Source organism: Streptomyces sp. NPDC008137 (genome assembly GCF_042957035.1).
Taxonomy (GTDB): domain Bacteria; phylum Actinomycetota; class Actinomycetes; order Streptomycetales; family Streptomycetaceae; genus Streptomyces.
On the sequence record NZ_JBIBHN010000009.1, the window covers coordinates 230,520 to 287,134 of the forward strand.

54 protein-coding genes (2 of these 54 cut by a window edge) are annotated in these 56,615 nt (G+C 68.6%); 29 read left to right on the plus strand and 25 right to left on the minus strand.

What is annotated here, in order from left to right:
- On the plus strand, positions 1-447 hold the end of the coding sequence (locus ACFZBT_RS17935) for a YibE/F family protein (protein ID WP_391104214.1). It extends 1,239 nt beyond the left edge of the window; 447 of the gene's 1,686 nt are visible here — the last part of the coding sequence; the start codon falls outside the window, past its left edge; the stop codon is at positions 445-447.
- 102 nt (positions 448-549) lie between these two features.
- Here the strand turns inward: ACFZBT_RS17935 and ACFZBT_RS17940 are convergent, their stop codons facing one another.
- The 4 genes from ACFZBT_RS17940 to ACFZBT_RS17955 all read right to left on the minus strand — a co-directional run bounded on the left by ACFZBT_RS17940 (position 550) and on the right by ACFZBT_RS17955 (position 2,840).
- Entirely contained in the window at positions 550-984 is a 435-nt protein-coding gene (locus ACFZBT_RS17940) for an SsgA family sporulation/cell division regulator (RefSeq protein ID WP_184593809.1), read from the minus strand.
- Between the two features lie 98 nt (positions 985-1,082).
- Positions 1,083-1,859 carry a helix-turn-helix domain-containing protein gene (locus ACFZBT_RS17945; protein WP_391104217.1) on the minus strand — a complete coding sequence of 259 codons (777 nt, stop codon included), beginning with the start codon at positions 1,857-1,859 and terminating at the stop codon, positions 1,083-1,085.
- A gap of 294 nt (positions 1,860-2,153) precedes the next feature.
- A complete protein-coding gene (locus ACFZBT_RS17950; RefSeq protein ID WP_020271174.1) occupies positions 2,154-2,366 on the minus strand; it encodes a DUF5326 family protein in 213 nt (70 codons plus the stop codon).
- 156 nt (positions 2,367-2,522) lie between these two features.
- Positions 2,523-2,840: a cupin domain-containing protein gene (locus tag ACFZBT_RS17955; RefSeq protein ID WP_184593813.1), complete on the minus strand. Its 318-nt coding sequence runs from the start codon at positions 2,838-2,840 to the stop codon at positions 2,523-2,525.
- A 60-nt stretch (positions 2,841-2,900) separates the two neighbouring features.
- Here ACFZBT_RS17955 and ACFZBT_RS17960 point away from each other — a divergent pair, with 60 nt between their 5' ends.
- The 5 genes from ACFZBT_RS17960 to ACFZBT_RS17980 all read left to right on the plus strand — a co-directional run bounded on the left by ACFZBT_RS17960 (position 2,901) and on the right by ACFZBT_RS17980 (position 6,653).
- On the plus strand, positions 2,901-3,278 hold the full coding sequence (locus ACFZBT_RS17960; protein WP_189727216.1) for a phage holin family protein: 378 nt from the start codon (positions 2,901-2,903) through the stop codon (positions 3,276-3,278).
- Positions 3,279-3,284: 6 nt separating this feature from the next.
- The gene (locus ACFZBT_RS17965) at positions 3,285-3,776 is read left to right on the plus strand and encodes a low molecular weight protein-tyrosine-phosphatase (RefSeq protein ID WP_391104222.1); all 492 of its coding nucleotides are present in this window, start codon (positions 3,285-3,287) and stop codon (positions 3,774-3,776) included.
- The gene (locus ACFZBT_RS17970; protein ID WP_391104225.1) at positions 3,773-4,978 is read left to right on the plus strand and encodes a cystathionine gamma-lyase; all 1,206 of its coding nucleotides are present in this window, start codon (positions 3,773-3,775) and stop codon (positions 4,976-4,978) included. The genes ACFZBT_RS17965 and ACFZBT_RS17970 overlap by 4 nt, the downstream gene beginning before the upstream one ends.
- Positions 4,979-5,176: 198 nt before the next feature.
- Positions 5,177-6,082 (plus strand): LysR substrate-binding domain-containing protein, encoded by a 906-nt coding sequence (locus tag ACFZBT_RS17975; RefSeq protein WP_391104228.1) that lies wholly within the window; start codon positions 5,177-5,179, stop codon positions 6,080-6,082.
- An 88-nt stretch (positions 6,083-6,170) separates the two neighbouring features.
- Positions 6,171-6,653, plus strand: a complete 483-nt coding sequence (locus tag ACFZBT_RS17980) for an NUDIX domain-containing protein (protein ID WP_391104231.1) — start codon at positions 6,171-6,173, stop codon at positions 6,651-6,653.
- 13 nt (positions 6,654-6,666) lie between these two features.
- Here ACFZBT_RS17980 and ACFZBT_RS17985 read toward each other — a convergent pair whose 3' ends face one another.
- The gene (locus ACFZBT_RS17985) at positions 6,667-8,268 is read right to left on the minus strand and encodes a globin domain-containing protein (RefSeq protein ID WP_391104234.1); all 1,602 of its coding nucleotides are present in this window, start codon (positions 8,266-8,268) and stop codon (positions 6,667-6,669) included.
- A gap of 554 nt (positions 8,269-8,822) precedes the next feature.
- Between ACFZBT_RS17985 and ACFZBT_RS17990 the strand changes: the two genes are divergently transcribed.
- Positions 8,823-9,689: a GNAT family N-acetyltransferase gene (locus tag ACFZBT_RS17990; RefSeq protein WP_391104237.1), complete on the plus strand. Its 867-nt coding sequence runs from the start codon at positions 8,823-8,825 to the stop codon at positions 9,687-9,689.
- Between the two features lie 95 nt (positions 9,690-9,784).
- On the opposite strand, the gene ACFZBT_RS17995 is transcribed toward ACFZBT_RS17990, so the two are convergent.
- Both ACFZBT_RS17995 and ACFZBT_RS18000 read right to left on the minus strand, forming a co-directional pair.
- The gene (locus tag ACFZBT_RS17995; RefSeq protein WP_391104240.1) at positions 9,785-10,207 is read right to left on the minus strand and encodes a heme-binding protein; all 423 of its coding nucleotides are present in this window, start codon (positions 10,205-10,207) and stop codon (positions 9,785-9,787) included.
- A gap of 66 nt (positions 10,208-10,273) precedes the next feature.
- Complete coding sequence (locus ACFZBT_RS18000) at positions 10,274-11,482, minus strand: MFS transporter (RefSeq protein ID WP_391104243.1); 1,209 nt, start codon at positions 11,480-11,482, stop codon at positions 10,274-10,276.
- Positions 11,483-11,624: 142 nt separating this feature from the next.
- Here ACFZBT_RS18000 and ACFZBT_RS18005 point away from each other — a divergent pair, with 142 nt between their 5' ends.
- Positions 11,625-12,089: a MarR family transcriptional regulator gene (locus tag ACFZBT_RS18005; RefSeq protein WP_391104246.1), complete on the plus strand. Its 465-nt coding sequence runs from the start codon at positions 11,625-11,627 to the stop codon at positions 12,087-12,089.
- A gap of 39 nt (positions 12,090-12,128) precedes the next feature.
- A complete protein-coding gene (locus ACFZBT_RS18010) occupies positions 12,129-12,581 on the plus strand; it encodes a GNAT family N-acetyltransferase (protein ID WP_391104248.1) in 453 nt (150 codons plus the stop codon).
- A gap of 58 nt (positions 12,582-12,639) precedes the next feature.
- Here the strand turns inward: ACFZBT_RS18010 and ACFZBT_RS18015 are convergent, their stop codons facing one another.
- Positions 12,640-14,025: a serine hydrolase gene (locus ACFZBT_RS18015; RefSeq protein WP_391104251.1), complete on the minus strand. Its 1,386-nt coding sequence runs from the start codon at positions 14,023-14,025 to the stop codon at positions 12,640-12,642.
- A 74-nt stretch (positions 14,026-14,099) separates the two neighbouring features.
- Positions 14,100-15,581 (minus strand): replicative DNA helicase, encoded by a 1,482-nt coding sequence (gene dnaB, locus ACFZBT_RS18020; RefSeq protein WP_391104254.1) that lies wholly within the window; start codon positions 15,579-15,581, stop codon positions 14,100-14,102.
- Between the two features lie 460 nt (positions 15,582-16,041).
- Between dnaB and ACFZBT_RS18025 the strand changes: the two genes are divergently transcribed.
- The gene (locus ACFZBT_RS18025; protein WP_391104257.1) at positions 16,042-17,379 is read left to right on the plus strand and encodes an MATE family efflux transporter; all 1,338 of its coding nucleotides are present in this window, start codon (positions 16,042-16,044) and stop codon (positions 17,377-17,379) included.
- A gap of 180 nt (positions 17,380-17,559) precedes the next feature.
- Here the strand turns inward: ACFZBT_RS18025 and rplI are convergent, their stop codons facing one another.
- The 4 genes from rplI to rpsF all read right to left on the minus strand — a co-directional run bounded on the left by rplI (position 17,560) and on the right by rpsF (position 19,266).
- Positions 17,560-18,006, minus strand: coding sequence for a 50S ribosomal protein L9 (gene rplI / locus ACFZBT_RS18030; RefSeq protein ID WP_184593844.1), 447 nt, complete (start codon positions 18,004-18,006; stop codon positions 17,560-17,562).
- Between the two features lie 18 nt (positions 18,007-18,024).
- Positions 18,025-18,261 (minus strand): 30S ribosomal protein S18, encoded by a 237-nt coding sequence (gene rpsR, locus ACFZBT_RS18035; RefSeq protein ID WP_003949403.1) that lies wholly within the window; start codon positions 18,259-18,261, stop codon positions 18,025-18,027.
- 44 nt (positions 18,262-18,305) lie between these two features.
- Positions 18,306-18,899: a single-stranded DNA-binding protein gene (locus ACFZBT_RS18040; protein WP_215120325.1), complete on the minus strand. Its 594-nt coding sequence runs from the start codon at positions 18,897-18,899 to the stop codon at positions 18,306-18,308.
- 76 nt (positions 18,900-18,975) lie between these two features.
- A complete protein-coding gene (gene rpsF, locus ACFZBT_RS18045; protein ID WP_030847098.1) occupies positions 18,976-19,266 on the minus strand; it encodes a 30S ribosomal protein S6 in 291 nt (96 codons plus the stop codon).
- 264 nt (positions 19,267-19,530) lie between these two features.
- On the opposite strand from rpsF, the gene ACFZBT_RS18050 reads away from it, so the two are divergent.
- The 3 genes from ACFZBT_RS18050 to ACFZBT_RS18060 all read left to right on the plus strand — a co-directional run bounded on the left by ACFZBT_RS18050 (position 19,531) and on the right by ACFZBT_RS18060 (position 22,229).
- On the plus strand, positions 19,531-19,836 hold the full coding sequence (locus ACFZBT_RS18050) for a hypothetical protein (RefSeq protein ID WP_391104262.1): 306 nt from the start codon (positions 19,531-19,533) through the stop codon (positions 19,834-19,836).
- A 178-nt stretch (positions 19,837-20,014) separates the two neighbouring features.
- The gene (gene femX / locus ACFZBT_RS18055) at positions 20,015-21,136 is read left to right on the plus strand and encodes a peptidoglycan bridge formation glycyltransferase FemX (RefSeq protein ID WP_391104265.1); all 1,122 of its coding nucleotides are present in this window, start codon (positions 20,015-20,017) and stop codon (positions 21,134-21,136) included.
- Positions 21,137-21,197: 61 nt separating this feature from the next.
- Complete coding sequence (locus ACFZBT_RS18060; protein WP_215120322.1) at positions 21,198-22,229, plus strand: alanine racemase; 1,032 nt, start codon at positions 21,198-21,200, stop codon at positions 22,227-22,229.
- Positions 22,230-22,341: 112 nt separating this feature from the next.
- Here the strand turns inward: ACFZBT_RS18060 and ACFZBT_RS18065 are convergent, their stop codons facing one another.
- Both ACFZBT_RS18065 and ACFZBT_RS18070 read right to left on the minus strand, forming a co-directional pair.
- Complete coding sequence (locus tag ACFZBT_RS18065; RefSeq protein ID WP_391104468.1) at positions 22,342-23,853, minus strand: glycosyltransferase 87 family protein; 1,512 nt, start codon at positions 23,851-23,853, stop codon at positions 22,342-22,344.
- Positions 23,854-23,975: 122 nt separating this feature from the next.
- Positions 23,976-26,615 carry a transglycosylase domain-containing protein gene (locus ACFZBT_RS18070; protein ID WP_391104269.1) on the minus strand — a complete coding sequence of 880 codons (2,640 nt, stop codon included), beginning with the start codon at positions 26,613-26,615 and terminating at the stop codon, positions 23,976-23,978.
- A 392-nt stretch (positions 26,616-27,007) separates the two neighbouring features.
- On the opposite strand from ACFZBT_RS18070, the gene ACFZBT_RS18075 reads away from it, so the two are divergent.
- From ACFZBT_RS18075 to ACFZBT_RS18090, 4 genes are all read left to right on the plus strand, one after another.
- Positions 27,008-27,691: a helix-turn-helix transcriptional regulator gene (locus tag ACFZBT_RS18075; RefSeq protein ID WP_391104272.1), complete on the plus strand. Its 684-nt coding sequence runs from the start codon at positions 27,008-27,010 to the stop codon at positions 27,689-27,691.
- Positions 27,692-27,736: 45 nt separating this feature from the next.
- Positions 27,737-28,819 carry an inositol-3-phosphate synthase gene (locus tag ACFZBT_RS18080; protein ID WP_003991493.1) on the plus strand — a complete coding sequence of 361 codons (1,083 nt, stop codon included), beginning with the start codon at positions 27,737-27,739 and terminating at the stop codon, positions 28,817-28,819.
- Positions 28,820-28,908: 89 nt separating this feature from the next.
- Positions 28,909-30,171: an MFS transporter gene (locus ACFZBT_RS18085; RefSeq protein ID WP_391104276.1), complete on the plus strand. Its 1,263-nt coding sequence runs from the start codon at positions 28,909-28,911 to the stop codon at positions 30,169-30,171.
- A gap of 123 nt (positions 30,172-30,294) precedes the next feature.
- Complete coding sequence (locus ACFZBT_RS18090) at positions 30,295-30,801, plus strand: hypothetical protein (protein WP_391104279.1); 507 nt, start codon at positions 30,295-30,297, stop codon at positions 30,799-30,801.
- A gap of 109 nt (positions 30,802-30,910) precedes the next feature.
- On the opposite strand, the gene ACFZBT_RS18095 is transcribed toward ACFZBT_RS18090, so the two are convergent.
- Positions 30,911-32,356, minus strand: coding sequence for a CCA tRNA nucleotidyltransferase (locus ACFZBT_RS18095; RefSeq protein WP_391104282.1), 1,446 nt, complete (start codon positions 32,354-32,356; stop codon positions 30,911-30,913).
- Between the two features lie 279 nt (positions 32,357-32,635).
- On the opposite strand from ACFZBT_RS18095, the gene ACFZBT_RS18100 reads away from it, so the two are divergent.
- The 7 genes from ACFZBT_RS18100 (at position 32,636) to trxA (ending at position 42,404) form a co-directional block, all read left to right on the plus strand.
- Entirely contained in the window at positions 32,636-35,020 is a 2,385-nt protein-coding gene (locus ACFZBT_RS18100) for a DUF6049 family protein (RefSeq protein WP_391104285.1), read from the plus strand.
- A gap of 42 nt (positions 35,021-35,062) precedes the next feature.
- Positions 35,063-37,378: a murein biosynthesis integral membrane protein MurJ gene (gene murJ / locus ACFZBT_RS18105; protein WP_391104288.1), complete on the plus strand. Its 2,316-nt coding sequence runs from the start codon at positions 35,063-35,065 to the stop codon at positions 37,376-37,378.
- Between the two features lie 141 nt (positions 37,379-37,519).
- Complete coding sequence (locus ACFZBT_RS18110) at positions 37,520-39,211, plus strand: protein kinase family protein (protein WP_391104291.1); 1,692 nt, start codon at positions 37,520-37,522, stop codon at positions 39,209-39,211.
- 27 nt (positions 39,212-39,238) lie between these two features.
- Positions 39,239-39,964, plus strand: a complete 726-nt coding sequence (sigM, locus tag ACFZBT_RS18115; RefSeq protein WP_391104294.1) for an RNA polymerase sigma factor SigM — start codon at positions 39,239-39,241, stop codon at positions 39,962-39,964.
- Positions 39,961-40,890, plus strand: coding sequence for an anti-sigma factor family protein (locus tag ACFZBT_RS18120; RefSeq protein ID WP_391104297.1), 930 nt, complete (start codon positions 39,961-39,963; stop codon positions 40,888-40,890). Before sigM ends, ACFZBT_RS18120 begins: the two co-directional genes overlap by 4 nt.
- A 166-nt stretch (positions 40,891-41,056) precedes the next feature.
- Complete coding sequence (gene trxB, locus ACFZBT_RS18125; RefSeq protein ID WP_391104300.1) at positions 41,057-42,025, plus strand: thioredoxin-disulfide reductase; 969 nt, start codon at positions 41,057-41,059, stop codon at positions 42,023-42,025.
- Between the two features lie 46 nt (positions 42,026-42,071).
- On the plus strand, positions 42,072-42,404 hold the full coding sequence (gene trxA, locus ACFZBT_RS18130; RefSeq protein WP_184593875.1) for a thioredoxin: 333 nt from the start codon (positions 42,072-42,074) through the stop codon (positions 42,402-42,404).
- A gap of 95 nt (positions 42,405-42,499) precedes the next feature.
- Here the strand turns inward: trxA and ACFZBT_RS18135 are convergent, their stop codons facing one another.
- The 9 genes from ACFZBT_RS18135 to rpmH all read right to left on the minus strand — a co-directional run bounded on the left by ACFZBT_RS18135 (position 42,500) and on the right by rpmH (position 49,448).
- Entirely contained in the window at positions 42,500-43,117 is a 618-nt protein-coding gene (locus ACFZBT_RS18135; RefSeq protein WP_391104304.1) for a GNAT family N-acetyltransferase, read from the minus strand.
- 320 nt (positions 43,118-43,437) lie between these two features.
- Positions 43,438-44,538 (minus strand): ParB/RepB/Spo0J family partition protein, encoded by a 1,101-nt coding sequence (locus ACFZBT_RS18140; protein ID WP_391104307.1) that lies wholly within the window; start codon positions 44,536-44,538, stop codon positions 43,438-43,440.
- Positions 44,535-45,611 carry a ParA family protein gene (locus ACFZBT_RS18145; RefSeq protein ID WP_189727359.1) on the minus strand — a complete coding sequence of 359 codons (1,077 nt, stop codon included), beginning with the start codon at positions 45,609-45,611 and terminating at the stop codon, positions 44,535-44,537. The genes ACFZBT_RS18140 and ACFZBT_RS18145 overlap by 4 nt, the downstream gene beginning before the upstream one ends.
- 290 nt (positions 45,612-45,901) lie before the next feature.
- On the minus strand, positions 45,902-46,618 hold the full coding sequence (gene rsmG / locus ACFZBT_RS18150; RefSeq protein ID WP_184593881.1) for a 16S rRNA (guanine(527)-N(7))-methyltransferase RsmG: 717 nt from the start codon (positions 46,616-46,618) through the stop codon (positions 45,902-45,904).
- A gap of 125 nt (positions 46,619-46,743) precedes the next feature.
- Entirely contained in the window at positions 46,744-47,253 is a 510-nt protein-coding gene (locus ACFZBT_RS18155) for a protein jag (RefSeq protein ID WP_382492198.1), read from the minus strand.
- A 15-nt stretch (positions 47,254-47,268) separates the two neighbouring features.
- Complete coding sequence (yidC, locus tag ACFZBT_RS18160) at positions 47,269-48,543, minus strand: membrane protein insertase YidC (protein ID WP_391104312.1); 1,275 nt, start codon at positions 48,541-48,543, stop codon at positions 47,269-47,271.
- A gap of 3 nt (positions 48,544-48,546) precedes the next feature.
- A complete protein-coding gene (gene yidD / locus ACFZBT_RS18165) occupies positions 48,547-48,921 on the minus strand; it encodes a membrane protein insertion efficiency factor YidD (protein ID WP_391104315.1) in 375 nt (124 codons plus the stop codon).
- Positions 48,918-49,289: a ribonuclease P protein component gene (rnpA, locus tag ACFZBT_RS18170; RefSeq protein ID WP_382581155.1), complete on the minus strand. Its 372-nt coding sequence runs from the start codon at positions 49,287-49,289 to the stop codon at positions 48,918-48,920. The genes yidD and rnpA overlap by 4 nt, the downstream gene beginning before the upstream one ends.
- Positions 49,290-49,310: 21 nt before the next feature.
- On the minus strand, positions 49,311-49,448 hold the full coding sequence (gene rpmH / locus ACFZBT_RS18175) for a 50S ribosomal protein L34 (RefSeq protein WP_018846094.1): 138 nt from the start codon (positions 49,446-49,448) through the stop codon (positions 49,311-49,313).
- Positions 49,449-49,852: 404 nt separating this feature from the next.
- Here rpmH and dnaA point away from each other — a divergent pair, with 404 nt between their 5' ends.
- From dnaA to ACFZBT_RS18200, 5 genes are all read left to right on the plus strand, one after another.
- Entirely contained in the window at positions 49,853-51,922 is a 2,070-nt protein-coding gene (gene dnaA, locus ACFZBT_RS18180) for a chromosomal replication initiator protein DnaA (RefSeq protein WP_391104471.1), read from the plus strand.
- An 860-nt stretch (positions 51,923-52,782) separates the two neighbouring features.
- Positions 52,783-53,913 carry a DNA polymerase III subunit beta gene (gene dnaN / locus ACFZBT_RS18185; RefSeq protein ID WP_382492188.1) on the plus strand — a complete coding sequence of 377 codons (1,131 nt, stop codon included), beginning with the start codon at positions 52,783-52,785 and terminating at the stop codon, positions 53,911-53,913.
- A 175-nt stretch (positions 53,914-54,088) separates the two neighbouring features.
- Positions 54,089-54,964: a phosphogluconate dehydrogenase (NAD(+)-dependent, decarboxylating) gene (gene gnd / locus ACFZBT_RS18190; RefSeq protein WP_391104320.1), complete on the plus strand. Its 876-nt coding sequence runs from the start codon at positions 54,089-54,091 to the stop codon at positions 54,962-54,964.
- A 58-nt stretch (positions 54,965-55,022) separates the two neighbouring features.
- On the plus strand, positions 55,023-56,144 hold the full coding sequence (gene recF, locus ACFZBT_RS18195; protein ID WP_391104323.1) for a DNA replication/repair protein RecF: 1,122 nt from the start codon (positions 55,023-55,025) through the stop codon (positions 56,142-56,144).
- Positions 56,141-56,615, plus strand: the 5' portion of a protein-coding gene (locus ACFZBT_RS18200; RefSeq protein WP_391104326.1) for a DciA family protein. It continues 71 nt past the right edge of the window; 475 of the gene's 546 nt are visible here — the first part of the coding sequence; the start codon lies at positions 56,141-56,143; its stop codon lies beyond the right edge, outside the window. Before recF ends, ACFZBT_RS18200 begins: the two co-directional genes overlap by 4 nt.

Here is a 56,615-nt window from a genome sequence, read left to right on the forward strand (position 1 = left end):
GGTCTGCTGCTCGCCGGCATCATCATCGGTTCCCTCGGTGTGCTCGACGACGTGACGGTCACACAGACCTCGGCGGTCTGGGAGCTGCACGAGGCCAATCCGTCGATGGGCTGGCGCGGGCTCTACCGCGCGGGCATCCGGATCGGCCGTGATCACATCGCCTCGGTCGTCAACACGCTCGTCCTCGCCTACGCGGGTGCCGCCCTGCCGCTGCTGTTGCTGTTCTCCATCGCCCAGAGCGGTGTCGGGACGGTCGCCAACAGCGAGCTGGTCGCGGAGGAGATCGTGCGCACGCTGGTCGGTTCGATCGGCCTGGTCGCCTCGGTGCCGGTCACCACTGCTCTGGCCGCACTCATGGTCTCGGCCGACCGCCCCGGGGAGGAGCGCGCCGTAGAAGCCTCGGCCGTCCCGGTACGCGGGGGGCGGGGCCGGCGCCGTAAGCGCTGACGTCTCTGAGCCAGACGTCCCTGCGCCACAACGCCGAAGCGTTCCCGCAGGGTCGGCGGCGTCCGGTGAAGCGTTACTCCACGATGCCGCGCGACGGCTGTCTCACCCAGCGCCCTGTTCCGCCAGGATGCGGTCCAGTGCCTCGTCGAGGTGGGCGTCGAAGTCGGCGAGTGAGCCTTCCTGGCCCAGCGGCACCAGCTTGTCGGTGCGGTCGAGGAAGGCGACGAGCGGTGCCGTGGAGGACCGGAACAACGCCTGGTCGCTGCCCACCTGAAGTCGGATCAGCACCTCGCCCAGCGTGTCCGGTTCGACCGGAGTGACCCGCACATCGCCCTCGCCGCATGGCCGGCCGACGCCGTCGATCAGCAGCTCCCGGCCGAAAGCCCATGTCACCGGTGCGTCACCGGGCAGGTGGAACGTCAGCCGGACGGCATAGGGATCACTGGTCTCATAGCGCAGCTCCACCGGAATGCGGAAGGAGAGCTCCTCGGACACGAGGAAGCTCATCATGACCTCTGCTTGTACGGACTCGCGCATCGCTAACCCCGTCATTCGCCGTGACTGGCCGGGAACGAACCTCTGACACTTGGTGGAATCTTGCTGAACGTACACAGCAGATCACAAGGAGTGAGTTTTCACATACTGATAGAGAGCGCCAGCGACCCGAGTCGCCGCCCGATCTCGCTCTGCAACTGCCGGGCCGCGGGCAGCAGCCGGTCCTCCTGGTGGGCGGGCAGGGAGATGGCCATCGTCGCGGCCGTTGTGCCCAGAGTGAGCGGGATCGCCGCGCAGACCGCGCCCAGGGCGTACTCCTGACGCTCGGTCACGGGTTCCATTCGCCGCATCCGCTCAAGGCGCCGGAGCAGGCTGTGGTCGTCCCGCACCGTGTACGGCGTGAGGGGCTGCACCGGGTAGCGGTCGAGGTGGTCGCGGCGGGCGTCCCCGTCCAGCTGGGACAGCAGGCACTGCCCGATGGCGTGCGCGTGCCCGGTCTCTCGGAAGTCGGCCCACTCCTCGACCGCCGGGGCGCCCGGGCTCTCGGAGACGCACATGACCTCGATCTCGCCCTCGCGGTACGCCGCGTAGTAGACGGGGACGCCGAGCAGGTCTCGCCACTGCGCGAGCGTGTCGACCACCGTGCTGCGACGTTTCTGCCGCGCCCCGCTGCTGCTCAGCCGCTCGGCGGCCTCACCGAGGAAGAACAGGCCCTTGTCCCGGCGCAGATAGCCCTCGTGCACGAGGGTGCGCAGCAGGTGGTACGTGGTGGGCAGCGCCAGCCCGGTCTCGCGGGCCAGTTGCTTGGCGGGGGCGCCGTAGACGTGTCCGGCGACGGTTTCCAGCAGGCGCATGGCGCGCTGTACGGATCCGATGAGGGTCGGCGGAGGCGGGGGTACGGCGGGAGGCGGTGGCATGGGGGGAGGCGGTGATGCGGAGGGTGCCGCCGAGCGCGGTTGCGCGGGAACGCCGCGCAGGTGGGCCGGTGCGGTGTCAGCCGGGGTCAAGGGTCACTCCCGAAGCGCGAGGGGCCGACCCGTGCGGAGGAACACGGGTGGGGGTGTATGCCGCTCGCGGGGATGTCCCCGCGTCGAGCCGGACTCTATTCGCCTGCCACCGCACGCAGACGGCCCGGCCGGGAAACTTCCCCCGCCCGAGGGAACGGGTGGTTCCCAGCGTTTCCCGCTACCCCCACCGGTTTCCCACCGGTCTCACCAGTCGCTGCGCGACGAGGAGCTCGACGTGAACTTCCGTACGACGTAGATCAGTCCGCCGACCAGCGCCACGAAGACCAGCACCTTGAAGAGCAGTCCGATGACGAACCCGACCACACTGGCGATCAGCCCGCCGAACACGACCAGGGCGATGACCGGCACCGCGATCCACTTCACCCACCACGGCAGTCCCGTGAAGATCTCTCGCATCGCCCTCGTCCTTGTCTCTCCACCCGTTCGAGTGCCGGGTCCTGTCGGTCTCCTGATGTTCTGCACTCGATGCTAGGTCCGGGAGGGGGCCGGGCGGGGGCATCGCACCCCTTGTCCTCCCCTGACCGAACCCCTAGGGAACCCCGAGGCGGTCCGTCAGCTCTCGGGCGGAGAGAACACCACCAGCACCCTGAGGTCCTCGGTGATGTGGTGGAACTTGTGGGCGACGCCCGCCGGCACGTAGACCACGCTGCCGCGTGCCACCTGGGTCGTCTCCAGGCCGACGGTGATCGCGGCTCGCCCGCTCACAACGAAGTAGACCTCGTCCTGATTGTGCGGCTTCTGTGGATCCTGCTCGCCCGCGTCGAGGGCGTACAGACCGACCGACATGTTCTGCGCCCGCAGAAACTGCAGGTAGGCGCCCTCGTTGGCGGCGCGCTCCGCCTCCAGTTCGTCCAGCCGGAATGCCTTCATCGCCTAGTCCGCCCCTGCCTCTTGTGCCCGTGCCCGATCAGGTCTGCCACGATCAGACACATGAAGAATTTCGTAGTCAAGACGATCGCCAACGCCGGTGCCCTGGCGGTCGCCGTCTGGCTGCTCGACAAGATCACCCTGACCGGTGACAGCACGGGCAAGAAGATCGGCACCCTGATAATCGTCGCGCTGATCTTCGGCCTGGTGAACTTCCTGGTCAAGCCGCTCGTCAAGCTGCTCAGCCTCCCGCTGCTGATTCTGACGCTCGGCCTGTTCACCCTGGTCGTCAACGCGCTGATGCTGCTGCTCACCTCCTGGCTGGCGGACCAGTTCGATCTGAGTTTCCAGGTGGACGGCTTCTGGACGGCCGTTTTGGGCGGTCTGATCATCTCTGTCGTCTCCTGGGCGCTGAACGTCGTCCTGCCCGACGGGGACTGAGCGCGTATGACATATCGAGTCTGCTTCGTCTGCACGGGCAACATCTGCCGTTCCCCGATGGCCGAGGTCGTCTTCCGGTCCCGCGTGGCGGAGGCCGGACTCGACGGCCTGGTCGAGGTCGACAGCGCCGGCACCGGCGGCTGGCACGAGGGCGACGGCGCCGACCCGCGCACGGTCGCCGTCCTGGAGGAGAACGGCTACGCCTCCGGGCACACGGCACGGCAGTTCCAGCCGTCGTGGTTCTCTCGCCTGGACCTGGTCATCGCCCTCGACTCCGGCCACCTCGGTGCCCTGCGCCGCCTCGCGCCCACGGAGGAGGACGCGCGGAAGGTGCGGTTGCTCCGTTCGTACGACCCCGCCGCCGGCGACGACCTCGACGTACCTGACCCCTACTACGGGGGCGCGGACGGTTTCGGGGAGTGCCTTGAGATGGTGGAGGCGGCGAGCACCGGTCTGCTTGCCGCAGTGCGCGCGGACGTGGAGGGACGAGTGGCATGAGTGAATCCGGGACGGGTGGCCAGGGCGGATCGGCGGGCGGGACGGCCCGGGCGTCGAGCGACGCGGCCCTGGCAGCCGCCGACGCCGGGGACGGTACGCGGGCGGTACGGGCCGGGCTGCCCGAGCCGGTCAAGTACGAGCCCACGCTGCCCGGACCGGTGTTCGCCGCCCACTTCCATCTGCCGGGCGACCCGACCGGCCCGTACACCTACGGCCGTGACGAGAACCCGACCTGGACGCTGCTTGAGCGCGCTGTCGGCGAGCTGGAGGCGCCCGGCCGGGACGATGCCGAGACGCTCGTCTTCGCGTCGGGCATGGCCGCGACCTCGGCGGTGCTCTTCTCCCAGCTGCGCGCCGGCGATGTGTGCGTCCTGCCCGACGACGGCTATCAGGCACTGCCCCTGGTTCGCGCCCAGCTGGAGGCATTCGGCATCGAGGTGCGCACCGCGCCGACCCGCGGCGACGCCCAGCTCGACGTCCTGGACGGCGCGAAGCTGCTGTGGATCGAGACGCCGTCCAACCCCGGGCTCGACGTCTGCGACATCAGGCGGCTCGCCGACGCGGCGCACGCGCGTGGTGCCCTGGTGGCCGTCGACAACACCCTCGCGACACCGCTCGGCCAGCGTCCGCTGGAACTCGGCGCCGACTTCGCGGTGGCCAGCGGCACCAAGCAGCTCACGGGGCACGGCGACATCCTCCTGGGCTACGTCGTCGGCCGTGACGCCGAGGCCATGGCCGCCGTACGCCGCTGGCGCAAGATCGCCGGAGCGATTCCCGGGCCCATGGAGGCCTGGCTCGCGCACCGTTCGATCGCGACGCTGCAGCTGCGGGTCGACCGGCAGAGCACGACCGCCCTGGCGGTCGCCGAAGCGCTGCGCGAGCGTCCTGGGGTGACCGGACTGCGCTACCCCGGGCTCCCCGACGACCCCGCGCACAAGATCGCGGCTCAGCAGATGCGGCGCTACGGGTGCGTGGTGTCCTTCACCCTGCCCACGCGCGCGCGGGCCGACCGTTTCCTCGACGCGCTGCGGCTCGTGGACGACGCGACGAGCTTCGGCGGAGTGCGGTCCACAGCCGAACGGCGCGGCCGCTGGGGCGGCGACGCGGTCCCGGAGGGCTTCATCCGTCTGTCGGTCGGCGCCGAGGACCCGGAGGACCTGGTGGCGGACGTACTGCGGGCACTGGACATGTCGGCGGAGTGAGCATCCCCCACGGACGGTCCGAGCCTCCCCCCTCGTGGCTCGGACCGTCCTCCGGTTCCGCGCGCAAGAACCGCGCGACCAAGGCTAGTTGACTCTCTGTCAGTGTCCAATCACAGTAGCGACAGAGACCTATCGACTTATTTATAGTTGAGCGTGGCCGGAGGGCCGGGAGCGGGGCCTAAGAGGGGAGACCGTGCGGTGGATCTGGCCTTGCTGCGGACCTTCGTGACCGTGCACCGGGCCGGCTCCTTCACCCGCGCCGCCGCCCTGCTGGGCCTCTCCCAGCCCGCCGTCACCTCGCAGATACGGACGCTGGAGCGGCAACTGGGCCGCCCCCTCTTCCTGCGGCAGGCCCGGGGCGTGACCCCGACGAGCATCGGCGACGAACTCGCCCACAAGGCCGCACCGCATCTCGACGCCCTGGTGGAGATAACGGAGACCGGCCTCGACGACGACTCCTCCTTACGGACGCTGCACCTCGCCGGACCTCCGGAGTTCACCGCCGAACGAGCCCTGCCCGCGCTCACTGAGCTGATCGGCGAGGACGGCCCCGGTTTCGCCCTGCGCGCTTCCTTCGGGAACGCCGAGGAAACGCTGGAAGGCCTCTCCGCCGGACATCATGATCTGGCCATCAGCACGGCCCAGCCACGGGGCGCCCTGCTCACGGCGACCGCGCTCTGCGACGAGGAGCACGTCCTGGTCGCCACCCCGCGCTGGGCCGAGCAGATCGGCGCCGAGCAGCCGGACCGCAAGCCGGAACCGTCCCTGGAGCAGGTGCCCGTGGTGGAGGTTCACGAGTCCCTGCCCTTCGTCTCCCGCTACTGGGCCTCCGTCTTCGACTCGCGCCCCGCCGCCCCGGGCACGGTCATCGTTCCCGACCTGCGCGCGGTCCTGGCGTGTGCGGTCGCGGGGGCGGGCCTGGCGGTGCTCCCGCGCTATCTGTGCGCGACCGCGCTGGAGCGGGGTGACATCGTCGCCCTGCACGAGCCGGCGGTGCCGCCGCTGCGGACCTACTTCCTGGTGGTGCGCACCGGGACGCTCGCGATGCCCCACATAGCGCGTGCCCATGAGTGGCTGCAGCGTGCCTCGACGGACTGGTGCTGAGGTGCACTGGAGCGTGCCTCACTCTGAGGGCTCGGCCGGTGACGATTCGCGATGTTTCACGTGGAACCAGCCGGGCCACATTTCACTCATGACCGTCCGACCCGTGGTCAAGCGCACCGCCCGTGCCGTTCTGCTGGACGGTGACGACCTGATCCTGATCAAGCGCACCAAGCCGGGCGTGGATCCCTACTGGCTCACTCCCGGCGGCGGGGTCGAGCCCAGCGACTCGACCGTCGTCGACGCCCTGCACCGGGAGGTGTACGAGGAGCTCGGCGCCAAGATCACCGATGTGGTGCCCTGCTTCGTGGACACCATGGAGCACATCGGGGAGGACGGCGGCGCGACCGGTGTGAAGGTGCAGCATTTCTTCGTCTGCCACCTGGAGTCCATGGACCCGTCCCTCCGCCACGGACCCGAGGTGGACGAACCCGTCGGCGAGTACGAGATCGTGCGCGTGCCCTTCACCCGCGTCGGCATCGCCTCCGTCCACCTGGTGCCGCTGTCGCTGCGGCACTATCTGGACGGCAACATCGAGGGCGTACGGGCGATGCACGCCCCCGACCTGGGCTGACACCGGCAGCGGATCAGGGCCCGGCCGCGACCAGTTCCTCCACGGAGTCGTGCCGTATCCGGTCCGACGGGATGCCGACGTCCCTGAGGGCGTCCACACCGCTGCGGATCATCCCGGGCGGGCCTGAGAGATAGGCCTCGAACTCGTCCCATGGCCCATAGGCGCGTATCGCGTCCGGCAGTTGCTGGTGCGCCTGCTGGTCGATGATCGCGCGGACCGAGAGCCAGGGATGGCTCTGCTGGAGGCGGAGCATGGTGTCGATGTCGTACAGGTCGTGATCGGTGCGGGCCCCGTAGAAGACCTCGACCGACCGGCGGTCCCCGTGCTCGGCGACGTCTTCGACCAGTGCCTTGATGGGCGCGATGCCCGTGCCACCGCCCACGCAGAGCAGACCGCTCTCGGTGGTGTGGTCCACGGTCATGGCGCCGGCGGGCGGACCGAGCCGGATGATGTCACCGGGGCGGGCCCGGTGCACCAGGGCGTTGGAGACCCACCCCGCCGGGACGGCCTTCACGTGGAACGACAGCAGCCCGTCGGAGCGGGGCGCCGAGGCGAAGGAGTAGTGCCGCCAGATCCGGGGCCACCAGGGCGTCTCCACGCTCGTGTACTGCCCGGCTAGGAAGGGGTACGGCTGGTCGGGCCGGACGGTGATGACCGCGACGTCCGGAGTTCTGAGGTCGTGGGTGACGACCTCGGCATACCACCAGGCCGGGGCACGCAGTTCGTCCCTGGCCGCCGCGTCGATCATCACCTGCGAGATGGTGGTGTACGCCCGGACCCAGGCCGCCTCCATCTCCTCGTTCCAGACCCCGGCGGCGTACTTGCTCAGCGCGCCGATGAGGCATTCGCCGACGGCCGGGTAATGCTCGGCCCGCGTCCCGTACTTACGGTGGCCCCGGCCGAGGTTCTGCAGGTAGTCGACGAGGACGTCGGTGTTGTCGATGTGTTCGGCGGCCGTGAGCAGCGCCTTGAGGAGCCGGTCCCGCTGGGTGTCCATCGCGGGCGGGAACAACGGCCGCAGATCCGGGTAGCGGACGAAGAGCAGGGCGTAGAAGTACGACGTGACCTTCTCGGCCACGGGTGCGACCTCGGCCATGGCACGCCGGATGAGGATGGCGTCCGGAGACGCTTCCACGGCCGGGGCGGAGGCGGTCTGGCTCGGGGGCGTTGCGGGGGCCTGCGGCTGGGCGGGAGCCCGCATCTCGTCGGGGCCGGGTGCGGAGGGAGCTGCGGAGGCGAAGGGCGCCGGTGTGAGCGTCGTGGGCGCGGGACCCGCTGACGAGGCCGCGGCAACGCTCGCAGCCGCGGGCGCCGAGGCGTGCTGTGCGGCCAGAGGGGCGGGCGTGGGTATAGCCGCCGGGGGCTCATGCCCCTGTTCCGGCCCACCGGTGCTCGCGCGCCCGGTCGTCGGCGCGGGCGGCACCGCCGTGCCGTCGGCCGGCGTCTCCGGGGCGGCGGTCGGCCTGCCCACGGGGCGTATCGCGGCAGGGCGGCGCCCCTCCGGTGTACCGGTTTCGCTGTCCGGTGTCGTCGTCGGCTTCTTGCGGGGCGTGAACCAGCCGCCTCCGCCGCCGGAAGTGCCGTTGTCGGCCGACGCGGTGGTCGGAGCGTCCATGGTGTGCCTCGCCTCGAGCATCTTTCGGTCGGTCTGCGCACTTCCCTAATCGGAAGGTGCCTGCTTTCCCCCGTGGACGGTCTGCGTTCCCATCCATGTCGTGGCCAATGCGGCCACATTCAACCCGTATTTCGGCTCCGTACGGACAAGTAGGCAAGAGTGTGACATTGCCCGCAGTGCTCTCACCCGAGCTTCCCACTCGTCTGGACGGCTCAGTCGCGTAACCGGAAACGCGGGTCTTCGATCTCTCCGTCCCATTAGGCTGCATTGCCCTGCGCTCAGCCCGCACGGAACGGGTCACCCGCCCCGAATGCGAACCGGAGTCGACCCTACCGGCCACCGCCGCGCACACAAGTCCCCCCTTCCCTCGTCACGAATGAGGGCACCGCGCGAATCATCGGTACCGGCAACTACTGCACATCGCGCCCGTGTTTCACGTGAAACGTCCGGCGTCTGACCGCTCTCTGTGCGGACGGCTACAACTGGCCAAAAGCTCGTATGAGTCCAGGGAAAGAGGTGGACGTCAGGGGCCCTTGTCGGACAGCCTGACCTGCGTGCCGACTCCTTCCCTTGCCTCTCTGCCCATCCGACGTCTGACGCTCCGCGATCTCGCCGCCTGCGCCGACTTGTCTCAGGACCGGGGGTGGCCACGGGAGGAGCACAAGTGGGGCTTCCTCCTCACAGCCGGGAAGGGCTACGGCATTGATGACCCCGACGGCGGCCTGGTGAGCGCCTGTGTCGTCACCGAGTACGGACCGCACGAGCACCCCGCCCTCGCGGCGATCGGCATGGTCCTGGTCGCCGGCCGGCATGCGCGACAGGGCGTGGGACGCCGGCTGATGCGCCACGTCGTCTCGGAGATGGGCCCCACCCCCCTCACCCTGCACGCGACACCCAACGGCCGCCCCCTCTACGAGGAACTCGGCTTCAAGGTCACCGGGCGAGCGGAGATGGTGCGCGGGCACTTCACTCCGGGCGGACCGGATCCCGCGGTGGCCACCCGTGCCGCGACCGCCGAGGACCTCGCCGCCATCCTCCGGCTCGACGAGCAGGCGTTCGGGACCGACCGCACCCACATCGTCACGCGACTTCCCGCCTTCGCCGACCAGTTGCGCGTGGCCGAGGAGGACGGGCGGATCATCGGGTACACGGCCGCCTGGCCCAACATGGACACCCACGTCGTCGGTCCGCTCATCGCCCGCGATACGGCAGTCGCCCAGGCACTGATCGCCTCCCTCGCGGCCCACACCGACCGCCCTCTGCGCACCGATATCGACGTGCGGCACGAAGAGCTGCTGGCGTGGGTGAAGGAGCGCGGCCTGACGTCCACCGCCTTCAACTCGGTGATGGCGTACGGGATCACCGAGCTGCCCGGCGACTGGACCCGCCGGTTCGCGCCAGTCACGGTCGCGGCGGGCTGAAGGCCCTGGATACGCGGGCTGACGGGCCCTGGATACGACGAAGCCGGCTCCCCGGGGAATGGGGGGAGCCGGCGTCGTCGCATTGCGGTGCCGAGTCAGGCGAGGGCCACCACGGCGGCCGCGGCGAAGGCGTGGTCCTGCTCCGGGGCGCCACCGCCGACGCCGATCGCGCCGATCAAGCGACCGTCACGGTGCACCGGCACGCCACCCGCGATGAACAGCAGCGGCCGGTCGAGCGCGGTCGGCAGCGTGTGGAAGGGACCTCCGGGCTGCACGGCGTCAACGAGGTCGGCGGTGGGCGCGTTCAGCTGGAGAGCCGTGTAGGCCTTACGGGTGCTGGTCTCGCCGGAGATCAGCACGGCACGGTCGTCGCGCCGGAAGGCGAGCAGATAGCCGCCCGCGTCCAGGACGGTGACACTGACGGGCACTCCTGCGGCCTCGGCGGCACGACGGGCGGCGGAGACGAGTGCGTCTGCGTCCTGGGTGGCCAGCGGGACCACGGCTGTGGTGGTGCTCATGAGGGGTTCTCCTAAGGCTTGCGTGTTGGTTCTGGTCTGGCTCTGGGGCGGAGTGGGCCCAGTCGGTCAGTGGTGGACGGCGGTCTGCCGCTCGGCCGGCGCGGCTCCTGTGACGACGGTGCTGGGGGCACCGGCACGGCGTTCCAGAGCGGCCGAGAGGAAGGCAAGGAGCAGGGCGCTCGCCGCCAGGGCGGCACCGACCCAGTTGGGGGCGGTGTAGCCGAGGCCCGCACCGATCACGAGGCCGCCGAGCCAGGCGGAGAGGGCGTTGCCGAGGTTGAAGGCGCCGATGTTCACGGCGGACGCCAGGGTCGGGGCGCCGTGGGCCTGGTCGAGGACCCGCTTCTGGAGCGGCGGGACGGTGGCGAAGCCCAGGGCGCCGATCAGCGCGATGGTGACGGCCGACAGCGGCTTGTCGTGTGCGGTGAGGGTGAACAGCGCCAGGACGACGGCCAGGGCGCCCAGGGAGATGTACAGCATGGGCATCAGGGCGCGGTCGGCGAACTTGCCGCCGACAAGGTTGCCGCCGACCATGCCGAGGCCGAAGAGGACCAGGAGCCAGGTGACGGAGCCGTCGGCGAAGCCGGCGACGTGCGTCATCATCGGCGCGATGTAGGTGATGGCCGCGAAGACACCGCCGAAGCCGAGGACGGTCATCGCCATCGCGAGCAGCACCTGCACGTTCTTGAAGGCGGCCAGCTCGTGCCGCAGGCGCACGCCCTCCGGCTTGGGCATGTCGGGGACGAGCCGGACGATGCCGGCCAGGCCGATGACGCCGAGGGCGGCGACGATGCCGAAGGTCACGCGCCAGCCGACGGACTGACCGACGAGCGTGCCCAGCGGGACGCCGACGACGTTGGCGACGGTCAGCCCGGTGAACATCATCGATATGGCTCCGGCCTTCTTGTCCGGCGCAACCAGCTCGGCCGCGACGACCGCGCCGATACCGAAGAAGGCGCCATGGGCCAGCGAGGCCACGATCCGGCCGATCAGCATGACGGCGAAGGCGGGGGCGAGAGCCGAGAGCAGGTTACCGACGATGAACAGGCCCATCAGCACCATCAGCATCCGCTTGCGGGAGATCTTGGTGCCGAGAACGGTCATCAGCGGGGCGCCGAACATCACACCGAGCGCGTAGCCGGTCACCAGGTACCCGGCGGTGGGGATGGAGACCCCGTAGTCGCCCGCGACCTGGGGCAGCAAGCCCATGATCACGAACTCTGTCGTTCCGATCCCGAAGGCCCCGATCGCGAGGGCCAGAAGCGCGAGAGGCATGGAGGGGTTACCTTCCCAGAAGATTGCAGGAGCGCTTTGCGTGCGTCCACAATAGTTGCACACGCGGGCTACAGGCAAACGACATCAATTGCGATGCTGCTCTATCCTGGGTGTCAGCCGCTCCGGGACGGAGGAAACGCCAATGACAGCGACAGACCCCGCGCTCACCGCGCTCGCCCAGGGCTGGTGCGCCCTTTCCCTGCTGCACGGGAGGATCGAGGGCCACATCGAGCGCGCCCTGCAGGCCAAGCACGACCTGAGCGCGCGGGAGTACTCCCTGCTGGACGTGCTCAGCAGGCAGCACGACGGGGACGGAGGCCATCTGCAGATGAAGCAGGTCGCCGACGCGGTCGTGCTCAGCCAGAGCGCCACCACTCGCCTGGTCACCCGCCTCGAGGACCGCGGGCTCCTGGAGCGCTATCTGTGCCCCACCGACCGCCGGGGCATCTACACGAACGTCACCGACGCGGGTCTCGAGTTGCTGGAGGCGGCACGGCCGACCAATGACGCCGCCCTGCGCAAGGCTCTGGACGAGGCCGCGAAGAACCCCGAGCTGGCCCCACTGGTCCGGGTGGTCGAGACGCTGAAGGCCCCGGTGCCCGCATAGGACGCCTCCGCGCGGGCCATCTCCGCCTAAGGTGCGTCCATGGGAGATCTTGAGATACGTGCCGCCGTCGCCGACGACGTACTGGCGATCGTCGCAATGCTCGCGGACGACCCCCTGGGCGCACAGCGCGAGTCACCGGACGACCTCGTCCCGTACCTGACCGCGCTGGAGCGGCTCAGTGCCGACCCCAACCAGCGTCTGGTCGTGGCGGTCCGGGAGAGCCAGGTCGTCGGCACACTCCAGCTCACGATCATTCCCGGCCTGTCCCGGCGCGGCACGACCAGGTCGATCATCGAGGGCGTACGCATCCACGCCGACGAGCGCGGCAGCGGCCTGGGAACACAGCTCATCGAATGGGCGATCAGCGAATCCCGGGACTCGGGCTGCCAGTTGGTCCAGCTGACCTCCGACACATCCCGCACCGACGCCCACCGCTTCTACGAGCGGCTCGGTTTCACGGCCTCCCACACGGGCTTCAAGCTCCAGCTGTGACCGACGGCGAAGGGCGCTCTGTTTCACGTGAAACAGAGCGCCCTTCGCCGTTCACCGCCTACCCGATCCCACGCCACCCCTCAGGGTCGACCCCACCCGGCACAGGAGCCCCCTCGTCGTACGGCTGACGCGTGAACACGAACGAGCCGAGGTCCAGATGGCTCACGGATCCGTCCGGTCGCCGTACAGCCTTCAGGAGTTCGCCGGCGTAGTAGCCCTCCAGGCCCGTCCACGTGCCGTCACCGTTCGGGCGGAACCGCGAGCGCCGGCCTGCGCCCGACAGCGGCCCCAACGAGACCAGTCCGTCGGCCGTCAGCCGCAGCGCATGGGTGTGCGTCCCCCAGTACCACTGGCCCGTCAGCTCCAGCATCGACGGATCGACATCGCTCAGCGGCTTCCACGAGGAGGGGATGCGCGGTTCCGCCTCGGCGACGATGCGGACCAGGTCGGCGGCAACGGAGAACAGCAGCGGGCCCGAGGTGCAGTTGGCCAGGACGACCGCAGCCACGTCCTCCTCGACACCGATCATGAGGCATGCGAGGAAGCCGGGCAGCGAACCGGTGTGTCCGACGAGGGACCGCCCGTTCCGCCGCCGGATCTCCATCCCCAGGCAGTAGGCGTAGCCGCTCGCCACGTCCGCCGCGTCGTGGGGCGCTGCCGGTGTCCTCATCTCCCGCAGCGACTCGGCGCTCAGCACCCGCTCGTCGCCGTTGACCAGGAAGGCCGCGAAGCGCGCCAAGTCACCCGTGGTCGACCACAGTTGCCCCGCCGGGGCCATGCGCCCCAGATTCTCGGTGGGCTCCGGCAGCATCACGTCGGCCCAGGGATGCACCGCCCAGCCACCCGCATGCGGCGCCTGAGGACGCACGCTCGTGCGGTGCAAGTCCAGAGGTTCGAGCACTTCGCGCCGAAGGACATCCTCCCAGGAGGCGCCGCGCAGCTTCTCGATGAGCGCGCCGAGCAGCGCGTAGCCCGGGTTCGAGTAGTGGAACCGACGTCCGGGCGGCCACAGCACGGGCCGCTCGCCCAGCACATCGGCGATTTCGGGCCGCAGCGATCCGGGGCTCCGCTCCCACCACGGCCCCGGCGTCTCGGCCGCCAGCCCTCCGGCGTGCGCGAGCAGTTCGGCGACGGTCGCCTCCCCCACGCCGGTGCCCGGCAGATGCTTCTCCAACGGATCCCCGAGGTCCAGTGCGCCCTCGTCACGCAGTCGCAGGACGAGAACCGCGGTGAAGGTCTTGGTGATCGAGCCGATCCGGTACTGCACGTTCTCGTCGGGCGCCTGCCCCTCCACCGAGGTCCGCGCACCCGTCCACACCGGCTTCCCGTCCCGCACGACGGCCGCGACGAGCGACGGCGCCCGTCCTTCGGCCTGGGCGACGGCGATCCGGTGCAGCAGTGCGCGACGTGTGGCGGGAAGCAGTTCTTCCTGAGATGTCGTCATGGGGCCCAGTCCACCCGCCCCGGCCTCGCCGCGTCGAGCACATTCCGGGCTGGCGTCGCTGGACGCCGGTCAGGTCAGGTCTGCGCCATGTCGACGAACCGTGAGTAGTGGCCCTGGAAGGCGACCGTGATCGTCGCCGTCGGGCCGTTTCGGTGCTTGGCCACGATCAGGTCGGCCTCGCCCGCGCGCGGCGACTCCTTCTCGTAGGCGTCCTCGCGGTGCAGCAGGATGACCATGTCGGCGTCCTGCTCGATGGAGCCGGACTCACGCAGGTCGGAGACCATCGGCTTCTTGTCCGTGCGCTGCTCGGGACCACGGTTCAGCTGGGAGAGCGCGATGACCGGGATCTCCAGCTCCTTGGCGAGGAGCTTGAGGTTACGGGACATGTCCGAGACCTCCTGCTGACGGTTCTCGGCACGCTTGGACCCACCGGACTGCATCAGCTGGAGGTAGTCGATGACGACCAGCCTGATGTCGTTGCGCTGCTTCAGGCGGCGACACTTGGCGCGGATCTCCATCATCGACAGGTTGGGCGAGTCGTCGATGAAGAGCGGTGCGGCCGAGACGTCCGGCATGCGCCGGGCCAAGCGTGTCCAGTCCTCGTCGGTCATCGTGCCGGAACGCATGTGGTGCAGAGCGACACGGGCCTCGGCGGACAGCAGACGCATCGCGATCTCGTTGCGGCCCATTTCGAGGGAGAAGATGACGCTCGGCAGGTTGTTCTTGATCGACGCGGCCCGGGCGAAGTCCAGCGCGAGCGTGGACTTACCCATGGCGGGACGCGCGGCGATGACGATCATCTGGCCCGGGTGCAGTCCGTTGGTGAGCGAGTCGAAGTCCGTGAACCCGGTGGGCACGCCGGTCATCTCACCGCTGCGTGAGCCGATCGCCTCGATCTCGTCGAGCGCGCCTTCCATGATGTCGCCGAGCGGCAGGTAGTCCTCGCTGGTGCGCTGCTCGGTGACCGCGTAGACCTCTGCCTGGGCGCGGTTGACGATCTCGTCGACGTCGTCGTCGGCCGCGTATCCCATCTGGGTGATGCGCGTACCGGCCTCGACCAGGCGCCGCAGCACGGCACGTTCGTGGACGATCTCCGCGTAGTAGGCGGCGTTCGCCGCTGTGGGCACCGTCTGGACGAGGGTGTGCAGATACGACGCCCCGCCGACCTTGTTGATCTCACCGCGCTTGGTGAGCTCGGCGGCGATGGTGATGGGGTCGGCCGGCTCGCCCTTGGCATAGACGTCGAGGACGGCCTGGTAGATCGTCTCGTGGGCCGGCTTGTAGAAGTCGTGGCCCTTGAGGATCTCGACGACGTCGGCGATGGCGTCCTTGGACAGCAGCATGCCGCCGAGGACGGACTGCTCGGCCTCGATGTCCTGCGGCGGCACCCGTTCGAACGACGTGCTTCCGCCGCCGTCCCATTCGCCGTTGTCCCTGCCGCGCTCGTGCTGCTCGTCGCGGCCCCGAGCGCTGTCACCCCGCCGGCGGGAGGAGGGCAGACGATCACTGGGCCCGCTGTCGGCCCACGGGTCGTCCAAGGGCTCGGAAATGCTCACCGAGCCACCTCCTCCCGTCCGCCGCAGCAGACCTCGCCGTGCCCCTCTTTTCTACGGCACGGCACTGACAAATGAGAGGCCCAACTCCGGTTACTGGACGCCGGTTTTGTGACGGTTTGAAAACCGGCGGACGGAGCGGGCGCCGGACTACCGTAGGCCCGTCGGCACCGTCAGCCAATCTGGTTATCCACAGGCCATGTGGACGACGGCCCAGATGCTGTGGAGAACTCGGCGAAACCTGTGCACGACCCGGTGGACAGGCCTGTGAACAAGCATCGACCCGTCACAGACAAGCCGCCCTGACCTGCGACTTTGCCATCCACGGGCTGTGCAGAAGAAAAACTTCCCCAACCGGCCCAAGATCGCTTCGAATGGTGCACAGCAGTGCGCACCCCTGGACGAATGGTAAGGGTCACAAAAGCTTTGCATCTCTTACCTGTGGACGATTAGATTGGTGCACATGACACAGGCCCCCGCGCACCCTCGAGCCGGCCGGAGACAGCACGACCGAGAGATCGTCGCACTCGCCGTGCCGGCCTTCGGCGCGCTGGTCGCCGAGCCCCTCTTCCTCATGACCGACACCGCCATCGTCGGCCATCTGGGCACAGCCCAACTTGCCGGTCTCGGCGTCGCCTCGGCCCTGCTGATGACCTCCGTCAGCGTCTTCGTCTTCCTCGCCTACGCCACGACGGCGGCGGTCGCCCGTCGCGTCGGCGCGGGTGATCTCCCGGCCGCCATCCGCCAGGGCATGGACGGCATCTGGCTGGCTCTGCTCCTCGGCGCCAGCGTCGTCGCCGTCGCCCTACCGACAGCGCCCCACCTCGTGGACCTCTTCGGCACCTCGGATGCGGCAGCCCCCTATGCGATCACTTATCTGCGCATCTCCGTGCTCGGCATACCGGCGATGCTCGTCGTCCTCGCCGCGACGGGTCTCCTGCGGGGCCTGCAGGACACCAAGACCCCGCTCTACGTCGCCGTCATCGGCTTCGTGGCCAACGGCGCCCTCAACGCGGGGCTCGTGTACGGGGCAGGGCTGGGGATCGCCGGCTCCGCCTGGGGCACAGTCATCGCCCAGTGCGGCATGGCCGCGGTCTACCTCGTGGTGGTTCTGCGTGGTGCGCGGAAGCATGGCGCCTCACTGCGCCCGGACGCCGCCGGGATCAGGGCCTCCGCTCAGGCCGGTGTGCCCCTGCTGGTCCGCACCCTCTCCCTGCGGGCGATCCTGATGATCGCGACGGCGGTGGCCGCTCGACTAGGAGATGCCGACATCGCCGCCCACCAGATCATTCTGTCCCTGTGGAATCTGCTCGCCTTCGCCCTCGACGCCATCGCCATCGCCGGGCAGGCCATCATCGGGCGCTACCTCGGAGCCGGTGACACACAGGGCGCACGCGCCGCATGTCGTCGCATGGTGGAGTGGGGCATCGCCGTCGGGGTCGTCCTCGGCGTCCTGGTCGTCCTCACCCGACCGGCGTTCCTGCCCCTGTTCACCGGTGACTCGGCGGTCAAGGACGCGGCTCTGCCCGCCCTGGTCATCGTCGCCCTCTCACAGCCGATCTCCGGAATCGTCTTCGTCCTGGACGGGGTCTTGATGGGCGCCGGCGACGGTCCCTACCTCGCCTGGGCGATGGTGATCACCCTGGCGGTCTTTACCCCGGTCGCTCTGCTGGTTCCAGTACTGGGCGGTGGACTCACCGCCCTGTGGGCCACCATGACGCTGATGATGACCATGCGGATGCTGACCCTGTGGCTCCGGAGCCGTTCTGGCCGCTGGATGGTCACGGGCGCGACCCGCTGACGACCGGGCTCTGCCGACGGACTGTTTCACGTGAAACACGGTGTTTCACGTGAAACCAGATACTGCGTATCCAGAGCCGCACGTCGTCTCCGGGCATGACGAGATGCGACCGGAAACGACGATGGGGCCGCACCCCGAAGGGTGCGGCCCCATCGCTCACTGCATCAGCGAGCGCGGCACTCAGGCCGCGACGACCTCGATGCTGACCTTGGCGTCAACCTCGGGGTGCAGACGCACAGACGTCTGGTGAGCGCCCAGCGACTTGATCGGCGAACCGACCTCGATGCGGCGCTTGTCGACCTCGGGGCCACCGGCAGCCTTGATCGCCGAGGCGATGTCGGCCGGGGTGACGGAACCGAAGAGGCGACCGGCGTCGCCGGCACGGACGGCCAGGCGGACCTTGACGCCCTCGAGCTGGGCCTTCACCTGGTTGGCCTGCTCGATGGTCTGGATCTCGTGGATCTTGCGAGCACGACGGATCTGCTCGACGTCCTTCTCGCCGCCCTTGGTCCAGCGGATAGCGAACTTCCGCGGGATCAGGTAGTTGCGAGCGTAACCGTCCTTGACGTCGACGACGTCGCCCGCGGCGCCGAGGCCGGAGACCTCGTGGGTGAGGATGATCTTCATGTGTCGGTCACCCTTCCCTTATCGCGCGGTGGAGGTGTAGGGCAGCAGCGCCATCTCACGGCTGTTCTTCACGGCCGTGGCGACGTCACGCTGGTGCTGCGTGCAGTTGCCGGTCACGCGGCGGGCACGGATCTTGCCGCGGTCGGAAATGAACTTCCGCAGCATGTTCGTGTCCTTGTAGTCCACGTACGTGACCTTGTCCTTGCAGAATGCGCAGACCTTCTTCTTCGGCTTGCGCACAGGCGGCTTCGCCATGGTGATTCTCCTGTGTGATCAAGAAGTTTGGGTACGAACCCGCCCTAGAAGGGGGGCTCGTCCGAGTAGCCGCCGCCACCGCCGCCGCCGGAGTTTCCACCCCAGCCGCCGCCACCGCCCTGGTTGCCACCGGCGGGAGCGCCGGTCGCCCACGGGTCGTCAGCGGGAGCGCCGCCGCCCTGCTGGCCGCCACCGGGGCCGCCGCCCCAGCCGCCGCCACCCTGGCCGCCGCCACCACCGCTGCCGCCGCCGTAGCCGCCCTGGCCACCGCGGCCGGTGGTCTTGGTGACCTTGGCCGTGGCGTTGCGCAGGCTGGCGCCGACTTCCTCGACGTCCAGCTCGTAGACCGTGCGCTTGACGCCCTCGCGGTCCTCGTAGGACCGCTGCTTCAGCCGGCCCTGCACGATGACGCGCATGCCTCGCTGGAGCGACTCGGCGACGTTCTCAGCCGCCTGACGCCAGACCGAGCAGGTCAGGAAGAGGCTCTCGCCGTCCTTCCACTCGTTCGTCTGGCGGTCGAAGGTGCGGGGAGTGGACGCGACACGGAACTTCGCGACGGCCGCACCGGAGGGGGTGAAGCGCAGCTCGGGGTCGTCGACAAGATTGCCGACCACCGTGATGACGGTCTCGCCTGCCATGGGGAACCTCTCGGCGGGTTTGCTGCTGGCTGCTTGTGCTGCTACTCGAATCCCGGGATCAGCTGAGCGGGAGAGCTCAGTGGGTCTCGGGGCGGAGGACCTTGGTCCGGAGGACCGACTCGTTCAGGTTCATCTGGCGGTCGAGCTCCTTGACGACCGCAGGCTCGGCCTGCAGGTCGATGACCGAGTAGATGCCCTCAGGCTTCTTCTTGATCTCGTACGCGAGACGACGACGGCCCCAGGTGTCGACCTTCTCGACCTTTCCGCCGCCGTCACGGACGACAGAGAGGAAGTTCTCGATCAACGGAGAGACAGCGCGCTCCTCGACCTCGGGGTCGAGGATGACCATCACCTCGTAGTGACGCATGTGGAACCCACCTCCTTTGGACTCAGCGGCCACGGTCGATCCGTGGCAGGAGGGTTGTGATGCGTATCCGACGGTATCGGCCACCACTGACAGTCGGGGCTTCTCTCGAGAACCCCTTGCCGTGACATGGGCAGACACCGGTGCGGACGGTACAGAGTACCCGCACAGCGGCTTGCGGTTGAAATCCGGCGGCGAGGGCAGCCAATCTGTACACATCGGGTGTGTATGGCGCTACGATGCGCCGACTTTCGCAGGAGGTGCCCTATGGCACAAGCATTGCGACCCAACACCGCCGGCGGCCTCTTCGCCACGGACGGCAAGCCCCACCCCCTCCAGGACACCCTGCTCGCGGTGACCCTGGTGCTGGGCATCACGTCGTTCGTCACGGCACTCGTCGACGATGACCTGTACCTACTCAGCTCCTGGACCGGCCTGGTGGGCATTCTCACCGGCGCGTACGGCCAGTGGATCTCGGAGACGACCCGTGAGCGCTTCGGCCTGATCCTCGGCCTGGGAGCCTCGGCTGTGGGGTTCTTCCTGGGCATGGCGCACGGCGGGTTGTTCGGCTGACTCATCGACTGACGTCAGGCACACCCCACCTGAACATCGTGTGACGCCCCGGCCGCCCACGGGCCGGGGCGAAGGTTCCGTACGCCCAACCGGCGCGCTCCCAAGGCGCAGTAGGCTTCGCGCGAGAGCCGGAGCCCCTGAACCCATGGGGACACACCAGCCCGAGGAGCGCCCCGAAATGAGCCTGACCCTGAGGACCATCAGCCGCGAGCAGCATCTGGCCTACATCCAGAGCCTGCCCTCGGCGAGCCACATGCAGGTCCCGGCCTGGGCTGACGTCAAGGCGGAGTGGCGCTCCGAGCACCTCGGATGGTTCGACGGCCGGACCGGCGAGCTCGTCGGTGCCGGCCTGGTCCTCTACCGGCAGCTCCCCAAGATCAAGCGCTACCTCGCGTACCTGCCCGAGGGCCCGGTCATCAACTGGTTCTCGCCGAATCTGCAGGAATGGATCGAGCCGATGCTGGCTCACCTGAAGCAGCAGGGCGCCTTCTCCGTGAAGATGGGTCCGCCGGTGATCATCCGGCGCTGGGAGGCCGCCTCGATCAAGGCCGGCATCCAGAACCCGGACGTCAAGCGCCTGCGCGACATCGAGGCCGACCACATCGAGCCGCGTGCCTTCGAGGTCGCCGACAAGCTGCGCCGCATGGGCTGGCAGCAGGGCGAGGACGGCGGCGCCGGCTTCGGCGACGTCCAGCCCCGGTACGTCTACCAGGTGCCGCTGGCCAACCGCTCCCTGGAAGAGGTCCACAAGAACTTCAACCAGCTGTGGCGCCGCAACATCAAGAAGGCCGAGAAGGCCGGCGTCGAGGTCGTCCAGGGCGGCTACCAGGACCTCGAGGAATGGCAGCGGCTGTACGAGATCACTGCCGTGCGCGACCACTTCCGGCCGCGCCCGCTGTCGTACTTCCAGCGCATGTGGACGGCCCTCAACACCGAGGACCCCAACCGCATGCGGCTGTACTTCGCCCGGCACAACGGCGTGAACCTGTCGGCGGCGACGATGCTGATCGTCGGCGGCCACGTCTGGTACTCCTACGGCGCCTCCGACAACATCGGCCGTGAGGTGCGGCCCTCGAACGCGATGCAGTGGCGGATGCTGCGCGATGCCTACGCGCTCGGCGCCACCGTCTACGACCTGCGCGGCATCTCCGACTCGCTGGACGAGACCGACCACCTCTTCGGCCTGATCCAGTTCAAGGTGGGTACGGGCGGCCAGGCGGCCGAATACCTCGGCGAGTGGGACTTCCCGCTGAACAAGCTGCTGCACAAGGCGCTCGACATCTACATGTCGCGCCGCTGACCCCGCACCCACCCCTCATCCCGCACCCCTGACAGCCACGAGAAAGGTTCCAGGTCCGGCCATGGCGCTCACGCTCTACGTCGACACCGCGCGCTGGCGTGCGCACCACAAGCACGTGCAGGATCAGTTCCCTGGGCTCGTCCCGGTCTGCAAGGGCAATGGTTACGGCTTCGGGCACGAGCGGCTGGCGGAGGAGGCCACCCGGCTGGGCTCGGACATCCTCGCTGTCGGCACGACGTACGAGGCCGCGCGCATCAAGGACTTCTTCGGCGGCGACCTGCTGGTGCTGACGCCGTACCGGCGCGGTGAGGAGCCGGTGCCGCTGCCGGACCGGGTCATCCGCTCGGTCTCGTCGATAGACGGCGTCTACGGCCTGGTCGGTGCCCGCGTGGTGATCGAGGTGATGTCCTCGATGAAGCGGCACGGCATCAGCGAGCAGGATCTCGCCCAGCTGCACGCCGCCATCGAGAACGTCCGGCTGGAGGGCTTCGCCATCCACCTGCCGCTGGACCGCACCGACGGCTCGGACGCGGTCGAGGAGGTCATCGGCTGGATGGACCGGCTGCGCGCGGCCCGGCTGCCCCTGCACACCATGTTCGTCAGCCACCTCAAGGCAGATGAACTCGCCCGTCTCCAGCAGCAGTTCCCGCAGACCCGGTTCCGTGCCCGCATCGGCACGCGGCTGTGGCTGGGGGACCACGAGGCCACCGAGTACCGCGGCGCGGTCCTGGACGTCACGCGTGTCGCCAAGGGCGAGCGTTTCGGCTACCGGCAGCAGAAGGCGGCCTCCGACGGCTTCCTGGTGGTCGTGGCGGGCGGTACGTCGCACGGGGTGGGTCTGGAGGCCCCCAAGGCGCTGCACGGCGTCATGCCGCGCGCCAAGGGTGTCGCCCGCGCCGGCCTCGCGACGGTCAACCGGAACCTTTCGCCGTTCGTCTGGGGCGGCAAGCAGCGCTGGTTCGCCGAGCCGCCGCACATGCAGGTCTCGATCCTGTTCGTGCCCTCGGACGCGCCGGAGCCGAAGGTCGGCGAGGAGCTGGTGGCCCATCTGCGGCACACCACCACACAGTTCGACCGGATCATGGACCGCTGACCGGCGCGGTGCGCTGAGACAGCACAGCTCGGCAAGAAGGCCGTACACGGCTTCCCGTGTACGGCCTTCTTGCTGTACGGCCTATCCCAGTACGGCCTTTCGCACCGTTCGCTCAGAGCGAACCGTCGGTCGCGTCGCGTTTGCCCCACTGGACCTGCGCCCCGTCGAACCGAGCGGTCGTGGGCCGCGAGGGACGGGCCGCCGGGCCGAGAACGAAGACGTCCTCGGCGCCGTCGAGCACTCCGCCCGAGGGATCGTCGTCGCCGGACCGGCGCACCGGATCCCGTTCCGGCATGAGGATGTCGCGCACGATCATGGCGCACAGGTACAGCGTCCCCAGCAGATGCAGAGCGATGGCCCAGTGGTAGCCGTCGGCCGGCAGGCCCTTGTGGGCCTCTCCGCTGGTCGTGTACGCGAGGTACAGCCAGATGCCCAGGAAGTACGCCACCTCGCAGGCCTGCCAGATCAGGAAGTCACGCCACTTCGGCCGGGCGAGGGCGGCCAGCGGCACCAGCCACAGGACGTACTGCGGCGAGTAGACCTTGTTGGTAAGGATGAACGCCGCGACGATCAGGAAGGCGAGCTGGGCGAACCGCGGGCGGCGCGGGGCGGTCAGGGCGAGCGCCGCGACAGCCGCGCAGCACACCAGCATCAGCAGCGTGGCGAGCATGTTGACGGTGTCGATGCTGAGCGGGTCGTCCGAGTTCTGGGCCATGATCAGCCAGAAGGAGCCGAAGTCGACGCCCCGTTCCTGGCTGAACGTGTAGAACTTCGACCAGCCCTCGAACGCGAAGAGCATCACCGGCCCGTTCACAACCACCCAGGCGACGATCGCGCCGCCCAGAGCCGTCCCGAAGGCACGCCACTTGCCCGCGCGCCAGCACAGCACCAGCAGGGGCCCGAGGATCAGGAAGGGATAGAGCTTGGCGGCCGTGGCGAGCCCCAGCAGCACGCCGAAGGCGAGGGGGCGACCGCGTGACCACATCAGCATCGCCACGGCCGTCAGAGCGACCGCCAGCAGATCCCAGTTGATGGTCGCCGTCAGCGCGAAGGCGGGCGCCAGGGCCACCAGCAGGCCGTCCCAGGGGCGCCGGGCATGGGTACGGGTCACGCAGACGGCGATGACCGACGCGCACACCATGAGCATCCCGGCGTTGACCATCCAGTACCACTGCTCCTGGTACTGGATGGTGCCGCTCCCCGGCGTGAGCCAGGAGGCGACCTCCATGAAGACACCGGTCAGAACCGGGTACTCCAGGTACTGCATGTCGCCGGGGAGCCGGTCGAAGTACGGCACCAGCCCGTCGGCGAAGCCTCGCCCCTGATAGAGGTGCGGGATGTCCGAGTAGCACGCGTGCGTGTACTGGGAACTGGCACCGAAGAACCAGGCTCCGTTGAAGCAGGGCGCCTTCTGGACCAGGCCTAGAGCGAACATGCCGATCGCCACCAGCGCGATCACCCGCACGGGAGTCCACCGGGACGCCCCGAGCAGGGCACGTCGCCCCAGCGGGCCGCCGATCAGCTCGCTGCCGGCCGCGGCGACCTTGTCCTCCTTGGTCGGCCGCACCGGGTCCGGTTCGTGGACGCTCGATTGCGTCGATTCTGCACTGGGCATGCCGCACATCCTGCCGTACGTCTCTATCAATACGCCGAGGGCCGCCGTACCCGGGTGGGTACGGCGGCCCTTGTTTCACGTGAAACGGATTCGCGTTTCACGTGAAACACCCAAGCCGGGCGATCGGTCGGCTATCCCTCAGGGCCTCCGAAGATGCCTCCGTTGCCGTTTCCTCTGGTGTTGCCGCCGTCCTCGCTCGTATCCGTTGGCGAGGGCGAGTTGCTCGGCTCTCCGCCCGTTCCGCCGTTCTCCGTTCCACCGTCTTCCTCATCGCAGCCGAAGAAGCCGCAGGTGTCACTGGGCGAGGGCGACGGCAACGACGGCGTCTCGCTGGGCGTGGCGCTCGGGGACTCGGTCGCGGTCTCGCTGGGCTCCACGCTGGGAGTCGGCGTCGGCGTCGGAGCGCCCACCGCGTCCTGGATGTCGCCGATCTTCTCGGGCTCCGGGAAGCCGAGGTCGGGCTTGCCCTTCAGCGCGGCCTTCATGTACTCGGTCCACACCAGCGTGGGGACGTCACCACCGTGGATGGACACCTCGCCCGCCGTGCCGTTCATGGAGAGCAGCTTGGCGCTCTTGGGGTCCTCACGGAACATCGCGACCGAGGTCGACAGCTGCTGGGTGTAGCCGACGAACCAGGCCGACTTGTTCTCGTCCGTCGTACCGGTCTTGCCGGCCGCCGTACGGCCCAGGGACAGCGCGTTCTTGCCCGTACCGTTCTGGATGACGTTCTCCAGAACGTTCGTGACGTTGTTCGCCACGTTCTCGGACATCGCCTGCGTGATCCTCGGCTTCTCGAAGCCGGGGACCTCGTCCCCGTTGAACTTGACGCTCGTCACCGAGTACGGAGCGGCCTGCTTGCCGGCGGCGGCGAACGTCGCGTAGGAGTCGGCCATGCGGATGGCGCTGGGAGTCGACGTGCCGAGCGCGAACGACGCGTTGAGACCGGCGAAGCTGCTGTCCAGGATGCCGGCCTTCTCGGCCAGGTCGGCCACGTTCTTCATCCCCACGTCCATGCCGAGCTGCACGAACGGGGTGTTGACGGACTGTTCCATCGCCTTGCGCAGGGAGATGTATCCCCATGGGCGATCGCTCTCGTTCTCCTGGAAGAAGGGCGTGTTGTCCTTCTTCATGACGTAGGAGCCGTCGTTGTTCCTGATCTTGAGATGGTCGTTGCCGTTGTACTTGCTCAACGGCGAGAGGCCGACTCCGTCGCTCCGGTAGGTGCCGTGCTCCATCGCGGCGGCGAGCACGAACGGCTTCCACGTCGAACCGACGGGGACACCCGAGGTGTCCGCGTTGTTGTTGAAGTGGCCGTTCTCGTAGCCCGCGCCACCGTAGAGCGCGACGATCGCGCCGTCCTTGGGCTTCACCGACGCCGCACCGAACTGGACGTGCTTGTCCAGCTCGCGCTTGTCCGGGTCGAGCTTCTCCTTCTCGACCTTCTTGACGGCCTTGGTCAGCGCTTCGACCTTGGACTTCTCGAAGGTTGTCTTGATCTGGTAGCCGCCCTGGTCGAACTGCTTCTCCGTGATGTTGGAGTGGTTCAGGACGTACTTCTTGGCCGTGTCCGCCAGGTAGCCGATCTGGCCGCTCATACCCTTGGCCGCTTTGCGGTCATCGGGCGTGGGGTACCTGCTGATCGCCTTCTGGTAGTCGACGTCGGAGAGCTTCTTGTCGTTGTGCATCTGCTGGAGGATCCAGCCCCAGCGGTCCTTGGAGCGCTTGAGGTTGGCGTCCTTGCTCGCCGAGGAGTCGAGGCTCTCGTTACCCGCGGGGTCGTAGTACGTCGGACCCTTGAGCAGGGCTGCGAGGAAGGCGCACTCGCTCGGCTCGAGCTCGACCGCGTCCTTGCCGTAGTACGTCTGGGCGGCGGCCTGGATGCCGTACGCACCACGGCCGTAGTACGAGGTGTTGAGGTACCCCTGGAGGATCTCGTCCTTGGTGAGCTTGGTGCCCACCTTGATCGAGATGAACATTTCCTTGAACTTACGGGTGACCGTCTGGTCCTGGCTCAGGTAGGTGTTCTTGACGAACTGCTGGGTGATCGTCGAACCACCCTGCGTGTCGCCGCCCCGGGCCATGTTCGCCAGAGCCCGGGCGATACCCATGGGGTCGACGCCCGAGTCCTGGTAGAAGCTCTTGTTCTCGGCCGAGATCACGGCCTGCTGCATGGCCTTGGGGATCTTGTCGATCGTGACGTTCTGTCGGTTCTGGCCACTGCCGGTCGCGATCATCTGCTGGCCGTTGGACCAGTAATAGACGTTGTTCTGCGACAGCGCCGCGGCGTTCTCCTCATTGGGGACGCCGACCATGGCGTACCCGATGCCCGCCACGGCCACCAGGCTTCCGAAGAAGCCGATGCACAGTCCGGAGACGAGCCTCCAGGACGGCATCCAGCGTTGCCAGCCGTACTTGCCGGCCCGCGGATAGTCGATCAGCCGCTTCTTGTCGTACATGACCGCGCGGCCTGCGCCCCGCCCGGGCCCGTTCGGCCCGCCGGGCGCGGCGCGCCGGCCGCCACGTGTCGGTTCGGCCGCTCTGCGGCGGCCGCCCCCACTTCTCTGCGCCGCACGCCGGGCCTCCGCACGGCCGCCGTACTGGCGCTCCTCACCCCCCGAGTCGTAGGAGTCCGACCCATAGGAGTCGGACGGAGACCCGGTGGCGCCTCGCGGTGCCGCGCGGCGGCCGGAGGACGGGCCGGACTGGCCGCGTCGGGTCGCGGCACGTCCGCCTCCCTGCGGCTGCGGCGGTTTGCGACGGTGCTCGCTCATCGAACGACTACTCCTCGGGCAGGCGCACCCCTGCGCGCCTGGAAACGGCAGCTTGTTTCCGGTCCCCCCGAAGTACGGATGCGGTCGGCTCCGCATTCATCGGTCCCGCATGCACCCGTACTACACCGAAGACGAGGACGCCCTCAGGCGTCCCACGGTTCCCGGTGATGTGCATGGCGCACAGACTACGCACCACCAAAACCTGCCGAGGACCGAAGTTCACCTCAAATCAGGCAACTCGCGTCCGACGAATCGGTGATGTGACCCCGGTCACCACACCCCCTCTTGTCGCATCCGTAAGGCCGTTCTATCGTCGTGATGTATCGAGTCGATACATCAGCTCGACACATCGCACCGAGACATGGGTACCGCGGGAGAGAGAGGAGGCGACGATGAGCCGGCGTTCCGGGATCCTCGAGTTCGCCGTACTCGGCCTGCTACGCGAATCTCCGATGCACGGCTATGAGCTGCGCAAACGACTCAACACATCACTGGGTGTGTTCCGTGCGTTCAGCTACGGGACGCTGTATCCCTGCCTCAAGACGCTGGTCGCCAACGGCTGGTTGATCGAGGAGCCGGGGAACACCACCGAGGACGCCCTTGGAGCCCCCCTCACGGGGCGGCGCGCCAAGATCGTCTACAGGTTGACGGCGGAGGGCAAGGAGCACTTCGAACAGTTGCTCTCGCAGACCGGGCCCGACGCGTACGAGGACGAGCACTTCGCCGCTCGTTTCGCCTTCTTCGGACAAACCTCACGCGATGTACGCATGCGCGTACTGGAAGGCCGCCGCAGCCGGCTGGAGGAGCGCCTCGAGAAGATGCGCCTCTCCCTGGCCCGGACCCGGGAACGTCTCGACGATTACACGCTTGAGCTTCAGCGCCACGGGATGGAGTCCGTGGAGCGCGAGGTGCGCTGGCTGAACGAGCTCATCGAGAGCGAGCGGGCGGGGCGGGACCTCAACGGTTCCTCCTCCGGGGAGCCCGCTTCGCGTGACACCACATCTGGAGCGTCGGGCGGCCTGCCCCGGCCGGGGGGCGACCCCCGTCCGGATACGCCCGACGACACCGCCACGTGAGAGCCCTTTGACGGGCCTCACTCATACACACAGGGAGCAACCGGAATGGGTTCGGTTCGCGTAGCCATCGTCGGCGTGGGCAACTGCGCCGCCTCGCTGGTACAGGGAGTCGAGTACTACAAGGACGCCGACCCGGCGTCCAAGGTGCCGGGCCTGATGCACGTCCAGTTCGGCGACTACCACGTCCGCGACGTCGAGTTCGTCGCCGCGTTCGACGTGGACGCCAAGAAGGTCGGTCTCGACCTCGCGGACGCCATCGGCGCCTCCGAGAACAACACCATCAAGATCTGCGACGTGCCCAGCACCGGCGTGACGGTCCAGCGCGGTCACACCCTCGACGGCCTCGGCCGGTACTACCGCGAGACGATCGAGGAGTCCGCCGAGGAGCCGGTCGACGTCGTCCAGGTCCTCAAGGACAAGCAGATCGATGTCCTCGTCTGCTACCTGCCCGTCGGCTCCGAGGACGCGGCGAAGTTCTACGCCCAGTGCGCCATCGACGCCAAGGTCGCCTTCGTCAACGCCCTTCCGGTCTTCATCGCCGGCACCAAGGAGTGGGCGGACAAGTTCACCGAGGCGGGCGTCCCGATCGTCGGCGACGACATCAAGTCCCAGGTCGGCGCCACCATCACGCACCGCGTCATGGCGAAGCTGTTCGAGGACCGGGGCGTCGTCCTGGACCGCACGATGCAGCTGAACGTCGGCGGCAACATGGACTTCAAGAACATGCTCGAGCGCGACCGCCTCGAGTCTAAGAAGATCTCCAAGACGCAGGCCGTCACCTCCCAGATCCGCGACCGCGAACTGGGCGAGGGCAACGTCCACATCGGCCCGTCCGACTACGTCGCCTGGCTGGACGACCGCAAGTGGGCCTATGTCCGCCTCGAGGGCCGCGCCTTCGGTGACGTCCCGCTGAACCTGGAGTACAAGCTCGAGGTCTGGGACTCCCCGAACTCCGCCGGCGTCATCATCGACGCCCTGCGCGCCGCGAAGATCGCCAAGGACCGCGGCATCGGCGGCCCGATCCTGTCGGCCTCCAGCTACTTCATGAAGTCCCCACCGGTCCAGTACTTCGACGACGAGGCCCGCGAGAACGTCGAGAAGTTCATCAAGGGTGAGGTCGAGCGCTGACGCGCCGCAACGAGTCGCTCCTGCCAGGGCTGTGAGGGTCCCCGGGTCGTACGACCCGGGGACCCTCCCCGTATGTGAGGCTGTGCCCCATGGCCGTCGTCCGTGACCTGCGCGTCCTGTTGCGCTTCCAGGGCTTCCGGCGTCTGCTCGCCGTGCGCCTGCTCTCCCAGGGCGCCGACGGCGTGTACCAGGTCGCGCTCGCCGCGTACGTCGTCTTCTCCCCGGAGAGGCAGACCTCGGCCGCGGCGGTCGCCTCCGCGATGGCGGTGCTACTGCTCCCGTACTCCCTCGTCGGCCCCTTCGCCGGTGTCCTGCTGGACCGCTGGCGGCGCCGCCAGGTCCTGCTCCACGGCAGTCTGCTGCGTGCCCTGCTGGCCTCGGCGACGGCCTTGCTGATACTCAGCCCGGCCCCCGACTGGCTCTTCTACGTCTCCGCCCTGTGCGTCACCGCGGTCAACCGTTTCGTTCTCGCGGGTCTCTCCGCCGCCCTGCCGCGCGTGGTCGACGCGGAGCGCCTGGTCATCGCCAACTCCCTCTCCCCGACCGCCGGAACGCTGGCCGCAACCGCGGGCGGCGGCCTCGCCTTCGCCGTCCGCCTGGTGGTGGCGGACTCCGACGCCGCCGTGGTGCTCGTGGCAGCGGGGCTGTATCTGTGCGCGGCCGTGGCATCGCTGAGCATGGCGCGGGAACTTCTCGGCCCCGACCGGACCTTGGTGCGCGAGCGGCTCGGGTCCGCCCTCACGGGCACCGCGCGCGACCTGGTGGCCGGCGTACGGCATCTGGCCGCGCCGGAGCGCAGGGAGGCCGCCTGGGCGCTCGCGGCGATGGCGATGATGCGGTTCTGCTACGGCGCTCTGCTGGTCATGCTCCTGATGCTCTGCCGGTACGCGCTCGCCTCGACCACGGACGACGGACTCGCCCTGCTGGGACTGGCGTTGGGTGTCTCCGGCGCGGGTTTCTTCGCGGCGGCCGTGGTGACGCCCTGGGCCGCGGGGCGGATGGGGCCGGGCCGTTGGATCGTCGTGTGCGCGGGGGCCGCCGCACTGCTGGAGCCCGCGCTGGGGCTGCCGTTCGCGACCACCCCGCTGATGGTCGCGGCCTTCGTCCTGGGGCTGACCACCCAGGGCGCGAAGATCGCCACGGACACCATCGTCCAGTCCTCCGTGGAGGACGGCTTCCGTGGCCGGATCTTCTCCGTCTACGACGTTCTCTTCAACGTCTTCTTCGTCGGCGCCGCCGCCGTGGCGGCCCTGATGCTGCCTCCGGACGGCCGATCCGTGACGCTGGTGATCACGATCGCCGTTATCTACGCGACAGTATCGGCGACTATGGCCCGGTTTGGTCACCAGTAAGTGTCACATCAATGACACAGAGCCACTTCTGGCTACTGGGTTGTCAGTGGGGCCCGATAACTTACGTGCGTCTTATCTCGCGACATGTTCGCGTCATTCACCATGTACTAGGGGGACCCCCGAATGACCACTCCGCCGCCCCAGGGCAATCCGTTCGCACAGAACCAGCCCGCGGGTCAGCCCCAGGCTCCGTACCCGCCGCAGGGCGGCTACCCCCAGCCCGGACAGCCCGGCTTCCCGCCCCAGGGCGCTCCGTACGCCCCGGTCCCGCCGCAGCCGTCCGGCCGCAAGCTCAGCTTCAAGACCATCAAGAACATCGTGATCGTCATCGCGGTGGCGGGCATTGCCATCGGTGGCTACATATCCAGCCGGGACGACGCCAAGACGGCAGCTGTCGGCGACTGCATGCACCGCGGCAGCACCAGCGACGACAACCCGGACCTCGAGGTCGTCAAGTGCAGTGACGCGAAGGCTCAGTACGTGGTGCTGGCCAAGATCGAGGGCTCGTTCCTCACGGACACGCTGGCGTCGAGTAAGTGCGAGTCCGCGGCCAAGGACTTCCAGTACTCGTACACCGAGAGCGGCGACGGCAAGGACTTCCTGCTCTGCCTGAAGGACCACAAGAAGTAGGGCAGCCACGCAGACGCGGAGAGGGGCGGTGTTTCACGTGAAACACCGCCCCTCCGGTTGTCTCCTGCGGGGTCATGTTTCACGTGAAACATGACCCCGTTTCACAGCCTCAGCTCTCCTGCTCGGCCCACCACTCCTTGAGTGCAGCCATGGCGACATCGTGCTCCATCGGCCCGTTCTCCAGCCGCAGCTCCAGCATGTGCTTGTAAGCGCGGCCGATGACCGGGCCGGGACCGACGCCGAGGATCTCCATGATCTGGTTGCCGTCGAGGTCCGGGCGGATGGAGTCCAGCTCCTCCTGCTCCTGAAGGCTGGCGATCCGGTCTTCCAGGCCGTCGTACGCACGCGACAGGGCCATCGCCTTGCGCTTGTTGCGCGTGGTGCAGTCCGAGCGGGTCAGCTTGTGGAGGCGGTCGAGGAGCGGGCCGGCGTCACGGACGTAGCGGCGGACCGCCGAGTCCGTCCACTCGCCGGTGCCGTAGCCGTGGAAGCGCAGGTGGAGCTCGACCAGACGGGAGACGTCCTTCACCAGCTCGTTGGAGTACTTGAGGGCCGTCATGCGCTTCTTGGCCATCTTCGCCCCGACCACCTCGTGGTGGTGGAACGAGACCCGGCCGTCCTTCTCGAAGCGACGCGTGCGCGGCTTGCCGATGTCGTGGAGCAGGGCGGCCAGGCGGAGCGTCAGGTCGGGGCCGTCGTCCTCCAGCGCCATCGCCTGCTCCAGGACGATCAGCGTGTGGTCGTAGACATCCTTGTGCCGGTGGTGCTCATCACGCTCCAGGCGCAGGGCGGGCAGCTCGGGCAGCACACGGTCGGCGAGGCCGGTCTCGACGAGCAGCGTCAGGCCCTTGCGCGGGTGGCGCGACAGGACCAGCTTGTTCAGCTCGTCCCGCACCCGCTCGGCCGAGACGATCTCGATACGTGCGGCCATCTCCGTCATCGCCGTGACCACCTCGGGGGCGACCTCGAAGTCGAGCTGAGCCGCGAAGCGCGCGGCCCGCATCATCCGCAGTGGGTCGTCAGAGAAGGACTCCTCCGGGGTGCCAGGAGTGCGCAGCACACGTGCCGCGAGGTCCTCGAGCCCGCCGTGCGGGTCGACGAACTCCTTCTCCGGCAGCGCGACGGCCATCGCGTTCACGGTGAAGTCACGGCGGACGAGGTCCTCCTCGATGGAGTCGCCGTACGACACCTCGGGCTTGCGCGAGGTCCGGTCGTAGGCCTCCGAACGGTAGGTGGTCACCTCGATCTGGTAGCCGTCCTTCTGGGCACCGACGGTGCCGAAGGCGATCCCGACCTCCCAGACCGCGTCGGCCCACGGGCGCACGATCTTGAGTACGTCCTGGGGACGGGCGTCGGTCGTGAAGTCGAGGTCGTTGCCGAGCCGGCCCAGCAGCGCGTCCCGGACCGAGCCGCCGACCAGGGCGAGTGAGAACCCGGCCTCCCGGAATCGGCGGGCGAGGTCATCGGCGACAGGAGCGACCCGCAGCAGTTCACTCACCGCACGGTGCTGCACCTGGCTGAGGGCACTGGACGTTTCTTCGTTGGCGTTCGGCACAACAGAAGAGGGTACGTGGCCCAGGCGGCCATGAGCTCCCCCTATTAGGCGTGCGGACTCGTCATTACGCGTGCGGACTCGTCCGTGAATAGACGCACAAGACCCGCCCATGGGATGTAAAGCGCCGCTCCCTTCTATACGGTCACATACCGGGCAGGACGCTGTCGGCCCGCGATCTTGTGGAACGGACCGCGGCACTTCCCCTCAGCGCGCATCGTTACCATGCGTGGACGCACATTCCGACGACCACTGAACGACGACGAGGGACGGGCGAAGCGCGTGGCCGACGCGGCAGACTTCCAGGGGACCAGTGCCTCACCTGCCCGCCGGTGGCTGCGGCGCACCGGGGCACTGCTCGCCGGTGCGCCCCTACTGGCCGGGCTGCTCCAGCTGTCCGCCGCGGCCCCGGCGGACGCGGCCGGACAGGAGGCCCCGCAGGCGGTCGGCGGCACGGGCTCGGTGGCTGTCGCTGTCGACTCGCTCACCCCCACCGCCCCCACCGACGGGGACACGGTGACCGTGCGGGGCACGGTCACCAACAACGGCAAGCAGGCGGTCACCGACGCCCATGTCGATCTGCGGGTGGGCCCCTCGCTCGACACCCGCTCCTCCATCGACGCCCTCGCCAAGAAGAGCGACGACGTCCAAGGGCCCGCAGGCAAGGCGGTCGGCGGCAAGTACAGCGAGAAGTTCTCCAAGCTCACCCCCGGCGTGGCCGAGCCCTTCAACATCTCCGTGCCGGCCGACGAGCTGGACCTCGGCCCGGACGGCGTGTACCAGCTGGCCGTCGCGCTCTCCGGGGAGACCTCCGCGCAGCCCTGGGACCAGGTCCTGGGGGTCCAGCGCACCTTCCTGCCATGGCAGCCCGAAGAGGCCGGGACCAAGACGAAGACCACGTTCATGTGGCCGCTCACCTCCACCGTCCATATGACGGCCGAGACAGGGTCGAACGAGCAGCAGACGCCGGTCTTCCGCAACGACGACCTCGCCGAGGAGATCGCCCGGGGCGGTCGTCTCGACCAGATGGTGTCGCTGGGCAAGGGTCTCGACATCACCTGGGTGATCGACCCGGACCTGCTGGCATCCGTCGACGCGATGACGCGGAACTACGAGGTCAGAAGCGAGGACGGCACCACCACCCCCGGCCGGAACCAAGCGGTGGCCAAGCAGTGGCTCGCCGAGCTCCAGCAGGCGGTGACAGGCAAGGAGATCGTCGCCCTGCCCTTCGGCGACCCGGACCTGGCCTCCCTCGCCCACAACGGCACGAACGTCACGGGCTCGCTGAACCACCTCAAGGACGCCACCGACGCCGCGGTCAGCACGGTGGAGACGATCCTCCACGTGGAACCGTCCACCGACTTCGCCTGGCCCGCGGACGGCGCCGTCGATCCGTCGATCGTGAAAGTCGCGACCTCGGCGGGCGCCGACAAGGTGATCGCCCGCAGCGACAGCCTCCAGGACAACCTGTCGTACACGCCCTCCGCGGCCCGGCCCGTCGGAGGCGGCACCACGGCGGTCGTCGCGGATTCCAGGATGTCCACGGCGTTCCAGGGCAACCTGACGAAGGCCTCCGCGTCCACACTCGCCGTGCAGCGCTTCCTGGCCCAGAGCCTGGCGCTCGGCCTGCAGAGCGGCAAGCAGCGCAGTGTCGTCGTCGCCCCGCAGCGCATGCCCTCCGTGAGCCAGGCGCAGGCCATGGCCCAGGCGCTGGGGACCCTCCAGAGCGGGAACTGGGCCGAATCGCAGGACCTCGCGGACGCCGCCAAGGCCAAGCCGGACCCGGCGGCCAACACCAAGGTGCCCTCGACCCGCGCGTACCCCGCCTCGCTTCGCAACCAGGAGCTGTTGCGGGCCGGCTTCGAGCAGATCGCGGAGACACAGGGCAAGCTCGACCGCTTCAAGGTGATCCTCACCGACCAGTCCCGGGTCGTGACCCCCTTCGGGCGGGCCATGAACCGCGAGATGTCCACGTCGTGGCGTGGCCGGGGCGTCGCGGCGGCGGGGTATCGCGACGACGTCGAGTCGTACCTCGACGGGCTCACCGACGGGGTCAAGCTGATCGAGAAGTCGGAGACCAAGCTCTCCGGCCGCAGCGCCACGATCCCTGTGACCGTCCAGAACAACCTGGTCCAAGGCGTCGAGCACCTGGAGCTGCGGCTCACCTCGAAGAACCCGACGCGCCTGAAGATCGGCGATGACGCCTACGAGGAACAGCGCGTCACCGTGAACGGCGGCCACAGCCAGTCGGTGAAGTTCACCACGTCCGCCAACGCCAACGGCCAGGCGAAGGTCGTCGCCCAGCTGTACACCGAGGACGGCCAGAAGTACGGCGCCCCCGTCACCTTCGACGTGAAGGTCACCGAGGTCACGGCCACCGTGATGCTGGTCATCGGCGGCGGTGTCCTGCTCCTGGTCCTCGCCGGCTTCCGTATGTACACCCAGCGCAAACGCGCCGCGGCCCGCGAGGCGGACGAGGACGGCACCGCCGAGGCGGACGACGACGCCGAGAACCCGCAGAACCCCGAGGCCCCCGGCGACCGTCTCAAGCAGGAGACCGATGCCGGATCGCGGGCGGAGGGCCCGGAGCAGCCGAGTGACCCGGCCCCGGACACCGCAGCGGAAAACGCCGACCCGTCCGGCACGGGTGAGAGAGTGGACCGTTAGATGTCGTGGCCGGTGGGCCGGGGACGATGAGGTGGGGTAACCATGAACGCGCCGTACGACGGTGACCGCGGCCGTGCCGCGGGCAGCTCGGGCTACCCCGAGTCAGGTGGGCCCGAGGGCTCGCCGGCCGAGCACGGCCAGGTACCGCCGCAGCCACCCGCGGACATGTACCTCCAGGACGCCTACGACCAGGATCCCTACCGGGCACAGGACCTCGCCTCACAGGACCCGGTCGCCGAGGCGCTCTACGACCGCGCCGCGCACCCACCGCCCCCTGCGGGCACGTACCAGCCGCAGCAGATGTACGCCCAGCCGCCGCAGTCGCCCTACGCGCCCGACCCGCAGGTGTGGGCCCGGACGCCGGCGCCGGAGCCGGAGGGCCCGACGCGGCACCTGCCGTACGGCGACGACCCCAGGACCACCCAATTCGTGGGGGTGGACGACCTGGTCTCCCAGGCGGGCGAGCCGCGCCAGGAGCCGGACGCCTTCGCGCACCTCTACCGGGACCAGCAGCAGAACAGCGGTCACCCGTCGTACGAGCAGCCGTCGGTCCCCGGCCCGTCCCAGGCCCCCGGGCAGATGGCACCAGGCCAATACACGGCACAGGGCCAGTACGGGGCGCAGAGTCCGAGTCCGTACGGCGCGCCCGGCCAGACCGCACCGGCCCCGCCCCTCGTGGACGAACCCTCAGCCCCGGAGCCCACTGCCTCGCCGGCACCCAAGAAGGGCGGCCGCGCCGCGGGGCTCATGAAGTCCAGCGCCGTGATGGCGGCGGGCACGCTGGTCTCCCGCCTCACCGGCTTCATCCGCTCCGCGCTGATCGTGTCGGCCATCGGCGTGGGCTTCCTCGGTGACACCTTCCAGGTCGCCTACCAGTTGCCGACGATGATCTACATCCTCACGGTCGGCGGCGGGCTCAACTCCGTCTTCGTGCCGCAACTCGTGCGTGCCATGAAGGACGACGAGGACGGCGGCGAGGCGTACGCCAACCGCCTGCTGACCCTCGTCATGGTGGCGCTCGGCGCACTCACCGCGCTGGGGGTCTTCGGCGCGCCGCTCCTGATCCGCATGATGTCCCCCTCGATCGCCAGCGACCCCGCGGCGAACCAGGTCGCCATCACCTTCGCCCAGTACTTCCTGCCCTCGATCTTCTTCATGGGCATCCACGTGGTGATGGGCCAGATCCTCAACGCCCGCGGGAAGTTCGGCGCGATGATGTGGACCCCGGTCCTGAACAACATCGTCATCATCGTGACGTTGGGCATGTTCATCTACGTCTACGGCACCGCCGCCGACTCCGGGATGAAGGTCACGACCATCCCGCCGGAGGGCCAGCGCCTCCTCGGCATCGGCGTCCTGCTCGGCCTCGTGGTCCAGGCGCTGGCGATGATCCCCTACCTGCGGGAGACCGGCTTCCGGCTGCGGCTGCGCTTCGACTGGAAGGGCCAGGGCCTCGGCAAGGCCATCACGCTCGCCAAGTGGACGGTCCTGTTCGTCCTCGCCAACCAGGCGGGCGCCATGATCGTCATCTGGCTGTCCACCGCGGCGGGCAAGGGCTCGTCCGTCGTCGGCACCGGCTTCTCCGCCTACGCCAACGCACAGCTGATCTGGGGCCTGCCGCAGGCCATCATCACGGTCTCCCTCATGGCCGCTCTGCTGCCGCGTCTGTCGCGCTCGGCGGCCGAGGGCGACGCAGGGGCCGTCCGCGACGACATCTCCCAGGGCCTGCGCACCACGGCGGTCGCGATCGTGCCGATCGCGTTCGGTTTCCTCGCGCTCGGCATCCCCCTGTGCACGCTGATGTTCGGCTCCTCGGGCACCAGCGCGGCCACCAACATGGGCTTCATGCTGATGGCGTTCGGTCTCGGCCTGATCCCGTACTCGGTGCAGTACGTCGTCCTGCGGGCCTTCTACGCCTACGAGGACACCCGAACCCCCTTCTACAACACGGTCATCGTGGCCGCGGTCAACGCGGGCGCGTCGGCGGTCTGCTACTTCGTCGTCCCGTCCCGCTGGGCCGTGGTCGGCATGGCCGCCTCGTACGGCCTGGCGTACGCGATCGGTGTCGGCGTCGCCTGGAGCCGGCTGCGCAAGCGGCTGGGCGGGGACCTCGACGGCGCCCGCGTCCTGCGGACCTACGCCCGGCTGTGCATCGCGTCGATCCCGGCCGCGCTGCTCAGCGGCGCCGCCTGCTACGGCATCGGCCAGACCCTCGGCCAGGGCGTCATGGGCTCGCTCGCCGGGGTGCTGGCCGGCGGTGCCGTGCTTCTCGGGATCTTCTTCGTCGCCGCCCGCCGCATGCGCATCGAGGAACTCAACTCGCTGGTCGGCATGGTCCGCGGACGCCTGGGACGCTGAGTCGGGGGGTAGGCGCACAACCATCGTCAGCCGCCGCGTGTCGTGCATTGCGGCGGACTGTGGGCACAATTGGTCTCGGCGTCGGGCGGCGCGCAACGGATGCCGGCCGGCGCGCACATGAATGGGGAGGCAGGAACGACGGTGGCGGAACGTAGTACGGCTGCCGTCGACGTGGCAGACAACAGCGACGACACGTCGCTGACCGCGCAGGCGGACCAGTCCACGGCCGACGGGGTGGCCAAGAACCGGGAGCGGGACACGGACAGCGACGAGGTACAGGAGAGCACCCGGACCGACGGGCCCGGAACGACCTCGCCGCCTGAACTGCACAGTGGGCACAAACTCGCCAGACGCTACCGCCTCGAGGAGTGCGTCACCCGTCTGGACGGTTTCAGCAGCTGGCGTGCCGTGGACGAGAAGCTCCGCCGTGCCGTCGGCGTGCACATCCTGCCCGCCGACCACTCACGGGCCCGCTCGGTCCTGGCCGCCGCACGCTCTTCCGCGCTCCTCGGCGACCCCCGCTTCGTCCAGGTGCTGGACGCGGTGGAGGAGAACGACCTCGTCTACGTCGTCCACGAGTGGCTTCCCGACGCGACGGAGCTGACCCCGCTGCTCGCCTCGGGGCCGCTGGAGCCGTACGACGCCTACCAGATGGTCAGTCAGATCTCCTCGGCCATGGCCGCTGCGCACCGGGAGGGTCTCGCCCATCTGCGCCTGAACCCCAATGCCGTGCTGCGTACCTCGACCGGTCAGTGGCGTATCCGCGGGCTCGCCGTGAACGCCGCCCTGCGCGGCGTCACGACCGAGACCCCGCAGCGCACCGACACCGAGGCCATCGGCGCCCTGCTGTACGCGGCTCTCACCCAGCGCTGGCCGTACGAGAGTGACGCCTACGGCCTGTCGGGCCTGCCGAAGGACATCGGCCTGATCGCACCCGACCAGGTGCGCGCCGGTGTGCACCGAGGGCTCTCCGAGCTGTCCATGCGCGCACTCGTCAACGACGGAGCCACCGCCTCCCGGCACGAGTCGCCGTGCACGACACCCGAGGAGCTGGTGAAAGCGATCGGCGAGATGCCCCGCATCCGCCCGCCGGAGCCCGCGTTCACCGCCCCGCCCGAGTACCAGCGCACGACGTACCAGCAAGGCACGTACGGCCGCCAGGCCCCGCGCCTCGGCGCCACCCAGCCCGTCCCCACCCCACCGCCCCCACTGCAGAGCCGCACGGGCAAGGCTCTGAAGTGGGCCGTGTCCGCGCTCCTGATCGCCGCACTGGGTCTCGGCAGCTGGCAGCTGGCGGACGCGCTCATGGACCAGGGCGGCAAGAACGAGGAGCCGGGCCAGACGCAGACGAACGACGGGAACGACAAGAGCCCGAAGAAGCCGACGGGCGGCAAGCCCATCGCCATCAGCGGTGCTCGCGACTTCGACCCCTTCGGCGCTGACGGTTCCGAGAAGCCGTCCGACATAGGGAAGGTCTACGACAACAGCACGGCCACGTACTGGCAGACGGACTTCTACCTGAGTTCGGACTTCGGCCGCCTGAAGTCGGGTGTCGGTGTCATCCTCGACCTCGGCAAGGTCCAGCAGGTCGGCAAGGTCAAGGTCACCTTCGTCGGGGACACCTCGGTCGAGCTACGCAGCGCGGACGCGGGCTCGGAGCCGACGTCCTTCGACGCCTACACCAAGGTCGCCGAGGGCACCGGGACGACAGTGGAACTCAAGCCCAAGGCCCTCAAGAGCCGCTACCTCCTGGTGTGGCTGACCGAGCTGCCCATGCAGTCGGACGACGGCAAGTGGCGCGGCAGGGTGGCGGACATCAAGGTGACCAGCTGACAGCATCTGCCTCGAGGAAGGAGGCCGATGGCAGACGGCACCGGGTACGACGGAGTAAGCGATCAGGACCTGCTCGCCCGCCATGTCGAAGGCGACCCCGACGCCTTCGCTGAGATCGTGCGGCGGCATCGCGATCGCCTCTGGGCCGTCGCCCTGCGGACGCTGGGGGACCGCGAGGAGGCCGCTGACGCGGTGCAGGACGCCCTCGTGTCCGCCTACCGGGCCGCCCACACCTTCCGGGGCCAGTCGGCCGTCACAACCTGGCTGCACAGGATCACGGTGAACGCCTGCCTGGACCGCGCCCGCAAGGTCGCCTCACGGAAGACGTCTCCCGTCGACGACACCGAGCGTCTCGAGCAGCTGCTGGAGCCGCACGAGTCGGCCTCCGCGCCCGCCGAGCGCAATGATCTCCACCGGCAGCTGATCGAAGCCTTGGGCACCCTGCCGACCGACCAGCGCGCGGCGCTCGTCCTGGTGGACATGCAGGGCTACCCGGTCGCCGAGGCGGCCCGCATCCTCGACGTGCCGACCGGCACGGTGAAGAGCCGGTGCGCACGCGGAAGAGCCAGACTCCTGCCGCTGCTCACCCATCTACGGCCGGACAGCGGCGGCGAGGGCAAGAAGCCGGGCGGGGAGCGGAACCGGACGCAAGAGCCAACCGTCCCACCCGCAGCGGGACCAAGCCGGACGGGACCGCCGGACACAGGACCGAGCGACTCAGCTGCAGTGAAGGGCGGAGGTGGACGAGCGTGACGTCGACGACAGACATGGCCGGGCACCCGGACGTCACGGAGATCTCCGACCTCTCCGAAGGCATCCTCCCGCCGTCCCGGAGCACCGACGTGCGCCGTCATCTGGAGGACTGCGAGCTCTGCGCGGACGTCTATGCCTCTCTGGAGGAGATCCGCGGCCTGCTCGGCACACTGCCGGGCCCGCCGCGCATGCCCGCCGATGTCGCAGGCCGCATCGATGCCGCACTCGCCGCGGAGGCTCTGCTGCACGCCACGGGGCCCGAGGCCCCAGAGGATGCGACAGCAGCACCGCTGAGTGCCCCCCGCTCCGCTTCCGAGGACGACAGCGGTGTGCATGTTTCACGTGAAACATCGACGACCGTCGACCGGCCCGCCGGGCGCCCCCGCTCTTCCACTACCGGACCGGGCCGCAAGGGCCGCACACGGAACGGGCAGCGCAGGATCGCCGTTCTGGGGACCGTCTTCACTGTGGCGGCCTTGGGGCTGGGCTCCGTCCTCCTGTCGTCGCTCGGTGACAACAAGCCGCCCCACGACACAGCGGGCGATCGGCAGGCCACCGCCGCAGACACCTTCTCCGAGGGCAAGCTGGAGAAGCAGGTCACCGACCTCCTGGCCGAGAACCAGAGCGAGCAAGGCGGCGGCTCCCGCACCCCCTTCGGCGCGGAGACCGCCGGCACCAACCACCACAGGATCCTCAGGGAACCCACAGTGCCCGGCTGCGTCCGTGACGGCATCGGGCGCAAGGACGCGGCCCTGGCCGTCGAGAACGGCAGGTATCAGGGGAAGAAGGCCATGCTCGTGCTGCTTCCCAACGCCTCCGACGCCTCGCGAGTCACCGCCTATGTCGTCGACGCGACCTGTGTAGATCACCAGGCGTCCACTGCCAAGGGCAAGGTACTCCTGCAGCGCTCCTACCCGTCCGCCTGAGCGAGTGCATCCTCTTTGCCCTGCGTGGTATCCAGCACAGTGCCGCATCTCCGTGTGCCCGGACACAGCGGGAATGCGCGCCCCTTAGGATCCGTTGGGTGGTGTGAGAGTCCCGAGAGAAGCTCCACCGGTCGAACGACGCAGTCCAGAGACGAGGAAACAAGCCGTGAGCGACGTCCGTAACGTGATCATCATCGGCTCCGGGCCCGCCGGCTACACGGCGGCGCTCTACACCGCGCGCGCGTCGCTGAAGCCACTGGTGTTCGAAGGCGCCGTCACCGCCGGCGGTGCGCTCATGAACACCACCGACGTCGAGAACTTCCCTGGCTTCCGGGACGGCATCATGGGCCCTGAGCTCATGGACAACATGCGTGCCCAGGCGGAGCGCTTCGGTGCCGAGCTCGTCCCGGACGATGTCGTGAACGTCGACCTGTCCGGCGAGATCAAGACCGTCACGGACACCGCCGGCACCGTCCACCGGGCGAAGGCCGTCATCGTCTCCACCGGCTCGCAGCACCGCAAGCTCGGTCTGCCGAACGAGGACGCCCTCTCCGGCCGTGGGGTGTCCTGGTGCGCCACCTGTGACGGGTTCTTCTTCAAGGACCAGGACATCGCCGTGATCGGTGGTGGCGACACCGCCATGGAGGAGGCCACCTTCCTCTCGCGGTTCGCCAAGTCCGTGACCGTGGTCCACCGTCGAGACACCCTGCGCGCCTCCAAGGCCATGCAGGAGCGCGCCTTCGCCGACCCGAAGATCAAGTTCGTGTGGGACAGCGAGGTCGCCGAGATCCAGGGCGACCCGAAGCTCTCGGGTCTGAAGCTGCGCAACCTCAAGACCGGTGAGCTCTCCGACCTGCCGGTGACCGGCCTGTTCATCGCCATCGGCCACGACCCCCGCACCGAGCTCTTCAAGGGTCAGCTCGACCTGGACGAGGAGGGCTACCTGAAGGTGGAGGCGCCGTCGACGCGCACGAACCTGACCGGTGTCTTCGGTGCCGGCGACGTGGTCGACCACACCTACCGTCAGGCGATCACCGCGGCCGGGACCGGTTGCTCCGCCGCGCTCGACGCCGAGCGCTTCCTCGCCGCCCTCTCGGACGAGGAGCAGCCCGAGCCCGAGAAGACCTCCGTCTGAACCTCTCCCTACCCGCCCCACGCACCAACCAGTTAAGGAGCCCGCCGTGGCCGGCACCCTGAAGAACGTGACCGACGACTCCTTCGAGCAGGACGTCCTCAAGAGCGACAAGCCTGTCCTGGTGGACTTCTGGGCCGCCTGGTGCGGTCCCTGCCGCCAGATCGCGCCGTCCCTCGAGGCGATCGCCTCCGAGTACGGCGAAAAGATCGAGGTCGTCAAGCTGAACATCGACGAGAACCCGGGTACGGCCGCCAAGTACGGCGTCATGTCCATCCCGACCCTGAACGTCTACCAGGGTGGCGAGGTCGCCAAGACCATCGTGGGCGCGAAGCCGAAGGCCGCGATCGTTCGCGACCTCGAGGAGTTCATCGCCGAGTGAATCGGCTGAGCCGTCGCAGCGACGGTGCATGTTTCACGTGAAACACGAATGGGCCAACCCGGAAAGGGTTGGCCCATTCGTGTGACTGCATGCCTCTACAGCGGTCGCAGAGCCGGCTCCTTCTGTACGGCGCCCAGGAGCCGGTCCAGTGCCAGCTCGACGTCTTCCTTCCAGGAGAGCGTGGATCTCAGCTCCAGCCTCAGCCGGGGGCTGGTGGGGTGCTGCCTCACCGTCTTGAAGCCCACCGCCAGGAGATGGTCGGCGGGCAGCAGACAGGCCGGCTCCTTCCAGCGCACATCCCCGAACGCCTCGATCGCCTTGACGTCGCGCCGCAGCAAATCCTTGGCGACCGTCTGAACCATGACCCGGCCCAGTCCTTGCCCCTGGTAGCCCGGCAGGATGAACGCGGTCATCAGCTGAACCGCGTCAGGGGAGATGGGACTCGTGGGAAACGCCGTGGAGCGGGGGACGTAGGCGGGAGGTGCGTAGAGCACAAAGCCCACCGGCACATCGTCGACGTACACGACCCGGCCGCAGGATCCCCAGTCCAGCAGAACAGCCGAAATCCAGGATTCCTTCTCCAGAGCGGGCGTACCCGCCTTTACCGCGGCCTCACCGCTGACTGGGTCGAGTTCCCAGAAGACACATGAGCGGCAGCGCTTGGGAAGGTCCTGAAGGTTGTCCAGCGTGAGCGGTACGAGCCGACGCCCCATGAAGGCTGTTCCTCGCTTCCTTCGCCCGCCGCGTCGCGGGCGGCTGTCAGAGCGCTCCGTTCCCTGAGGAGACTGCCGATGAACCCACCGACCGCCCCCAGCCCCAAACCGGCGCTCACCAGTCCGGTGCGGCTCATCGTTCCCATGGCCCCTGCCTTCCTTTCAGAGGTGCTGCCGGATGGTCGCGCCATACCCCAACGCATCGTATCCACGATGCGATTCCATCGATACCGCCAAAAAGGAAAGAGCGGGCCACGTTCCGGTACACACCGGACACGGCCCGCTCTGTCGGATACACAGCCGAGGCTCCTGCCGGAGGCTCAGGAATCGCTCTCCTCAGAGTCACTCTCCACAAGGCTCTTCTGCAGGACCGGCCCCTCTCCGGGAGCGAGGGAACCCAGGATCCGCTCGAGGTCCTCCATGGAGGCGAACTCGACGGTGATCTTCCCCTTCTTCTGACCCAGGTCGACCTTCACCCGCGTCTCGAAACGGTCCGACAGCCGCGTGGCGAGGTCGGACAGCGCGGGAGAGACCAGGGCGCCGGCTCGCGGCCCCTTGGGCCGCTGAGCCTTCTGCGGCCGTGAGCCCATCAGGGTCACGATCTCCTCGACAGCCCGCACCGAGAGTCCCTCGGCCACGATGCGGTGCGCCAGCCTGTCCTGCTCCTCCGAGTCCTCGACGGACAGCAGTGCCCGTGCGTGGCCGGCGGAGAGCACCCCGGCGGCAACGCGGCGCTGCACAGCCGGAGAGAGCTTCAGCAGGCGCAGGGTGTTGGAGACCTGCGGGCGGGATCGGCCGATGCGGTCCGCCAACTGGTCGTGCGTGCAGTTGAAGTCCCTCAGCAACTGGTCGTAGGCCGCTGCCTCTTCCAGCGGGTTCAGCTGGGCGCGGTGCAGGTTCTCCAGCAGAGCGTCCAGGAGGAGCTTCTCGTCCTCCGTGGCCCGCACGATGGCGGGGATCGCCTCCAGTCCTGCCTCGCGGCAGGCACGCCAGCGGCGCTCGCCCATGATGAGCTCGTAGCGGGCGGGCCCCACCTGTCGTACGACGACCGGCTGGAGGAGCCCGACCTCCTTGATGGAAGTGATGAGCTCTGCCAGAGCGTCATCGTCGAAGACCTCACGCGGCTGCCGCGGGTTCGGCGTGATGTCGTCGAGTGGGATCTCGGCGAAGTGCGCACCGATGGGCGCCGCAGGCACGGCGGGATCGCTGGGCTGAACCGGCTCCTCTGTTTCACGTGAAACAGCCGGAAGAGTCGCCACCTTCGCAGCCGCCACCCCACGGTCGTTCGGCAGTGCGGGCACTGCCGTCGGGGATGCGGAAGCGGCTCCCCCTGCCGCCGCCTGGGCCACCGACTTCTCCGTGGGGGCAGCAGGGATCAGTGCGCCGAGTCCACGGCCCAGTCCCCTCCGTCGATCGCTCACTGGATGCCCTCCACCATGCTCGGGTCGTTCTGCTGTACGCCGATGTGGGCGTGCGTGGCTTCATAGCTGATGCCGACGCCCTTCAGCGCGATCTCTCGTGCCGCCTCCAGGTAAGAGAGGGCACCACTCGATCCTGGATCGTATGTCAGTACGGTCTGCCCATAACTCGGCGCCTCGGAGATACGGACGGACCGGGGGATGCTCGTCCGCAGTACCTCGTCGCCGAAGTGGGTGCGCACCTCGTCCGCGACCTGGGAAGCGAGGCGCGTCCGGCCGTCGTACATGGTGAGCAGGATGGTCGACACATGCAGGGCGGGGTTGAGGTGCCCGCGCACGAGGTCGACGTTGCGCAACAGCTGACCCAGGCCCTCCAGCGCGTAGTACTCGCACTGGATGGGGATCAGGACCTCCTGGCCCGCCACCAGCGCATTGACCGTCAGGAGGCCGAGTGAGGGCGGGCAGTCGATGAGGATGTAGTCCAGCGGCTGCTCGTACGCCTGGATGGCACGCTGCAGCCTGCTCTCCCGAGCCACCAGGGACACCAGCTCGATCTCAGCACCGGCGAGATCGATCGTGGCGGGGGCGCAGAAGAGACCCTCGACATCGGGGACGGGCTGGACGACCTCGGAGAGCGGCTTGCTCTCCACCAACACGTCATAGATGGAGGGGACTTCGGCGTGATGATCGATACCCAGCGCCGTAGACGCATTGCCCTGTGGGTCGAGGTCGACGACCAGGACGCGCCCTCCGTGCAGGGCCAGTGACGCGGCAAGGTTGACGGTCGTCGTCGTCTTGCCCACACCGCCCTTCTGGTTGGCGACCACCATGATCCGGGTCTGCTCGGGCCGTGGCAGGCCCTCGCCGGCGCGGCCCAGTGCCTCCACCGCCAGTTGAGCAGCACGACCGATGGGAGTGTCGTCCATCGGAGGCGGTGTTTCACGTGAAACATCCGCCCCCATCGACTCGGTACGGGGACCGGGGACCGGATCGGTCATCGGTCCCGCGATGTTGGCGTCGGACCGCAAGGATTCACTCTCCTCGACTTCAGGCTCGCTATGAACAGAGCCTCCCATGCCTTCGGGGTCGTGAACCAGTGAGGCCTGGCGTTCTGTGGAGAAATCCACCTCTGTGGACAACTCGGTTCCCTCATCGAGTGAACCGAGAGGCTTGCGGTCGCGGGGTTCGGCCGCAGCGCGGCCACGACTGATGATGCCGTGCAGCAGTGAGCGACGTTTCACGTGAAACACGATGCACAGCAGCCGTGGCCGAACTGCCGCGACACTCCGGCATGCATCGGTTTGGCAGCTTGTGTGGAGTACGTCTCGTCCTCAGGACGGATCAGCGTCGACGGGACGGGAACCGCTCAGCGGCGCCGACGGGCCCGACCCGTGCGAGCCGCCTTGGCACGCTTCGCGGCGAAGCGCACACCGCCGGGACTCTCCCCGACCTCGACCCGTACGACCGTCGACATCGGGTCCACCACGCCCTCACCCACATGCAGGATGGACGTCTCCACGGCACCCAGCTTGCTCAGTGCCGCCGACGCGCTCTTCAGCTCCTCCTCCGCGGCATCACCCTTGAGCGCGAGCATCTCGCCATAGGGCCGCAGCAGCGGGACACCCCAGGTGGCGAGACGGTCGAGCGGCGCGACGGCTCGGGCGGTCACGACGTGGACGGGCTGGATCTTCCCCATGACCTCTTCGGCCCGGCCGCGTACGACCGTCACGTGATCGAGGCCGAGCAGCTCCACGACCTCGGTGAGGAAGTTGGTGCGCCGCAACAGCGGCTCCAGCAGCGTGATCTTCAGATCCTCCCGGACGAGTGCCAGGGGAATGCCGGGCAGGCCGGCGCCCGAACCGACATCGCACACGGTCACGCCCTCGGGCACGACCTCCGAGAGCACCGCGCAGTTCAGCAGGTGCCGCTCCCACAGGCGGGGCACTTCTCGCGGGCCGATGAGACCGCGCTGCACGCCCGCCTGAGCGAGCAGCTCGGCGTACCGCACCGCATCCGCGAAGCGATCACCGAACACCTCGCGCGCCTGCTCGGGCGCGGGGGGAAGCTCCGCTGCCTCCGTCACGGGGGACCGTCCTTCCGTACCGCGTCAACGCGCCCAGCGCCGACGCCAGAACCACCAGAACTATCAGGCTGACAAAGTTCGGCCCCGCCTGCGCAACAGACGGGGCCGGGAAACGTAGGGACCGATCAGGCGGGCAGCACGACGACGAAGCGCTGCGGCTCCTCGCCCTCGGACTCGCTGCGCAGGCCCGCGGCCTTGACCGCGTCGTGCACGACCTTGCGCTCGAACGGCGTCATCGGCTTCATCTTCACGGCCTCACCGCTGCTCTTGGCCTCGGCGGCGGCCTTGGCACCCAGCTCGGACAGCTCGGAGCGCTTCTGGGCGCGGTATCCCGCGATGTCGAGCATCAGACGGCTGCGGTCACCGGTCTCCCGGTGCACCGCCAGACGGGTGAGCTCCTGGAGCGCCTCCAGCACCTCACCGTCGCGGCCGACCAGCTTCTGCAGGTCGCGGCCCGAGTCGCTGATGATCGAGACGGAGGCGCGGTCGGCCTCGACGTCCATGTCGATGTCGCCGTCGAGGTCGGCGATGTCGAGCAGACCCTCCAGGTAGTCCGCAGCGATCTCGCCCTCCTGCTCCAGGCGGGACAGGGTGTCTGCACCCTCGGCAGCGGCGGAGGTGGTGCCTTCCGTCACGGGATGGACTCCTTCTTACTTCTTGGACGGGGACTTGGGCCGCTGCGGGCCCTTGCGCTGTCCGGACTGGGCCTTGCTGCGGGTAGCACCGCCGGACTTCGCTCCGCCCTTCTGGGCAGCGGCGGCGGGCTTGGCGTCGTCGGGCTCGTCGGACTTGCTGAGCGACGTCTTCGGCTCGGCCTCGCCGGCCGCCTTCGCGGCACCGGACTGGCGCTGGGACTTGCTCTGGCGCTTGGGCTGCTGACGCTTCGGCGTGGCCGTGGCCGACGTACCGTCCTCGGCCTCGACAGCGGCAGTGGTATCGCCCTTGATCACGGTGCCGTCGGCCTGGGCGACGAGTCCGGCCTTGCTGAGGCCGTTGATGAACTTGCGCTCGTACTCGTTGCGGTCGCGTCCCTTGGCGACGATCGCCTTGACGATGGCCCGGTCACGGCGCCGCCCGACCTTGCTGTGCTGCGAGACGTGCTTGTTCAGACGCTCGAGGTACGAGGCCTGGGCCTTGGAACCCGGGGTCGGGTTGTTGTGGATGACGTACATCTGCTGGCCCATGGTCCACACGTTGGTGGTCAGCCAGTAGACGAGGACACCGACGGGGAAGTTGATGCCGAAGACGGCGAACATGACCGGGAAGACGTACATCAGCATCTTCTGCTGCTGCATGAACGGCGTCTTCACCGTGGTGTCGACGTTCTTCGTCATCAGCTGGCGCTGGGTGAAGAACTGCGACGCCGACATCAGGACGATCATGATGGCGGTGACCACGCGGACGTCGGTGAGGGAGGCACCGAGTGCTTCCACCTTCGACGAGCTGTCGGTGAACTTCGCCGCGAGCGGCGCACCGGCGATGTGCGCCTTCTGAGCGCTCTGCAGCAGGCTCTGGTTGATGACACCGATGGTGTCGCCCGTCGCGATGCTGTTGAGCACGTGGTACAGGGCGAAGAAGAACGGCGACTGCGCCAGGATGGGAAGGCACGAGGAGAGCGGGTTGGTGCCCGTCTCCTTGTACAGCTTCATCATCTCTTCGGACTGACGCTGCTTGTCGTTCTTGTAGCGCTCCTGGATCTTCTTCATCTCGGGCTGGAGCGTCTGCATGGCCCGGGTCGCCTTGATCTGCTTCACGAAGAGCGGGATCAGGCAGATACGGATCAGGATCACCAGGGACACGATCGACAGGCCCCAGGCCCAGCCGGTGTCAGGGCCGAAGAGGGCGCCGTACACCGAGTGGAACTGGACGATGACCCAGGAGACGGGTGTGGTGATGAAGCTGAAGAGGCTGGCAATCGTGTCCACTAATCATGCTCCTTGGGCATGGGACGGTGTCTCTGCGGCCGGGCTCGAAGGACTGGACCGACTTGTGGGAGAAGTCTGTCCCTCGATGGCCGGTTCGGCGGCGGAGGGCCCGCCCTTGCGTGCACGCCACGCGGTACGCAGCATTTCGTGCCACCGCGGACGCTTGCGCGGCGGGACATGGTCCACACCACCCAGCGACCACGGATTGCACCGCAGGATGCGCCAGGCCGTGAGTGCCGTCCCCTTGATGGCACCGTGCCGGTCGATGGCCGTGTAGCCGTAGTGGGAGCACGACGGGTAGTACTTGCAGACCGGCCCGAGCAGCGGACTGATCGTCCACTGGTAGAGCTTGATCAGAGCCAGCAGCGGGTACTTCATCGCGCGCCCCCTCCCAGCAACCGCTGGAGAGCGGCATCCAGGTCTCGGGCCAGCTGTGCATGGTCGGCGTCACCCGATCCGGGCAGCGCTCGTACGACTACCAGGCTACCGGGGGGCAGCTGGGCGACTCGCTCGCGCATCAGATGGCGAAGCCTGCGCTTCACCTTGTTGCGCACCACCGCGCCACCCACAGCTTTGCTCACGACGAAACCCGCACGCGTCGGGGGAGCGCTCTCCCCAGGCGCATGCGGGTCCGTGGCACCGCTTCGAAGATGGACGACGAGGTACGGGCGTCCTGCCCGGCGTCCTCGCCGTACCGCGGTCGCGAAGTCCTCGCGCCGCCTCAGCCGATGCTCGGTAGGCAGCACGACGTCATGACCTGATCGGGATCAGGCGGACAGGTTGGCGCGACCCTTGCTGCGGCGGTTCGCGAGAATCGCGCGGCCGGCACGGGTACGCATCCGCAGGCGGAAGCCGTGGGTCTTCGCGCGACGACGGTTGTTCGGCTGGAAGGTGCGCTTGCTCACTCGGGGGCTCCAGAAGAAATCGGTAGATGCGGGGTGCCGTCCTGGCTGTCACCGTGCGCCCACGAGTAGCTCGCAGTTACGCCCGAGTGCACCGCTGACCGATCACCCAAATGACCTGTGCCCATCGGAGGCAGGCGGCAGCAGCCATCGACAACTCGACCTGGTTACGGTACGCGCGGCTACGCCATCCGGTCAAACCAGGAGTCGCCGGGAGACACTTGTCCACAGGCTGGGGACAACAACTTGAACCGTACCGGCTGCCCTGACTACCGTGACGGAACTCCGATTCGTTCCCTTATCCCTGCCCCACTCGATTGACATCCCGAGCCGTCCCGGAACCACACGTTCGTGGGACCTGTGAGAGAGCGTGCCCTGTGGCTGACGTACCTGCCGATCTTGCCGCAGTGTGGCCACGCGTATTGGAGCAGCTCCTCGGGGAGGGTCGCGGTCAGGGAGTCGAGACGAAGGACGAACACTGGATCCGGCGCTGCCAGCCGCTCGCGCTGGTCGCGGACACCGCCCTGCTCGCCGTACCGAACGAATTCGCGAAGGGCGTACTCGAGGGCCGGCTGGCGCCGATCGTCAGCGAGACACTGAGCCGCGAGTGCGGCCGCCCGATCCGGATCGCGATCACCGTCGACGATTCCGCGGGCGAGGCTCCCGCCCCGCCGGCGCCCACCGCCCGCCCTCAGCAGTCGCGCTACGAGGAGCCCGAGCTCCCCGCCGCCCGCCAGGAACGCGACGGATACGAGGGATACGGCCGCCACCGCGCCGACCAGATGCCGGGACCGGCCGGCGATCAGCTTCCGCCTACGCGCGGAGATCAACTGCCCACCCCGCGCCCCGCCTACCCGTCCGAGTACCAGCGCCCCGAGCCCGGCGCCTGGCCCCGGCCCACACAGGACGAGTACGGCTGGCAGCAGCAGCGACTCGGCTTCCCCGAGCGTGACCCGTACGCGTCACCGGCACAGGAGTCCTACGGCTCGCAGGACCAGTACGGCAACCAGGACCAGTACGGCGGCGGCGCTCAGGACACGTACAGCGCGCAGGACTCCTATAAATCCCACGGGTCCCAGGACTCGTACGGATCTCACGGATCCCACGGATCCCGCAGCTCACAGGACTCCTACAGCTCCCACGGATCCCGCGGCTCCCACGGATCACAGGACTCGTACGGATCACAGGACTCGTACGGCTCGTCCGCCCAGGACTACCGCCCGCAGTCCATGGAGCGCCCCTCCTACGAGCAGCCGCGCTCCGACTACGACACCTCACGCCCCGAATACGACCAGCGCGACGCGGTCCGCAGGGAGCTGCCCGAGCCGCCGGCCGGCTCGGGGCATGTGCACCGCGGCGGCCCCGTCGGCCCCAACCTGCCGACGACCGGTGCGCCCGGCCCGCTGGCCGCGCAGCCCGCGCCGGCGACCGGCCCCGGTGAGCCCACCGCGCGCCTGAACCCCAAGTACCTCTTCGACACGTTCGTCATCGGCGCCTCCAACCGCTTCGCGCACGCCGCCGCGGTCGCTGTCGCCGAAGCACCGGCGAAGGCGTACAACCCGTTGTTCATCTACGGCGAGTCCGGGCTCGGCAAGACACACCTGCTGCACGCCATCGGGCACTACGCCCGCAGCCTCTACCCGGGCACGCGCGTGCGGTACGTGAGCTCGGAGGAGTTCACCAACGAGTTCATCAACTCCATCCGCGACGGCAAGGGCGACAGCTTCCGCAAGCGGTACCGCGAGATGGACATCCTGCTCGTCGACGACATCCAGTTCCTCGCGGACAAGGAGTCGACGCAGGAGGAGTTCTTCCACACCTTCAACACGCTCCACAACGCCAACAAGCAGATCGTGCTGTCCAGTGACCGGCCGCCGAAGCAGCTGGTCACCCTGGAGGACCGGCTGCGGAACCGCTTCGAATGGGGCCTGATCACCGACGTCCAGCCGCCCGAGCTGGAGACTCGTATCGCGATCCTCCGCAAGAAGGCGGTGCAGGAGCAGCTGAACGCGCCGCCGGAGGTGCTGGAGTTCATCGCGTCCCGGATCTCGCGCAACATCCGCGAGCTTGAGGGCGCGCTGATCCGGGTCACGGCGTTCGCCTCGCTCAACCGGCAGCCGGTGGACCTGGGGCTGACGGAGATCGTCCTCAAGGACCTCATCCCCGGCGGCGAGGACTCGGCCCCCGAGATCACGTCGACGGCCATCATGGGCGCGACGGCGGACTACTTCGGGCTGACCGTCGAGGACCTGTGCGGCACGTCCCGGGGCCGCGCCCTCGTCACCGCCCGGCAGATCGCCATGTACCTGTGCCGTGAGCTGACGGACCTGTCGCTGCCGAAGATCGGCGCCCTGTTCGGCGGCCGCGACCACACGACGGTCATGCACGCGGACCGCAAGATCCGCAATCTGATGGCCGAGCGCCGCTCCATCTACAACCAGGTCACCGAGCTCACCAACCGCATCAAGAACGGCTGACACACCGAGCGACAGGCCGCTGAGGGCGCTCCCGGAGGAGGTTTCCGGGGGCGCCCTTCGTCATGTCGCGGTCCCTGGCTGTTCGATTACCTGCGGGGTTACGGCCACCCTCCACAGATTCGGTGGTTTTTTCCCGTCCACATCCTGGGGACCGGGAAGTTGTCCAGACTGTGTCCACAGAGGCTGCGACTGAAGGTCCATCAGGCCAGGTCACCCGCATGTGGATTCGTGGACGAACGATCTCCACAGACTGTGGACAGCAGGGAGATCCACAGGCTGTGCATCAAGTTATCCACCGACAACCCACAGGCTGGGGTGAGTTGTCCCCAGCGATCACCGGCTTCTCCACATCACTGTCCACTGTTCGGCAACACGACGCGCCTCCTCACCGGGTCGAGTGAAAGGCGTCACACAAACCCGCCGGGTTGGGCTGTGGGCAACATGGGTAAAGCTGGGGACGGCGCTGGGGAGAACTCGCCCCTCCCTGTGCACGGCGTGTGCAGAACTTTCTGTTCTCCACAGAGACACCAGGTTGTCCACTGCCGTAACCCACAGGACCGGTGGACAAAATTCCCGCTCTGAGCTGGGCAAACGGGGTTATCCACGGTATCCACAGCCCCTACTACTACTCCCAACTAGAGAGAGCTGGGAATTCGTTTCGAAGCGGGTCCTGTGCACAACTCGCTCTTCGGAGCCCGACCGCCCCTCGTCACGACTTGACCCCGAGAGGCACCTACTGTCAGTGCGGTGCGTCAGACTGGTCCCCGGTGTCCTCCCCGTCCTGGGGACCGTCGACACCGCGACAGACGACGAAGGCCAGGCAGAGCGAGAAGCGCCGGCAACAGCAGGAGGCGGCAACAGTGAAGATCCGGGTGGAACGCGACGTACTCGCGGAGGCAGTGGCCTGGGCAGCGCGCAGCCTCCCGGCCCGGCCGCCGGCGCCTGTCCTCGCCGGCCTGCTGCTGAAGGCCGAGGAAGGCCAGCTGAGCCTCTCCAGCTTCGACTACGAGGTCTCCGCGCGGGTCTCGGTGGAGACGGAAGTCGACGAGGAGGGCACGGTCCTGGTCTCCGGCCGCCTGCTCGCGGACATCTGCCGCGCACTCCCCAACCGGCCGGTGGAGATCTCCACAGACGGTGTACGGGCGACCGTGGTCTGCGGCTCCTCCCGGTTCACACTCCACACCCTGCCTGTGGAGGAGTACCCGGCCCTGCCGCAGATGCCGAACGCGACGGGCACGGTCCCCGGCGAGGTCTTCGCCTCCGCGGCCGCGCAGGTGGCCATCGCGGCCGGCCGTGACGACACGCTGCCCGTCCTCACGGGTGTGCGCATCGAGATCGAGGGCGACACCGTCACGCTGGCGTCCACCGACCGCTACCGCTTCGCGGTCCGCGAGTTCCTGTGGAAGCCGGAGAACCCGGAGGCCTCCGCGGTCGCCTTGGTGCCCGCCAAGACGCTCCTGGACACCGCCAAGGCTCTGACCAGCGGCGACCAGGTGATCCTGGCGCTGTCCGGCTCGGGCTCGGGCGAGGGCCTGATCGGCTTCGAGGGCGCGGGGCGTCGCACGACGACCCGTCTGCTGGAGGGCGACCTCCCGAAGTACCGTTCGCTGTTCCCGACGGAGTTCAACAGCGTCGCCGTCATCGAGACCGCCCCCTTCGTGGAGGCCGTCAAGCGTGTGGCCCTGGTCGCCGAGCGCAACACCCCGGTGCGGCTCAGCTTCGAGCAGGGCGTGCTGATCCTGGAGGCCGGTTCCAGCGACGACGCACAGGCTGTGGAGCGGGTCGACGCCCAGCTGGAGGGCGACGACGTGTCGATCGCCTTCAACCCGACGTTCCTGCTGGACGGCCTGAGCGCGATCGACTCCCCGGTCGCGCAGCTGTCCTTCACGACGTCCACTAAGCCCGCGCTGCTCAGCGGCAAGCCGGCGCTGGACGCGGAGGCGGACGACGCCTACAAGTACCTGATCATGCCGGTGCGGCTCAGCGGCTGAGCGCTCGGAAGCGGCCCCTGGTTGTCCACAGGCTGGAGGTAAAGCTGCAGGTGAGGGCCTACGACTGAGCGCGTATGCCCACAGATGTGCGCGAGCGTCCGGGTTTAGGCTCGGACGCGGCACGCGAGTGCTGTAACGCCACGTCGGACACCTGTACCCCTAAGGAAGACAACTGATGGAGCTCGGTCTCGTCGGCCTCGGCAAGATGGGCGGCAACATGCGCGAGCGGATCCGCCGCGCGGGCCACACCGTCCTCGGATACGACCGCAACGCGGATCTCGCCGATGTCCACAGCTTGGAGGAGCTTGTGGGCAAGCTCGGCGGCCCCCGCGTGATCTGGGTGATGGTCCCGGCAGGCGAGGCCACGCAGTCCACGATCGACGAGCTCGCCGATCTGCTGGAGCCCGGTGACGTCGTCGTGGACGGCGGCAACTCCCGCTGGACCGACGACGAGAAGCACGCCGCGGAGCTGGCGGCGAAGGGCATCGGCTTCGTCGACTGCGGTGTCTCCGGCGGCGTCTGGGGCCTGGAGAACGGCTACGCGCTGATGTACGGCGGCGACAAGGAGAACGTCGCCAAGGTGCAGCCGGTCTTCGACGCCCTCAAGCCGACGGGCGACTTCGGCGCCGTACACGCGGGCAAGGTCGGCGCCGGCCACTTCGCGAAGATGGTCCACAACGGCATCGAGTACGCGATGATGCAGGCCTACGCCGAGGGCTGGGAACTCCTGGAGAAGGTCGACTCCGTGACCGACGTCCGGGACGTCTTCCGCTCCTGGCAGGAGGGCACGGTCATCCGTTCCTGGCTGCTGGACCTCGCGGTCAACGCGCTCGACGAGGACGAGCACCTGGACGGGCTCCGGGGTTATGCGCAGGACTCCGGCGAGGGACGCTGGACCGTGGAGGCCGCGATCGACCACGCGGTGCCGCTGCCGGCGATCACCGCGTCGCTGTTCGCGCGGTTCGCCTCCCGCCAGGAGGACTCGCCTCAGATGAAGATGATCGCGGCGCTGCGGAACCAGTTCGGCGGCCACGCGGTCGAGAAGAAGTAGCACGCGACCGAGAGCACGTAAGCAACACCCGAGGGCCTGGGAGGTCGGCGAAACGACCATGCACGTCACGCATCTGTCGCTGGCCGACTTCCGCTCCTATCCCCGGGTCGAGGTCCCGCTCGATCCGGGGGTGACGGCCTTCGTCGGGCCGAACGGGCAGGGCAAGACCAACCTCGTCGAGGCTGTCGGCTATCTCGCCACCCTCGGCAGCCACCGGGTCTCCTCCGACGCTCCCCTGGTCCGCATGGGCGCCGAGCGCGCGATCATCCGGGCCCAGGTCCGGCAGGGTGAGAGGCAGCAGCTGGTCGAGCTGGAGCTGAACCCGGGGCGCGCCAACCGGGCCCGTATCAACAGGTCCTCGCAGGTCAAGCCGCGTGACGTGCTGGGGATCGTACGGACCGTCCTGTTCGCGCCCGAGGATCTCGCCCTGGTCAAGGGCGATCCCGGTGAGCGGCGGCGCTTCCTCGACGAGCTGATCACCGCCCGTTCCCCGCGTATGGCCGGGGTCCGTTCGGACTACGACCGGGTCCTCAAGCAGCGCAACACCCTGCTGAAGTCGGCCGCGCTGGCTCGCAGGCACGGCGGCCGCAGCATGGACATGTCCACGCTGGACATCTGGGACCAGCACCTGGCGCGTGCGGGCGCCGAGCTGCTCGCCCAGCGGCTGGATCTGATCGCCGCCGTCCAGCCGCTGGCAGACAAGGCGTACGAGCAGCTCGCCCCCGGCGGCGGCCCGATAGCCCTGGAGTACAAGCCGTCCGCGCCGGGCGAGGCGCATACCCGCGAGGACCTGTTCGAACAGCTGATGGCCGCGCTCGCCGAAGCCCGCAAGCAGGAGATCGAGCGGGGCGTCACGCTGGTCGGCCCGCACCGGGACGATCTCCAGCTGAAGCTCGGCCAGCTGCCTGCCAAGGGCTACGCCTCGCACGGCGAGTCCTGGTCCTACGCGCTGGCCTTGCGGCTGGCCTCGTACGATCTGCTGCGTGCCGAGGGCAATGAGCCGGTGCTGGTGCTCGACGATGTCTTCGCCGAGCTGGACACCCGCCGCCGGGAGCGCCTCGCGGAGCTGGTCGCGCCCGGCGAGCAGGTCCTGGTGACGGCCGCGGTCGACGATGACGTACCGCATGTGCTGTCGGGGACACGGTTCGCCGTGTCCGAGGGGGCGGTGGAGCGCGTATGAGCGCGCAGGAGCCGAAGAACACGCCTGAGCCGGAGAACACGCCTGAGCCCTCCGGCGTCGACCTCGCGCGCGTGGCGCTCCGCGCGGCGAAGGAGGCCGCACGCGCGCGTGGGGACGCGGCGCAGCAGAAGAAGCAGGCGCGCCGCGGCGGGCTGCGGTCCGGCGCGCGTGCCGACGGCCGCGATCCGATGGCGCTCGGCTCGGCGATCAACCGGCTGATCACCGAGCGCGGCTGGGAGGCGCCGGCCGCGGTGGGCGGTGTGATGGGCCGCTGGCCGCAGATCGTCGGCGAGGACGTGGCGAACCACTGTGTGCCGGAGAGGTACGACGAGGACGAGCACGTCCTGGTCGTGCGCTGCGACTCGACGGCCTGGGCGACGAACCTGCGGCTGCTCGCCCCGACTCTGGTCGCCCGTCTCAACGAGGACCTGGGCCACGGCACCGTGCGGCAGATCAAGGTCTTGGGTCCCA

Excerpts from the sequence above, each read along its gene's own strand:
- ACFZBT_RS18005 (WP_391104246.1), top strand. The coding sequence starts at position 11,625 with ATGACAGCGACAGACCCCGCGCTCACCGCGCTCGCCCAGGGCTGGTGC.
- sigM (WP_391104294.1), top strand. The coding sequence starts at position 39,239 with ATGGCAGACGGCACCGGGTACGACGGAGTAAGCGATCAGGACCTGCTC.
- ACFZBT_RS17970 (WP_391104225.1), top strand. The coding sequence starts at position 3,773 with ATGAGTGAATCCGGGACGGGTGGCCAGGGCGGATCGGCGGGCGGGACG.
- ACFZBT_RS17940 (WP_184593809.1), bottom strand. The coding sequence starts at position 984 with ATGCGCGAGTCCGTACAAGCAGAGGTCATGATGAGCTTCCTCGTGTCC.
- ACFZBT_RS18050 (WP_391104262.1), top strand. The coding sequence starts at position 19,531 with ATGGCACAAGCATTGCGACCCAACACCGCCGGCGGCCTCTTCGCCACG.
- ACFZBT_RS17985 (WP_391104234.1), bottom strand. The coding sequence starts at position 8,268 with ATGGACGCTCCGACCACCGCGTCGGCCGACAACGGCACTTCCGGCGGC.
- femX (WP_391104265.1), top strand. The coding sequence starts at position 20,015 with ATGAGCCTGACCCTGAGGACCATCAGCCGCGAGCAGCATCTGGCCTAC.
- ACFZBT_RS18060 (WP_215120322.1), top strand. The coding sequence starts at position 21,198 with ATGGCGCTCACGCTCTACGTCGACACCGCGCGCTGGCGTGCGCACCAC.
- ACFZBT_RS18090 (WP_391104279.1), top strand. The coding sequence starts at position 30,295 with ATGACCACTCCGCCGCCCCAGGGCAATCCGTTCGCACAGAACCAGCCC.
- ACFZBT_RS17995 (WP_391104240.1), bottom strand. The coding sequence starts at position 10,207 with ATGAGCACCACCACAGCCGTGGTCCCGCTGGCCACCCAGGACGCAGAC.
- gnd (WP_391104320.1), top strand. The coding sequence starts at position 54,089 with ATGGAGCTCGGTCTCGTCGGCCTCGGCAAGATGGGCGGCAACATGCGC.
- rpsF (WP_030847098.1), bottom strand. The coding sequence starts at position 19,266 with ATGCGTCACTACGAGGTGATGGTCATCCTCGACCCCGAGGTCGAGGAG.
- ACFZBT_RS18135 (WP_391104304.1), bottom strand. The coding sequence starts at position 43,117 with ATGGGGCGTCGGCTCGTACCGCTCACGCTGGACAACCTTCAGGACCTT.
- ACFZBT_RS18010 (WP_391104248.1), top strand. The coding sequence starts at position 12,129 with ATGGGAGATCTTGAGATACGTGCCGCCGTCGCCGACGACGTACTGGCG.
- ACFZBT_RS17950 (WP_020271174.1), bottom strand. The coding sequence starts at position 2,366 with ATGCGAGAGATCTTCACGGGACTGCCGTGGTGGGTGAAGTGGATCGCG.
- murJ (WP_391104288.1), top strand. The coding sequence starts at position 35,063 with ATGAACGCGCCGTACGACGGTGACCGCGGCCGTGCCGCGGGCAGCTCG.
- recF (WP_391104323.1), top strand. The coding sequence starts at position 55,023 with ATGCACGTCACGCATCTGTCGCTGGCCGACTTCCGCTCCTATCCCCGG.
- rpsR (WP_003949403.1), bottom strand. The coding sequence starts at position 18,261 with ATGGCGAAGCCGCCTGTGCGCAAGCCGAAGAAGAAGGTCTGCGCATTC.
- ACFZBT_RS18065 (WP_391104468.1), bottom strand. The coding sequence starts at position 23,853 with ATGTGCGGCATGCCCAGTGCAGAATCGACGCAATCGAGCGTCCACGAA.
- ACFZBT_RS18040 (WP_215120325.1), bottom strand. The coding sequence starts at position 18,899 with ATGGCAGGCGAGACCGTCATCACGGTGGTCGGCAATCTTGTCGACGAC.
- ACFZBT_RS18145 (WP_189727359.1), bottom strand. The coding sequence starts at position 45,611 with ATGGGAGGCTCTGTTCATAGCGAGCCTGAAGTCGAGGAGAGTGAATCC.
- rplI (WP_184593844.1), bottom strand. The coding sequence starts at position 18,006 with ATGAAGATCATCCTCACCCACGAGGTCTCCGGCCTCGGCGCCGCGGGC.
- yidD (WP_391104315.1), bottom strand. The coding sequence starts at position 48,921 with ATGAAGTACCCGCTGCTGGCTCTGATCAAGCTCTACCAGTGGACGATC.
- ACFZBT_RS18085 (WP_391104276.1), top strand. The coding sequence starts at position 28,909 with ATGGCCGTCGTCCGTGACCTGCGCGTCCTGTTGCGCTTCCAGGGCTTC.
- ACFZBT_RS17965 (WP_391104222.1), top strand. The coding sequence starts at position 3,285 with ATGACATATCGAGTCTGCTTCGTCTGCACGGGCAACATCTGCCGTTCC.
- ACFZBT_RS17980 (WP_391104231.1), top strand. The coding sequence starts at position 6,171 with ATGACCGTCCGACCCGTGGTCAAGCGCACCGCCCGTGCCGTTCTGCTG.
- ACFZBT_RS18070 (WP_391104269.1), bottom strand. The coding sequence starts at position 26,615 with ATGAGCGAGCACCGTCGCAAACCGCCGCAGCCGCAGGGAGGCGGACGT.
- ACFZBT_RS18015 (WP_391104251.1), bottom strand. The coding sequence starts at position 14,025 with ATGACGACATCTCAGGAAGAACTGCTTCCCGCCACACGTCGCGCACTG.
- ACFZBT_RS18000 (WP_391104243.1), bottom strand. The coding sequence starts at position 11,482 with ATGCCTCTCGCGCTTCTGGCCCTCGCGATCGGGGCCTTCGGGATCGGA.
- ACFZBT_RS18025 (WP_391104257.1), top strand. The coding sequence starts at position 16,042 with ATGACACAGGCCCCCGCGCACCCTCGAGCCGGCCGGAGACAGCACGAC.
- ACFZBT_RS17955 (WP_184593813.1), bottom strand. The coding sequence starts at position 2,840 with ATGAAGGCATTCCGGCTGGACGAACTGGAGGCGGAGCGCGCCGCCAAC.
- ACFZBT_RS18075 (WP_391104272.1), top strand. The coding sequence starts at position 27,008 with ATGAGCCGGCGTTCCGGGATCCTCGAGTTCGCCGTACTCGGCCTGCTA.
- ACFZBT_RS17945 (WP_391104217.1), bottom strand. The coding sequence starts at position 1,859 with ATGCCACCGCCTCCCGCCGTACCCCCGCCTCCGCCGACCCTCATCGGA.
- ACFZBT_RS18080 (WP_003991493.1), top strand. The coding sequence starts at position 27,737 with ATGGGTTCGGTTCGCGTAGCCATCGTCGGCGTGGGCAACTGCGCCGCC.
- ACFZBT_RS17960 (WP_189727216.1), top strand. The coding sequence starts at position 2,901 with ATGAAGAATTTCGTAGTCAAGACGATCGCCAACGCCGGTGCCCTGGCG.